This is a genomic window from Streptomyces sp. NPDC054841, from assembly GCF_053611045.1.
Genome location: NZ_JBSGZO010000020.1, coordinates 1 through 45,380 on the forward strand (window position 1 = coordinate 1; position 45,380 = coordinate 45,380).

Sequence of the window (45,380 nt, forward strand, 5' to 3'; positions counted from 1 at the left end):
GGGCCCGACGCCCTGCGGCCCCTGCTCACTGTCGTGCTCGACTCGCTCAGGGCAGGAGCGGTCGCCCGCGGCGGGCCGCTGCCCCCGGGCGGGCCGGACGAGGTGAGCAGGGCCGTGTGGGAAACCGTCACACCCGTCATCCCCGCCGACGGCCGCGGCGCCGAGGAAGCGCTCAGCACCCTCGTACAGGCCTTTGCCTACGGCGCCGCCGACCCCGCCGACCCGCGGTGCGCCGCCCATCTGCACACCCCGCCGCTCGCACTCGCCGTCGCCGCCGACCTCGCCGCATCCGCGCTCAACCCGTCCCTGGACTCATGGGACCAGGCGCCCGCCGCCTCCGCGCTGGAAGCCGAGGTCACCCGGACCCTGGCCCGCGAGGTGTATCCGCACGGCGAACGGCCCGACGCCCTCGTCACCACCGGCGGCACCGAAGCCAACCAGCTCGCCCTGCTCCTCGCCCGCGAGCGCCACGGCGCCGTCCAGGTCGTCTGCGGCACCCACGCCCACCACTCGGTCCGTCGCGCCGCCTGGCTGCTCGGCCTCCCCGAACCGGTCACCGTCCCCGCCCCCGGCGGCACCACCGACCTCACCGCCCTCGACGACGCCCTCACCGGACAGCGCCGCCCGCGCGGGCCGGTTCTCGTCACCGCCACGGCCGGCACCACCGACACCGGACGCATCGACCCGCTCCCCGACATCGCCGCCCTCTGCGACCGGCACGGCGCCGAACTCCACATCGACGCCGCCTACGGCGGACCCCTCCTGTTCAGCCCCCGCCACCGCGATCTGCTGCGCGGCCTCGACCGGGCCCGGTCCGTCACCCTCGACCTGCACAAACTGGGCTGGCAGCCGGTAGCCGCAGGCCTCCTCGCCGTCCCCGACAGCGACCTGCTCACCCCCCTCGGCCACACCGCCGACTACCTCAACGCGGACGACGACACCGAAGCCGGACTGCCCGACCTCCTCGGCCGCTCACTGCGTACCACCCGCCGCCCCGACATCCTCAAGATCGCCGTAACCCTCCGCGCCCTCGGCCGCAGCGGACTCGCCGCCCTCGTCGACCACGCCTGCGCCACCGCCCAGGACCTCGCCGACCTCATCGAGAAGCACCCCGTCCTGGAGCTCCACGAACGGCCCGTCCTCTCCACCGTCCTCTTCCGCCCGCGCGGCGCGAGCGACCACACCGTCGCCACGATCCGCCGCCGCCTCCTGCACGAAGGCCGCGCCGTCCTCGGCCGGGCCCGCGCCGACGGCCGGCTCTGGCTCAAAGCCACCCTGCTCAACCCCCACACCACCCCGGACGACCTCCGCACACTCACCGCACTCGTGGAAGGCAGCACCCCCCGATGACCGGCACGCCCGCCCCCGGCGCCCCAGACCTCGACCAGCCCCACGACCTCGTGGGTATCGGCATCGGGCCGTTCAACCTCTCGCTCGCCGCACTCGCCCACGGGCTGCCCTGCGGAGAAGGCGGCGGCGCCCTCGCCGCCACCTTCTACGAGCAACGCCCCGACTTCCACTGGCACCCCGGCCTGCTCATCGACGGCGCCACCCTCCAAGTGCCGTTCCTCGCCGACCTGGTGAGCCTCGCCGACCCGGCAAGCCCCTGGTCGTTCCTCAACTACCTCAAGACCCGGGACCGGCTCTTCCCCTTCTACTTCGCCGAGCGCTTCCACATCCAGCGCGCCGAATACGACGCGTACTGCCGCTGGGTCAGCGGCCGGCTCCCCGGACTCCACTTCGGCCACCAGGTCGACGCGGTGCGCTGGAACCCCGAACGGTCACTGTTCGAGGTCGACTTCACCCAGCTCGACACCAACGAAGGAGCCGAGTCGCTCGGCCGCGCCTACGCCCGCCACATCGCCCTCGGCATCGGCACCGAACCATACGTCCCCGATCCGCTGAAGCCCCTCGCCGAAGCCCCCACCGTCCCGGTCCTCCACTCCGCCGACTACCTCGAACACCGCGAGCAGATCCTCGCCGCCGAGCACATCACCGTCATCGGCTCCGGCCAGTCCGGCGCCGAGGTCTTCCTCGACCTGCTGCGCGCCCGCCCCGCCGGAGCGGAAAAGCTCCACTGGCTGGCCCGCACCGAAGCCTTCGCCCCCATGGAGTACTCGAAGCTCGGCCTCGAACACTTCACCCCCGACTACACCCGCTACTTCCACGCCCTGCCCGAATCCGTACGCGACGGACTCGTCCCCCAGCAGTGGCAGCTCCACAAAGGCATCGACGCCGACACCATCGCCGCCATCCACGACGAGCTCTACCGCCGCTCCCTGCACGGCGGCTGGCCCGACGCGGTCCTCACCCCCGGAGTCCTGGTCAGAACCGCCGGACGGGTCGCCACCACCAAGGTCGAGCTCCATCTCGAACACGTCCAGCAAGGCACCCGCTCCCGGCTCACCACCGACGCGGTCGTCCTCGCCACCGGCTACCGGGAGCGCCCCCTCGACCGGATCCTGGTCGGCCTCGACCCGTACATGCACCGGGACTCCTCCGAGCGGCCACGCATCGACGACCAGTTCCGCCTCGTCCTCAACCCCTGCGTCACCGGCTCCGTGTACGTGCAGAACGCGGAGCGGCACACACACGGCGTGGGCGCTCCCGACCTCGGCCTCGCCGCCTGGCGCAGCGCCACGATCCTGAACTCCCTCACCGGCAAGGAGCCCTACCCGCTGCCGCGGCGCACCGCCTTCACCAGCTTCGGTCTGGAACGGCGAGAGGCGCCCGGCATCCCAAGCCAGGCGCCCCCGCTCACTCCCCTGGAAGACCGGCGCTAGGCCCTGTCCCCCCAGGACCTGATCCGCCGGACAGGCCCTCGTGCCCCTCCCGGCAAGCTTTGCCCTGTCGCGCCGCCCGGCACGCACCCTCGCTGCGTTGGCCAAAAGCCCTGGTAGCTCCGCTACAAGGACTTCCGGCCGCCTTGCGATGGCACGCACCGGACGACGCTCCTTGACGGGCAAACATTGCCGGTCGCGGCACTAGAACACGGGAACACCGTCCCGGGTCAGCTTCCACCCGACCGTCGCGAACGCCGCCGGATCCACCGTCCCCTTCGCCTGCACCCACTGAATGATCGTGTTACGGATCTCGTCCGAATTGGCCCACAGCTGCTGCGCCTTCGCGACATGCGGGAACGCGCCACCACCACTGGCCCGGTAGTTGTTCACCGCCAGCACGAACTGCGCCGCCGGATCCAGCGGCTTGCCCTCGAAGGACAGATTCACGATCCGGGAGCCGGCCGGCTTCGCGATGTCGATCTCGTACGTCAGACCCGAGACGGCGTCGTAGTTGTAGTCCGGGATGCTGTCGGCATTCGTCAGCTTCGCCGTGTCCACCGGCGCCCCGGCCGGAGTCTGTACGTAGTACCGAGCCGAGTACTCCAGATAGTCCTTGAGCTGCGCGCCGGTCATGAGCCGCGCCTCCAGCGTGTTCTCGAACGGGTAGAGACCGGCCGCTTCCCTGATGGTCACCTGCCCGGCCGGGATCGCCGCCGTACGGGAGAAGCACGATGCCTGCGACAGCACCGGCAGCGCCGCGTACTGCCCGCCGGCCAGCGCCGCCTTCACCGTCTCCGCCTGGACATGGTTGATCAGATCGATGATCGGCTCGTCCTTCCACGGCGCCTCGGCCGTGGCCATGGCGGTGGTGGAGGTGCCGATGACCTGGTTGACGTACGCGACGACCTTCTTGTGCTCGTCACCGAGCAGCCCGGCGATCTTCGGATCCTCGGCGGCGGTGTTGGAGTTGAGGACCTTCGCGGCCACCTTCTCGACGGTCCAGCGCCCCTTCTCCCACGCGAGATCGAAGTCGAAAAGGGTCAGACGCTGACCCCACTTGAGCGGCTCGGACAGCACGACCTGCTTGCCGGTCTGCTTGTTGGTGACGAAATACTCCGCGATCTCCGTGTGCGCATGCCCGACGAGGATCGCGTCGATGCCCGGCACCTGCTCGGCGACGAGCCCCGCGGCGTTCTCGACGTACGGGAGCTGATCACCGTACGAGGACGTGCCGCTGGAGCCCGAGTGGGCCGACACGATCACCACATCGGCGCCCATGGAACGCAGCTTCGGCACCCACTTCGCGGCCTGCTCCTCAAGACCGGGGAACACCATCCGGCCGCTGACATTGGCCTTGTCCCAGATCGCGATACCCGGGTTCGTGAGACCGAGGACCGCGACGCGCACATCCCGCCCGAACGGGGTGCGTATCCGGTGCATGCTGTACGGCGGGAAAGCGGGACGCAGGGTCTTCGCGTCCAGGGCGTTGGCGCCGAGCAGCGGGAAATCGCACTGCTCCTCGAACTTGCGCAGCACGGGGATGCCGTAGTTGAACTCGTGGTTGCCGAGCGCTGCGGCGTCGTAGCCGATGGCGTTCATGGCCTGGGCCATGGGGTGGACCGGACCGCGGCGGGCGGTGATCGGGTCGACCTTGGCGTAGTAGTACGACAACTGGGTGCCCTGGATGGTGTCACCGGCGTCGATGAGGAGCGTGTTGCACCGCCCCTTCTCCGCACGGACCTGATTGACGAGAGTGGAGATCTTCGCCAGCCCGACGTCGTTGTGGTTCTTGTCGTCGAACTCCTTGTCCGTGAAGTAGTCCCAGTTGAAGACGTTGCCGTGCAGGTCGGTGGTGCCCATCACGGTGAACGAGTACCGCTTCCGCCCCGCACTGCGGCCATGTGCTTCGGCCGGGACGGCGACGCTCCCGGCCACGGCGACCCCGGCCCCGGCGGCGGCCGAACGGCCCAGGAACGTCCTGCGATTCAGCGGCATGTGATCTCCCTCGTTCAGTGGAACTACGCGCGTGGCACAACGCGCGTAGAGTCTGGCGCAGAGCGCCCCCGTGCGAAAGTGTTCGAGGACAACAGCGAGGGAGCTCACGATGACCAGCGACGCCGCAGCGCCGGCACCCTACGGAACCCCCGAGACGCCGCGGGTCGCGGTGCGCGGCGAGGCGCGGCTGGAAGTCGATCCGGAGATCGCCAGGATCGGCGTGACCGTCAGCGCGCGAGGCACCGACCGGCGCAGCGCCCTGGAGGACCTCACCCGCCGCAACAGCGAGGTACTGGAGCTCATCAAGTCCTACGGAGACTCGGTGGAGAAGCTCGAGACCGGCGCGTTCTCCATCAGCCCGGAACTCACCAAGCACGGCCGCGGCGAACGTGTCCGGTCCTACCACGGCCGCGTCCACATCACGGCCGTCCTCGCCGACTTCACCGCCCTCGGTGAACTCACCACCCGCCTCGCCGACCTGGACCTCACCCGCGTCGACGGCCCCTGGTGGTCCCTGCGCCCCGACTCCCCGGCCCACGGCGAAGCCCGCCGCCAGGCCGTCCGCGAAGCCGTACAGCGCGCCCGCGAGTACGCCGAAGCCCTCGGCGCCCGCCTCGCCGCCCTCGTCGAACTCGCCGACCTGGGCGCGGAGGCCCCGATGTCCTACGGCATGCCCCCGGCCCCCGGCGCGATGCGCACCGCCGCCTTCGCGGCCACCGCCGACGAATCCGCCCCGGCCCTCGACCTCGAACCCCAGCGCCAGACGGTCTACGCCCAGGTCAACGCCCGCTTCACGATGACGCCGCCACAGCTGTGACAGCGCCCCGCCATCGAATTGCTCAAAAGAGCACCCCCGTGCACAATTCAATACTTGTCAATAACCCTTCACGTAAAGGTTGTTGAGTAGTCATGCGCAACCAATTCTCTACCCGCGGGTAAGCCATAGGCTCGAACCATGCGCCGAGCAAAGATCGTCTGCACACTGGGGCCCGCCACCGACTCATACGACCAGATCAAGGCACTGGTCGAGGCCGGAATGGACGTCGCCCGATTCAACCTCAGCCACGGCACCTACGCCGAGCACGAGGAGCGCTACCGGCACGTACGCAAAGCCTCCGACGAAATCGGCCGCAGCGTCGGCGTCCTCGCCGACCTTCAAGGCCCGAAGATCCGCCTCGGACGCTTCCGCGAAGGACCTGTACTGCTTGAACGCGGCGACGAATTCACCATCACCGTCGAATCCGTCGAAGGCGACCGCCACACCTGCGGAACCACCTACCCCGGCCTCGCCGCCGACGTCACCACCGGAGAGCGCATCCTCGTCGACGACGGCCGTGTGACCCTCGAAGTCACCGCCGTCGACGGACCCCACGTCCGCACCGTCGTCGTCGAGGGCGGAGTCATCTCCGACCACAAGGGACTCAACCTCCCCGGCGTCGCCGTCTCCGTCCCCGCACTCTCCGAGAAGGACATCGAAGACCTCCGCTGGGCAATCCGGCTCGGCGCCGACGTCATCGCCCTCTCCTTCGTACGCAGCGGACGCGACATCAAGGACGTCCACCGCATCATGGACGAGGAAGGCCGCCGCCTCCCCGTCATCGCGAAGATCGAGAAGCCCCAGGCCGTCGACAGCATCGACGACATCGTCGCCGCCTTCGACGGCATCATGGTCGCCCGCGGCGACCTCGGCGTCGAAATGCCCCTGGAACAGGTCCCGATCGTCCAGAAGCGCGCCATCAAACTCGCCAAGCGCAACGCCAAACCGGTCATCGTCGCCACCCAGATGCTCGACTCGATGATCGACAACTCCCGGCCCACCCGCGCCGAAGCCTCCGACGTCGCCAACGCCGTCATCGACGGCACCGACGCCGTCATGCTCTCCGGCGAGACCAGCGTCGGTAAATACCCCATCGGAACCGTCAAGACGATGAGCCGCATCGTCGAGGCCGCCGAGGAAGACGTCCTCGCCAAGGGCCTCCCGCCGCTCACCGAACGCAACAAACCCCGCACCCAGGGCGGAGCCGTCGCCCGCGCGGCCGCCGAAATGGGCGACTTCCTCGGCGCCAAATTCCTCGTCGCCTTCACCCAGTCCGGCGACACCGTCCGTCGGCTCTCCCGCTACCGCTCACCGATCCCGCTGCTCGCCTTCACCCCGGAACCGGCCACCCGCTCCCAGCTCAACCTCACCTGGGGCGTGGAGACCTTCCTCGGCCCGCACGTCGGATCCACCGACGCGATGGTCGCCCAGGTCGACGAGCAGCTCCTGAAGATCGGCCGCTGCGAGAAGGGCGACATCGTGGTGATCACGGCGGGCTCCCCGCCGGGAGTGGCGGGCTCGACGAACCTGGTGCGGGTGCACCACATCGGCGAGGACGACAGCCCGAGGTAGGGGCCGGGTCAGTACCTCGGCCCGACGTGGGCCCGCTGCGCAGCGGCGAGAGGGCCTTCTGTCGCACATCAGTGCTGTGGAAGTTCATGCGGCCACTCTGGGTAACTGATCGTGGCGCCGAGTGGCAAAAAGCGGATGTTCACGAGAACGTGAACATCCGCTTCCTGGCGTGGTACCGGGTGCGGGACTCGAACCCGCAAGCCCTCTCGGGCAGATGTGTTTGAGACATCAGCGTTTGCCATTTCGCCAACCCGGCCAGGTTCGCCTGTCGCAGTGTACCCGGTGACCAGTGAGCGCTTCAGCTAGGTAGGCTTTTGAAGAGCACCTGCCCCGCAGCGAGGAGTACCGTGACCGCCCCCGAGCCCGAGTCGCCCCAGCCCGTCGCCGACGTCGGCACGAACACGTCGCACGTCCCGCCGCTGACGACCCGTGTCGTCATCGCCGAGGACGAGGCGCTCATCCGCCTCGACCTCAAAGAGATGCTCGAGGAAGAGGGCTACCAGGTCGTCGGCGAGGCCGGTGACGGGCAGAAGGCCGTCGAGCTCGCCCGGGAGCACCAGCCGGACCTGGTGATCCTCGATGTGAAGATGCCGATCCTGGACGGGATCTCCGCCGCGGAGAAGATCGCGGAGGAGTCGATCGCGCCGGTCCTCATGCTGACCGCGTTCTCGCAGCGCGATCTCGTGGAGCGGGCCCGGGACGCCGGTGCGATGGCGTATCTCGTGAAGCCGTTCAGCAAGAGTGACGTCGTGCCGGCCATCGAGATGGCGGTGTCGCGGTTCGCGGAGCTGCGGGCGCTGGAGAAGGAGGTCGCGGACCTCGCCCAGCGGTTGGAGACGCGCAAGCTCGTGGACCGGGCGAAGTCGATTCTGCAGACGCAGTACGGTCTGACGGAGCCGAACGCGTTCCGCTGGATCCAGAAGACGTCGATGGACCGGCGGCTGTCGATGCAGCAGGTGGCGGAGGCGGTCATCGAGGACGCCGAGGAGAAGAAGGCCGCGAAGGAGCAGTAGCCCCGGCCGTACGCGTACATGCGAGGACGTATATACGAGGAGGCCCGCACCCCCTGCCGGGGTGCGGGCCTCCTCGTGTCGTACGGACGTGCTCAGTCCTCGCCGAGGTAGGCCTTGCGGACGGACTCGTCGTGGAGCAGGTCCTGTCCGCTGCCGGAGAGGACGACCTTGCCGATCTCCATGACGTGACCGTGGTCGGCCAGGGAGAGCGCGGCCTGGGCGTTCTGCTCGACGAGCAGGATGGTGGTGCCCTGGGCCTTGAGCTCGGCGATGGTCGCCATGATCTTCTGCATCATGATCGGGGAGAGGCCCATGGAGGGCTCGTCGAGCATGAGCAGCTTGGGCTGGGACATGAGGGCCCGGCCCATGGCGAGCATCTGCTGTTCACCGCCGGAGAGGGTGCCTGCCGCCTGCTTGCGACGTTCCCCGAGGATGGGGAAGAGGTCGTAGGCGCGCTGGACGTCCTTGGCGATGCCTTCCTTGTCGTTGCGGAGGAAGGCGCCGAGGAGCAGGTTGTCCTCGATCGTCATGCGCGGGAAGATGTGCCGCCCCTCGGGGGAGTGGGCGAGTCCGAGCGAGACGATCTGGTGGGCGGGGACCTTCTTCAGCGACTTGCCGTTGAACTTGATCTGGCCGCTGACGGGCTTGAGGAGCCCGGAGAGGGTGCGCAGGGTGGTGGTCTTGCCGGCGCCGTTGGTGCCGATGAGGGTGACGACCTCGCCGGCTTCGACCTTGAACGAGATGCCCTTGACGGCCTCGATCTTGCCGTAGGCGACGCGCAGGTCCTCGACTTCGAGCAGTGCGGTCATCAGTCGTTCTCCTTGCCAGAGCCGGAGGCCTGGGCGGTGGTGCTGTCGGCGTCGTCGCTGTCGCCTTCGGTGTCGCTGTCGCCGTCGGCCGGGGCGTCGTCCGCGTCGGTGTCGTCCGCCTCCTCGGCCTCAGCCTCGGCCTCGGCCTCAGCCTGTGCCTCCGCCTTGGCGACCTCTGCGGCTTCTTCCGCACCTGGAGCGCCCTCGAAGGGCTCGCCCAGGTAGGCGGCGATGACGCGCTCGTCGCTCTGGACGGTGGCGCTGTCGCCCTCGATGAGTTTCTCGCCCTGGACGAGGACGGCCACGCGGTCGCAGAGGTTCATGATGAACCGCATGTCGTGCTCGATGACGAGGACGGCGATGCCCATGTCCCGGATGGCGAAGATGAGTTCCTCGGCCGCCCGGGTCTCCTGCGGGTTCATGCCCGCGGTGGGCTCGTCGAGCAGGAGCAGTCCCGGCTCGCTCGCGAGTGCCCGGGCGATCTCCAGCTTGCGCTGCTCACCGTAGGGGAGGTTGCGGGCGAGGTGCTCGGCCTTGGCGTCGAGCCCGACGAACTCCAGGAGTTCCATGGCCCGCTCGCGCGAGGCGGCTTCGGCCTTGTGGAAGCCGGGGCCCCGCAGCAGGGCGGACCAGAGGCCCTCCTTGGTGCGGGTGTGGCGGCCCACGAGGACGTTCTCCAGCACGGTCATGTTGCCGAAGAGCCGGATGTTCTGGAAGGTGCGGGCGATGCCGGCGGCAGTGACCTTGAAGGACTTCGGCGGCAGGACCGTGCCCTTGTACCGGACCTCACCCTCGGTGGGGATGTAGAGGCCGGTGAGGCAGTTGAAGAAGGTGGTCTTGCCGGCGCCGTTGGGGCCGATCAGGCCGACGATCTCGCCGCTCTTGACGGTGAGGTCGACGGAGCGTACGGCGGTGAGTCCACCGAAGCGCATGGTCACGCCCCGGGCATCGAGGACGGTCTCGCCGTTGGGGGCGGGCGCCTTCGTGGTGGTGTCGGTGGTCATGTTCAGGCACCTGCCTTGGTGAGGGTGGCGGGCGCTTCCTCGTTCTCGTGGAACTCGAGCTGGCGGCGACGGTTGGGGATCAGGCCCTCGGGGCGGAAGCGCATGAGGAGGATGAGCGCGACACCGAAGGCGAAGAGCTGGTACTCGCCCATGAACTGGAGCTTGTTCGGGATGAGGTAGAGCAGTGCGCCGCCGACGAGCGGACCGCTGATGGTGCCCATGCCGCCGAGGACGACCGCGGCGAGCAGGAAGGCCGAGTTGGGCGGCACGACGTGGGCGAACTGGTACTGCTCGGGCGTCACGGTGTAGGTGACGTGGGCCTGGACCGCGCCGGCGAGGCCGGCGAGCGAGGCGCCGAGGGCGAAGGCGATGAGCTTGACGCGGAAGCCGTTGATGCCCATGGCTTCGGCGGCGGTCTCGTCCTCGCGGATGGCGACCCAGGAGCGGCCGATGCGGGACTCGGCGCTGCGGCGGAAGACCACCACGACGACGAGCGTGATCAGCAGCATGAGCAGGAAGTAGTTGGCGAACCGGCCGATGGTGAATCCGGCGATGGTGTGCTCGGCGCCGAAGTCGATCCCGAACATGTTGAGGTTCGGGATCGAGGAGATTCCGTTGGAGCCGTTGGTGATGTCGGGACCGGAGGTTCCGTCCATGTTGTTGACGGCGATGCGGAAGATCTCACCGAAGCCGAGCGTCACGATGGCGAGGTAGTCACCGCGCAGCCGCAGGGTCGGGGCGCCGATGAGGACGCCGAAGATCATGGAGGCGGCGGCGCCGACGAGGATGGCGCCCCAGAAGGGCAGGTGGAGGCCGAACGGCGACGACGGGGAGCCGGAGACCATGGCGGCGGCGTAGGCGCCGACGCCGAGGAAGGCGACGTATCCGAGGTCGAGCAGGCCGACGAGGCCGACGACGATGTTGAGGCCCAGGGCGACGGTGGCGAAGATCAGGATGTTGACGCCGATGGTCGCGTACTGGTCGTCGGACTGGGTGAAGGGGAAGGCCGCGGCGGCGGCGAAGGCGCCGACCATGGCCACGTTGCGGTGGCGTGCGGCGATCGCGGAGACGCGTGCTGCGAGTCCGGCCTTGCTGAGGGCCGCGAATACGAAGCAGGCGGTGAGGAGGAAGCCGATGAACAGCTCGTCGTACTCGGTGCCGATGCCGTAGGTGAAGACGGCGAGTCCGAGTGCGAGCACTCCGCTGAGGATGAGGATCTCGGCCCAGCCGGGCAGCTTGCGCGCCGGGGCAGGGGTGCCGCTCGCGAAGGCGGCCTTGAAGGTCGTCCACGCGTTGCCGGCGTTGTGCTTGAACTGGTCGAAGCCGGTGTCGTCGGGGTCGGCGGGTTCGGTCACGGGCCGCTCGAACGGCAGGGCCAGCGCGCCGACGAGGGCGGCGAGGGAGGCGACGGCGGCGAGGATGCCGCCCGGCTCCAGGTTGACGAGGCCGCCGAGCTGGACGCTGATCGCAATGACCGTGTACCAGGCGGTGGCGAAGGTGCCGACCGCGGCGAGCTTGATGGCCGCGTCCGCCCCGGCGGGGGCGAGCCAGCGGGTGCCCTTGACGCCGTACGACGCGAGGCCGAGCAGGGCGGTCAGGGCGCCGCCGATGAGGACGAGCCACTGGAGCCCGCCCGGGTAGCCGTAGACCGTGAGGTTGCCGGGGAACGCGGCGGTCCAGGTCCAGGACATGAAGGCGGAGACGACGGCGAGGGCGCCGCCGGCCGTGGCAGTGGCGCGGCCGATGCTCGGGGGCAGGGCGATGAGGCCTGAGTTCGCGCCGACGTCGTTCTTGCGCGGGGTCTCCGCGGTGGTGGTCTCAGTAGTCATGTTGATCACGCCCTGTCCGCCACGCGCTCGCCCAGCAGACCCTGGGGCCTGAAGAGCAGCACGAGGATGAGGAGTACGAACGCCCAGACATCGGCCCAGGCCTGGCCGCCGAGCTGCTGCATGCCAGGGACGTCGGCGATGAAGGCGGTGGCCATGGTCTCGGCGATGCCGAGGACGAGGCCGCCGATCATGGCGCCGTAGATGTTGCCGATGCCACCGAGGACGGCGGCGGTGAAGGCCTTGAGGCCGAGCAGGAAGCCCATCTTGAAGTTGACCTCGCCGTACTTGAGGCCGTACGCGACGGCTCCGATGGCGGCGAAGGCGGCACCGAGGGCGAAGGCGACCACGATGATGCGGTCGGTGTTGATGCCCATGAGCTTGGCGGTGCCGGGGTCCTGGGCGGTGGCCTGCATACCGCGTCCGGTGCGGGTCTTCATGACGAAGTAGCCGAGGACCGCCATGGAGATGGGGGCTGCGATCAGCAGGAAGACATCACCGGTCTGGATGGTGACGCTGCCCAGGTGGAAGGGGCCACCGGGGATCTCCGGGAAGGAGAGGGAGGACTTGGCGCCGGGGTACCACGCCCATACGGCCTGCTGGAGGGCGAGGGACAGGCCGATGGCCGTGATGAGCGGTGCGAGCCGTGGCGCGTTGCGCAACGGCCGGTAGGCGAAGCGTTCGGCTCCGACCGCGATGGTGGTGGCGACGATGATCGCGCCGATGATCATGAGTGGCAGGGCCACCCACATGGTGGTGCCCGACGGGAGCATCAGCCAGACCGTGAGGGCACCGAAGCCCCCGGTCATGAAGATCTCGCCGTGGGCGAAGTTGATGAGCTGGACGATGCCATAGACCATCGTGTAGCCGATGGCGACCAGCCCGTACATCGATCCGAGTAGCAGGCCGTTGACCAGCTGTTGCGGCAGCTCGTTCACCGCAGGTCCTCCGAAGTCTTTCGCCGGATATGACACCGCGCGGGACGCCTGGTGCAGCGCCCCGCGCGGCCATGCATGTGATGCGGAGTGTTGTTCAGCCGGTTCAGCCCGCGAAGGTACCGGACTTGACGGGAGCCCAGGCGCCGCCCTTGTACTGGTAGACGGTGAGCTGCTTGTTGGTGGCGTCGCCGAACTCGTCGAAGGAGACCTTGCCGGTCACACCGTCGAAGGAGACGGCCTTCATCGCGTCGAGGACCTTGCTGCGGGCGTCCTTGGACTCGGGCAGCTTGCCGCCGTTGTCGTCGACAGCCTTCTTCACGGCCTCGATGATCGCCCAGGCGGAGTCGTAGGAGTAGCCGCCGTAGGCCTCGTAGGCCTCCTTGTAACCGGCCTCCTTGTAGTTCGCGACGAACTCCTTGGCGGACGGGAGGGTCTCGACCGGCGCGCCGACGGAGGTGGCGAGGTCGCCCTCACCCTCCTTGCCGGAGAGCTTGATGAACTCGGCGCTGTAGATGCCGTCGCCGCCGACCAGCGGGATCTTGGCACCGGCCTTCTTGATCTGCTTGCTGAGCGGGCCGGCCGCCGGGTACTCGCCGCCGTAGTAGACGACGTCCGCACCCGAGTTCTTGATCTTGGTGGCGACCGCGGAGAAGTCCTTGGTCTCCGGGTTCACGTGGTCCTCGCCGGCGACCTTGCCGCCCAGCTTGGTGAACTCGGCCTTGAAGGTGGCCGCGAGGCCGGCGCCGTAGGTCTTCTTGTCGTCGACGACGAAGACCTTCTTCTTCTTGGCGTCGTTGAACAGGTACTGCGCGGCGAACGGGCCCTGGATGGCGTCCGTGGTGGCCGTGCGGAAGTACGAGTTGTACGGGCGCTTCTTGGTGCCGGTGTTCCACGCCGGACCCTGCGTCAGGGCAGGGTTGGTGTTGGCGGGGGACACCTGGACGAGCTTCGCGTCGTCGAAGACCTTCTGCATCGACTCGGCGACCGAGGAGTTCAGCGGACCGACCACGCCGAGCACGTTCTTGTCGGCGACGAGCTTGGTGGCGTTCTGCTGGCCCGAGGAGGGCTGCGCCTGGTCGTCGAGCGCCTCTACCTTGAAGGTGACGCCCTTGACGTACTTCTTCTCGTTGGCCTGCTTGGCGGCGAGGTCAACGGAGTTCTTGATGCCGAGCCCAAGCGCCGAGAGGTCGCCGGTGAGCGGCGCGTCGACTCCGATGACCACGGTGGTGTCGCCACCGGCCGCCGAGTCTCCGCCGTTGTCGTCGCGCGAGCCACAGGCGGTGAGGGTGAGTGCCCCCGCGGCGAGAGCAGCGGTTATGGCTATGAGCGAACGTTGACGCACGATGCTGGGTCCTTTCACCTGGCACGGCTGCCCCTCATGGAGAGCCGAGTCGAGCGCTGGAGCCTTACTGGCAAGGAATCCGGTGGCGCGGTGACTGGCGGTGACTCTAAGCGGGTAAATGGGAATTCAGCACGGGTCTGGGCAAGGCTGTGACGCTCTTGTTATCCCGATCGGATTTGCGGCATGCAGTGCATGACTGTTTTCTGTTTTTGGTCATGACAGCCGTGGTGGTCGCTCGCAGTAGTCGGTCACGGCCCGGGCCAGGTCCCGGGCGTACCGGTCGCCCAGGATGAAACTCTGGTCCTGTTTTGCGCGCGCATTACGCAGCGTTACATCGAGGAAAGGCAGTCCGGCATTCCGTGGCGCCTTTGCACAGTCACTCACCTTGATCGCGATCGCAACGTTGCGGGAAGACCCGGATGTCACCGTGAAGGGGGGATTCGGTGTCGCGGTGAGACCCAGGCCTTCGGAGGGCTGCCCGATCTTCTCCACCGTGACGGGAGGGCCCGAGGTGGTGGCGATCCGTACGGAGAAACGCAGGGCGCCGCCCACCCGGGCGCCGCGCCCGGGGTCCGCGCCTTCGTACGACATGGAGACCGCCTGGGCGGGCCAGGGGCCGGGATCCGGGCGCGGCCGGGTGGCGTGGAGAGCCGCTGCCGCGGCGATGACGGCGGCGAGGAGGAGGGCCGGGAGCAGGATCCTGCGATGGCGCGCCGCGAACGCCGTCAGTGGCCGGGCCGGTCCCCGGCGCGGCGGCCGCGGTGAGGTGTCCGCGGCGTAGGTGTCCTCACCGGGCTCGACGGGGCCGACGCCGCTCACTGCCAGGGCCCGCCGGTCGGGACGCCGTCGCGGTAGAGCTCCGTGCACCGCTCATCCGACTGACGTCTCATCAACTCACCGGCGGCATCAGGTCCGTTGCGGCGCCTCTCGGCGCGGGCGGCATCCAGGACGTCGCGCAGGATCTCGTACTGGGCGTTGGACAGGCCCATCGACTGGTAGTCGCCGTAGCCGCTGTCGCCGGCGGCGAGGAGTTCCTGTCCCCACCGGGTGATCAGAGCCGTGCACAGTTCCTGGGGCGATGTGGTGCGCGGTGAAGGGGCCGGGCGCGGCCCGTCGGCCCCGCGGTCCGCGTCGCCGGAGCAGCCGGCCCCGGTCGCGAGGAGACCGGCGGTCAGGGCCGCGCAGACGGCGGTCCTGGCCGGGCGGTACGCCTTGTGCCTCATGAGGGAACGCTAGGCCGTCGCCGGTGGGGACACAACAGCACGGCAACAGGGGCGGGCGACACGGCTGTTGCACTCTGGTGCCGCTGAGCCGCAAGCGGTGGAATGTGCGTGCGCTTCCCGCGCGATCGTCACCCACTCCGGCCCGTGGAGGCACGCACGATGGCGAGACGCACCGGTACACGCACGACTCGTGGATCCCGCTTCCTGCGGGGATTACGGACAGGGGCCACGGCGGCTCTCGCCGTCTCCCTGCTGACGGCGCTGCCCGCCCCGGCGGCGCAGGCAGCGGGGACTCCCGCGCTGAGCATCGTCGGCGACGAGACCCAGCCGGTCTTCTCCCGGGCCGACGCGATTTATCAACAGGTCGACATCGAGACCGAGGTGGACAGCGACGGCGACGGCCGGCGCGACACCGTACGGATGCGGATCCTGCGGCCGAAGGAGACGGACGCGGGGCTGAAGGTGGCCACGATCGTCGAGGCGAGCCCCTACTGGGGCGGCGGCAACGACGTGCCGTTCCACAACGTCGATGTGGACGAGGACGGTCTGCCGGCGGGCAGGCGGCTCGTGTCGCAGGAGCGGGTCCCCGGGCTGGTGGGCCCGTACGCGCTCTCCGGCCCTTCCGTCCCCTGGTCCGGATACACCGACAACTACTTCCTGCCGCGCGGTTACGCCGTCGCGCAGCTCGACAGCCTCGGTACCGGCGGCTCCACCGGGTGCCCGACCTCCGGCGGCCGTAACGAGACCCTCGGGGCGAAGGCGGCCGTCGACTGGCTGGGCGGCCGTGCCAGGGGCTGGGACCTGGAGGGCAGGCCGATCGGCGCGGCCTGGTCGACCGGCAACACGGCGATGATGGGGATCTCGTACAACGGCACTCTCCCGACAGCCGTGGCGGCGACCGGAGTCGAGGGCCTCAAGGCGATCGTGCCGATCTCCGGGATCTCCTCCTGGTACGACTACTACCGCGCGGGCGGCGGGGTGGTCGCGCCCGGCGGCTTCCAGGGGGAGGACACCGACGTCCTTGCGAAGGCCGTCTACAGCCGTGCCGACCGGGAGGTCTGCAAGCCCGTACTGGACCGGCTGACCGCCGAACAGGACCGGGTGACCGGGGACTTCACCCGCTTCTGGAAGGAGCGGGACTATCTGCAGGACGTGCGGAAGATCCGGGCCGGTGTCTTCGTCGTGCACGGCGGCAACGACTGGAACGTGAAGACGCAGCACTTCGGCCAGTTGTGGGAGGCGCTGAAGCGGCACGACGTACCGCGCAAGCTGTGGCTGCACCAGGCGGGTCACAGCAATCCGATGCCGCTGCGCATGGAGGAGTGGCTGAAGCAGCTGCACCAGTGGTTCGACCACTGGCTGTACGGGCTGGACAACGGGGCCCTGGCCGCGCCGCGCGTCGATGTGGAGCAGGCCGACTTCACCTGGCGGCAGCAGTCGGAGTGGCCCGACCGCTCCACCCGTGACCTCACCCTGCGGCTGAACACCGCCGGCCTCTCGCCACTGCCCGGGCCGCCGGTGCGGCAGTCGATGACCGACGCGGGCCGTACGGTCCCCGCCGAGCAGCTGGTCGCGGCGCCCGGCACGGCCCGCCCGGACCGGCTCGCGTATACGACCGGACCCCTCCCGGCGGACCTGCGGGTCAACGGTGTCCCGGAGATGTCCGTGCGGGCCTCGCTCGCCGGTTCGTCACCGTATGTGACCGCGCTGCTGGTCGACTACGGCACCGACACCCGTGCGACGGCCGGGACCGTCGCGGACGCCTCGCAGCTCGTCTGCTACGGCGAGGGCATCCCCGGTGACACCGGCTGCACCTACCGGACCAGGCACCGCACCGAGACCGCCGACTTCAAGATCGTGTCCCGCGGCTGGCTCGACATCCGCAACCGGCACTCCATCGAGCGGCAGAGCAAGGTCGTCGAAGGACGGGAGTACGCCCTTGAGTGGGGGATGCAGCCGCAGGACTACGTCTTCAAGAAGGGACACCGGCTGGGTGTGGTGCTGATCTCCACCGACTACGACTACACGCTGCGGTACCCGGCCGGGACGGAGCTGTCCGTCCGGGCCGGAATCAGCAGCATCACCCTGCCGGTCAGCCGGTAGGACCGTCAGCCGGAAGTACCCCGGACGTGCTCGGCGTCCTTGGCGCCGACGTCACGCAGCAGGCAGGTCAGGCGGGCCGTGCAGACCCGCTTGTCCTGCTCGTCGGTGATCACGATCTCGTACGTGGCCGTCGAGCGGCCCCGGTGCACCGGGGTGGCCACTCCGGTGACCATGCCGGAGCGGACACCCCGGTGGTGCGTGCAGTTGAGATCCACGCCGACGGCGATCTTGGAGATCCCGCCGTGCAGCATCGAGCCGACCGAACCGAGCGTCTCGGCGAGGACGGCGGAGGCGCCGCCGTGCAGCAGCCCGTAGGGCTGGGTGTTGCCCTCGACGGGCATCGTGCCGACGACGCGGTCCGCCGAGGCCTCCACGATCTGCACGCCCATCCGGTTACCGAGATCCCCGGCGGAGAACAGCGCGGGCAGGTCGACGCCGAGCTTGGCGTACTCGTCGATGACCTCTTGCGGGAACTTCACCGTCGTCTGCTCGCCCATGGGGTCCGGCTCCGATCGTCGTACGTGTCTGGCTGTCCTGAGTGCGCCTGCACCTGAGCAGACGCTCCTGCACCTGAGCAAACGCTTAGGCGGACGGTGATTGTTCCAGACGCACGATGACGGACTTGCTGGCGGGGGTGTTGCTGGTGTCGGCGGTGGCGTCCAGCGGCACCAGCACATTGGTTTCCGGGTAGTACGCGGCGGCGCAGCCCCGCGCGGTCGGGTAGTGCACCACCCGGAATCCGGGCGCCCGGCGCTCCACACCGTCCTTCCACTCGCTGACCAGGTCCGTGTACGCACCGTCCGCGAGGCCCAGCTCCGCCGCGTCGTCCGGGTTCACCAGGACCACGCGGCGGCCGCCCCTGATGCCGCGGTAGCGGTCGTCCAGGCCGTAGATCGTGGTGTTGTACTGGTCGTGGGAGCGCAGGGTCTGCAGCAGCAGCCGGCCCTCGGGAACCTTCGGGTACTCCACTGGCGCCGCGGTGAAATTCGCCTTCCCGGTGGCGGTGGGGAAGCGGCGCTCGTCGCGCGGGGCGTGCGGCAGCGTGAAACCGCCCGGCCGCGCGATCCTCGTGTTGAAGTCCTGGAAGCCGGGGACCACACGGGAGATCCGGTCGCGGATCGTCGCGTAGTCCTTCTCGAACTCCTCCCAGGGGGTCCGCGAGTCCGCGCCGAGCACGGCCCGCGCCATGCGCGCCACGATCGCCGGCTCGGAGAGCAGATGCGGACTCGCGGGCGGCAGATTGCCGCGCGAGGCGTGCACCATGCCCATCGAGTCCTCGACGGTCACGAACTGCAGGGTGCCCTTCTTGCCGGGAGTGCTCTTCTGTACGTCCTTGTCGGTGCGGCCCAGCGTGGGCAGGATCAGCGCGCGCCTGCCCGTGACCGCATGCGAGCGGTTGAGCTTCGTCGACACATGCACGGTGAGGCGGGCACGGCGCATCGCCGCCTCGGTGACCTCGGTGTCCGGGGTGGCGCCGACGAAGTTGCCGCCCATCGCGAAGAACACCTTGGCCTCGCCGTCGCGCAGCGCCCGGATGGAACGGACGACGTCGAAGCCGTGGTGACGCGGCGGTGCGAAGCCGAACTCCTTCTCCAGCGCGTCGAGGAACGCGGGCGCGGGCCGCTCGAAGATGCCCATCGTGCGGTCGCCCTGCACATTCGAGTGCCCGCGCACCGGACAGACCCCGGAGCCGGGCCGGCCGATGTCGCCACGCAACAGCAGGAGGTTGACGACCTCCCTGATGGTCGCGACGGCGTGCTTGTGCTGGGTCAGGCCCATCGCCCAGCAGACGATCGTGCGCCGGGAGGCCAGGATCATCCGAAGCGCCTGCTCTATCTCCGCCCTGTCCAGTCCCGTCGCGGCGAGCGTCTCGTCCCAGTCGGCGGTCCGCGCGGCGGCGGCGAACTCCTCGAAGCCGTGCGTGTGTTCCCGTACGAACTCCTCGTCGACGGCTCCAGCGGTCTCGAGGACCATCCGGTTGAGGAGGCGGAAGAGCGCCTGGTCCCCGCCGATCCTGATCCGGAGGAAGAGATCGGTGAGGGAGACGCCCTTGAGCATGCCCTGCGGAGTCTGCGGGTTCTTGAACTTCTCCAGGCCCGCCTCGGGCAGCGGATTCACCGAAATGATCTTCGCGCCCGACTGCTTGGCCTTCTCCAGCGCGGACAGCATGCGCGGATGGTTCGTACCGGGATTCTGCCCCGCCACGATGATCAGATCCGCCTGGTGCAGATCCTCCAGGGAGACGCTGCCCTTGCCGATGCCGATGGTCTCGGTCAGCGCCGAGCCCGAGGACTCGTGGCACATGTTGGAACAGTCCGGCAGATTGTTCGTACCGAACTCGCGGGCGAAGAGCTGCAGCAGGAACGCCGCCTCGTTGCTGGTGCGGCCCGAGGTGTAGAAGAGCGCCTCGTCGGGGGAGGCGAGCGCCCGCAGCTCCTCGGCGATGATCGCGAAGGCCCGCTCCCAGGTCACCTCCTCGTACCGCTCGGCACCCTCCGCGAGATACATCGGCTGCGTGATGCGGCCCTGCTGACCCAGCCAGTACCCACTGCGCTGCGCGAGGTCGGAGACCGGGTGCGCGGCGAAGAAGGCGGGCGTGACCCGGCGCAGGGTCGCCTCCTCGGCGACCGCCTTGGCACCGTTCTCGCAGAACTCCGCCGCATGGCGTTTGTCGCCCTCGGGCCAGGCGCAGCCCGGGCAGTCGAATCCGTCCTTCTGATTCACCTTGAGGAGGGTCTGCGCGGTGCGGCGCATCCCCATCTGCTGCTGCGCGATCTTGAGGGTGTGCCCGATCGCGGGAAGGCCGGCTGCGGCGTGATGGGGCGCCTCGACCTGCGGGGCGTCCTGGACCGGGTCACCTGCGGGCGGCTTGCTGGCCATCCTGCTCCTCTTCGAGCGCGGGGCGGATTCGTACCCGCCAGATCCTGTCACGCGCCACCGGCAGAGGGGGAGCCCGCTCCGGGGCGGACGGGAATGTCAGTGGTCCGTGGCAGGATCGTGTCCGTGGCCGAGACAGCATCGAAGAAGACCCCAGACGAAACCCGACCGCGCCTGCTCCTCATGGACGGGCACTCCCTGGCGTACCGGGCGTTCTTCGCGCTGCCCGCGGAGAACTTCACGACCGCGAGCGGCCAGACGACCAACGCCATCTACGGCTTCGCGTCGATGCTGGCGAACACGCTGCGCGACGAAGCGCCCACGCATTTCGCCGTGGCCTTCGACGTGTCCCGCAAGACCTGGCGCTCGGCGGACTTCCCCGAGTACAAGGCGAACCGCTCCTCGACCCCCGACGAGTTCAAGGGCCAGGTCGAGCTGATCGGCGAACTGCTGGACACCATGAACGCGGTGCGGTTCGCGGTGGACGGCTTCGAGGCCGACGACATCATCGCCACCCTCGCCACCCAGGCCGAGGCCGCCGGCTTCGAGGTGCTGATCGTCACCGGGGACCGGGACTCCTTCCAGCTGGTCTCGGACCATGTGACCGTGCTCTACCCGACCAAGGGCGTTTCCGAGCTGACCCGCTTCACTCCGGAGAAGGTCGAGGAGAAGTACGGACTGACTCCGCAGCAGTACCCGGACTTCGCGGCCCTGCGCGGCGACCCGTCCGACAACCTGCCGGGCATCCCCGGCGTCGGTGAGAAGACCGCCACGAAGTGGATCAACCAGTTCGGTTCGTTCGCGGAGCTGGTGGAGCGCGCCGACGAGGTCAAGGGGAAGGTCGGACAGGCCCTCCGCGATCACCTGGAGGCCGTCAAGCTCAACCGCCACCTGACCGAGCTGGTGCGCGACGTCGAGCTGCCCAAGTCCGTCGCGGAGCTGGAGCGCGCGCCCTACGACAGGACCGCGCTGAAGGGGTTCCTGGAGGTCCTGGAGATCCGCAACCCGAGCCTGCGTGAGCGGCTGCTCGCGGTCGACCCGGGCGCGGAGGAGGACGAGGCCCCGGCTCCCGAGGCCGGTGTCGAGCTGGACGGCAGCGTGCTCGGCGCGGGCGAGCTGGCCCCCTGGCTGGAGCAGCACGGCGGGCAGCCGCTCGGTGTGGCGACCGTCGCCGCCTGGGCGCTCGGAGTCGGCAGCGTCAGTGAGATCGCGCTGGCGGCCGCCGACGGGAAGGCCGCCTGGTTCGACACCACCCAGCTCGACGAGGCCGACGAGCGGGCCTTCGCCGCCTGGATCGCCGACCCGGCCCGGCCGAAGGTCATGCACAGTGCCAAGGAAGCGCTGCGGGTCTTCCCCGAGCACGGCTGGGACATCGCGGGCGTCACGATGGACACCGCCCTCGCCGCGTATCTGGTCAAGCCCGGCCGCCGCTCCTTCGCACTGGACGCCCTGTCCGTCGAATACCTCCACCGCGAGCTGGCCCCGGCCGCCGCCGACGGGCAGCTCGCCTTCGGCACCGAGGAGGAGCAGGCCGAGGCCGACGCCCTGATGGCACAGGCCCGCGCGGTCCTCGACCTGGGCGAGGCGTTCGGCGAGAAGCTCGGGGAAGTCGGCGCGACCGGGCTGCTGCACGACGTCGAGCTGCCCACGTCCCTGCTGCTGGCCCGGATGGAGCGGCACGGCATCTCGGCCGACCGCGCCCATCTGGAGGCGATGGAGCAGCAGTTCGCCGGCGCCGTGCAGCAGGCGGTGAAGGAGGCGCACGCCTCCGTGGGCCACGAGTTCAACCTGGGCTCGCCCAAGCAGCTCCAGGAAGTCTTCTTCGGTGAGCTGAACCTCCCCAAGACGAAGAAGACCAAGACCGGTTACACGACGGACGCGGACGCGCTGGCCTGGCTGGCGTCCCAGACCGAGCACGAGCTGCCGGTGATCATGCTGCGCCACCGTGAGCAGGCCCGGCTGCGCTCCACCGTCGAGGGTCTGGTCAAGACGATCGCGGCGGACGGCCGGATCCACACGACCTTCAGCCAGACGGTCGCGGCGACGGGGCGTCTGTCGTCGACCGACCCGAACCTGCAGAACGTGCCGGTGCGTACGGACGAGGGCCGGGCGATCCGCCGCGGATTCGTGGTGGGCGAGGGCTTCGAGTCGCTGATGACCGCGGACTACAGCCAGATCGAGCTGCGTGTGATGGCCCATCTGTCGGAGGACGAGGGCCTGATCGAGGCGTTCACCTCCGGCGAGGACCTGCACACGACGGTGGCCTCCCAGGTGTTCGGTGTCGAGCGGTCGGCGGTCGACGCGGAGATGCGCCGCAAGATCAAGGCGATGTCGTACGGACTGGCGTACGGCCTCTCGGCGTTCGGCCTCTCCCAGCAGCTGAACATCGAGGCGGCCGAGGCACGGGCGCTGATGGACACGTACTTCGAGCGGTTCGGCGGGGTCCGTGACTATCTGCGGCGCGTCGTGGACGAGGCGCGGGCAACGGGCTACACGGCGACGATGCTCGGCCGCCGCCGCTACCTCCCGGACCTCAACAGCGACAACCGCCAGCGTCGTGAGGCGGCCGAGCGCATGGCGCTCAACGCGCCGATCCAGGGCACCGCCGCGGACATCGTCAAGGTCGCCATGCTCCGCGTCGACAACGCGCTGAGGGCAGCCGGGCTCACGTCGCGGATGCTGCTCCAGGTCCACGACGAAATCGTCCTGGAGCTCGCCCCGGGCGAGCGCGGCCGGGTCGAGGAGATCGTCCGCCATGAGATGTCGACGGCGGTGGAGCTGCGCGCGCCGCTGGATGTCTCGGTGGGCGTGGGCCCGGACTGGGAGTCCGCAGCGCACTGATCAGTGACGGGGGGCCGACGCCCCCGTCAGCCCCCTCCGGGACGGGGGCTCGGGCCTGTTGGTGCCGGGTGCCGGGTGCCGGGTGCCGGGTGCGGGGCGCGGGTTCCGGGGTGCCGGTCGGGGTTTCGGGATGCGGGAACGCCCCGTACTCCCGTCTCCCGTCGGTGCACGCCCCGGCTCTGCAGCTCTGCTCCGACCGGCTCTGCCCGGCTCCGGTCAGGCGACGCCCGCGCGGTCGGCTTCCGGCACCGTCGTCGTCGCGGCGCGGCGCGCCCGGAGCCGTACCGTCGCGCCGTACAGCACGACGCCCACCGCGAGCCCCGCGCCCGCGCCGAAGCATGCCGTGGGGATGATGTCGAGGGGTGTGTCGATCCGGCCCCAGTACAGATACCAGCGCACACAGCGGTGGACGGTCCCGGCCAGTACGCACACGGCGAGCAGCGCGCCGGCCGCTCGCCGGCCGCGTCGGTCGAGCGGCGGCACGGACGCGGGCGGGGCAGTCGTCGCCGGCAGCCGGCGCAGCGCCGAGACCGTGAACCAGACGAGGGCGATCAGGGCCACCGCCGAACTTCCGTACTGTGTGTACGTATAGAGGGGGAAACCGGCGACGGCCTCGCCGAGCACCGGCAGCGCCCGCGTACCCCAGCGGTCGAAGTGGGTGAACGCGTCCCACACGATGTGCGTCGTCGCGCCGAGCGCCGCCGACACGTAGAACCAGAGCGCCGCGGCCAGCGGTGGCCGCTCCCGCCACGGACGACCCCGCAGGAAGGTGTACACCCGTCCCTGCCATCCGCGCGGCAGCAGCGCCAGCAGCGGGTCACGCACCATCAGCCACAGGCCGACGAGCGCCGCCGTGATGGCGACATCGGCCGTCAGCACACCCAGTGGCCCATGCGTCACATCCCCGAACTCCATCGCTCCCGGAAGAACACTCGCCGCAAAGTATGTCATATCGGGTGCGAAGGAACCGGCTACGAGCGCCGAGGCGAACAGTGGGCCGCGCGCCGTCCCGTTCCTCCGTATGCCCGGCAGGACCGCCGCGGCATGGCTGAGTGTGAACGGCATGGAGTCCCCCTGTGCGACCGTCTTCGACCAATGGCGCCCAGTATGCGTGATGCTGACCGCCCGCCATGCGAACGCGACGCTCCGCAGGCCGTGAATGGCCGGGACGTGAACATCAGGCAAGAGCGGCCGGGGGAGCGGTGTTCCGGCGTGGGGAGTTGCCGTAGTGTCACCCGAGGCAATGCGCGGGGAGCGCGAACGGCCGTCGATGGGGAGGGAACAGACGTATGGCAGCGCAATTCGGCCGCCGACTGCGCAAGGGGGCCACCACCACTGCGGTGGCAGCGGTCGCGGTGGCAGCGCTCTCCGCATCCCAGGCGCCGGGCGTGACGCCCGCCTCCACCGGCGGTGACGGCCAGGAGTCCGGTTCGACCGGGTCGTCCGGGACCTCGGCGACCGGCAACTCCCCGTACTACACGGACCTGCCTCCGCTCAACACCCCGAACAAGCCGGGTGCTTCGGCCGACCTGCCGGCGACAGGTCCTGCGGAAGCGGGCATTCCGGCCACCGTGCTCGCCGCCTACAAGCAGGCCGAGCAGACCCTCGCGAGCTCCGACCCCGCCTGCCGTCTCCCCTGGCAGCTGCTCGCCGCGATCGGCAAGGTCGAATCCGGCCAGGCCCGCGGGGGCCGCGTCGACGCCAACGGCACCACATTCAGCCCGATCCTGGGCCCGGTCCTCAACGGCGCCGGTTTCGCCAACATCTCGGACACCGACGGCGGCGCCTACGACGGCGACCGCACCCACGACCGGGCCGTCGGCCCCATGCAGTTCATCCCGTCCACCTGGGCCACCTGGGGCCAGGACGCCAACAGCGACGGCCGCAAGGACCCGAACAACATCTACGACGCAGCCCTCGCCGCCGGAAAGTATCTGTGCGCCGGTGGCCGCGACCTGTCCGTCCAGGCCGATCTGGACAAGGCGATCCTGAGCTACAACCACTCGCGGGAGTACCTGCGGACGGTCATGTCGTGGTTCGACTACTACAAGCGCGGCACCCACCAAGTGCCGGACGGTACGGGCGTACTGCCGGCCGACCACAGCGACGACAGCACCGGAGCGAGCCCCACGCCCACCGCTCCCGTCACGCCCGGTGTCACCCCCGGCCCCAGCCCGAGCCCTTCGAAGCCCGGCGGCACCACCGGCCCGAGCCCGAGCCCTTCGAAGCCCGGCGGCACCCCCAAGCCGACCCCGCCCCCGACCACGAAGCCCACCCCCTCGCCCACGGAGATGGTGTACCGGATCGAGGACGCGGACACCGGACAGCTCGCCGCCACCGCCGGCGGCGCCTTCGCGGAGCGGATCAAGGTCCGTGCCAAGAACCGCGCGGGCCAGTCCGTCGTCAGCGCGGATCTCGTCTTCGAGGTAGTCGGCGACACCGATGCCAGGTTCTCCGGCGCCAGGGCCGCCGTGGTCGTCCGTACCGGCCCGGACGGAGTCGCCGTCGCCCCCGCGCTGGGAGCGGGCGAGAAGACCGGGAGCTTCACCGTCCGCGCCACCGTCGCCGGACGTGCGCTGCCCGGCCTCGACTACACCGCGACCGTCGGCCCCCGCCAGGCGGACGAGCTGGTGCGCACCGGCGACAAGGAGCTGACGGCCGCGCCCGGCGCCGAGTTCGCCGACCCGGTCGAGGTCAAGGCCACCCTCAAGGGTGCCGCCGCCGCGGGCGTGGCGGTCACCGCCACGATGATCACCGCCGCCGACGACCCGGCGGGCAGCGGCGTCGAGAACACCAAGGGCCCCTACTTCAAGGACGCGGAGGGCAAGCCGGTCCGCACCCTGACCGACCTGAAGACCGACGCCAACGGCGCGCTCGTCCTCCCGAAGATCTTCGCCGACGACCAGACCGGCACGTTCCTGCTGCGCCTCACCGCACCGGGCGGCGCGACGCTCACGGTCGAACTGAAGGTGGCTGCCCCGGCCTAGGCCCGGACAAGGCCCGGCCTGGGCCCGGACAAGGCCCGGCCTGGGCCCGGACAAGGCCCGGCCTGGGCCCGGACAAGGCCCGGCCTGGGCCCGGACAAGGCCCGGGCTCTGGTTCCTTGCCCAGGCCGGGACAAGGGCCAGAACCAGAACCTGGTCCCTTCTCGTACGCACACCGCCCCTTCGCCGCAGCACGGCGAAGGGGCGGTGTCGTTTGCGGTGCAACGTGTTCTCATCTCACGGCCGCGTTGCTACGGTGCCCCAGCCCTGCCGTCCTGACGCTGTATCAGATCCGTGCACCCGGGAGGCCGACCATGCGCGCCCTCGTCGCCGCCGCCATCGGGCTGGCCTCTGCGCTCCTCATCGTCCTGCTCATCGCGGTCCTCGAGGTACCGCCCGGGGAGACCTCACCCAAGCCCCTGTACACCACCGTCCCCGGCCCCAAGCAGTAGCGGGAGGACCAGCCGCCATGCGCCGCAAAGCCAGCCTCGTGCTCCTGGCCTTCGCCGTCTTCTTCGCCGCCCTCGCGCCCGTTCTGCGCTGGTACGCCTTTCCACGGCTCGCGAAGATACCGCCCAGCCAGTACCAGGAGGCGGTGCTCGAGGCGAAGCCCGCGACCCTGCTGCAGTACGACACGATGCAGGCGAAGCAGGTCGAGAAGGTCACCATCGTCCAGACCCTCAAGGGCAACGTCGAGGAGTCCGAGAGGATCGAACGGGACGCCGGCCGTGACGTCGTCGTCTGGGACGCGCTGTCGTACCTCCAGGGCCCCGACGGCAAGATGATCTCCCAGATCCCCGAGCGCTACATCTTCGACGCCCACACCCAGGCGCCCGTGCACGCCACCGGCGAATCGGTCGACGGGGACGCGGTGCGGCGCGAGGGCATCGAGTTCAAGTGGCCCTTCCTGACGGAGAAGCGGGACTACGAGTACTTCGACGCCCAGCCCCGGACCTCGGCGCCCATCCACTACAAGGGGACGAGAACCTTCCGGGGCCTGGAGGTCTACTACTTCGAGCAGACGATTCCGTGGACCAAGGTGCCGTACCCGAAGACGATGCCGATGCCGGGCATCGACCCGAGCACCCTGGAGAAGAAGACCGGCACCACCCGCTGGTACACGACCAAGCGGATGTTCTGGGTCGAGCCGGTCACCGGCGCGCCCGTCAATGGCGAGGAGATCCACACCGAGGAGCTGCGCGGCGGCTCGCTGCTCGGCGGCCGGGAGAAGGTCACCGTGTTCTCCGGGCACGTGAAGATGCGCGAGGACTACGTCGACTACACCGTCGACCTGGTGTCCTCGAACCGCACGACGGTGCTTCTGCTGGTCTCGTACCTGCCGTGGGGATTCCTGACCCTCGGCGTGGTCCTGCTGGCGCTCTCCTTGTACCTGGAAGCACGGTCGCGCCGGCCGGAGGGGCCTGCTGTGGAGCGGCGACAGCCGGAGCCGGTCAACGCCTGACCCCGCGGCCGACGCCACGCGTCGGCTCGGCTTTCGACGGGTCCTCGGGCCAGGCATGCTTCGGGTAGCGCCCGCGCAACTCGGCCCGCACGGCACGGTATCCGTCGCGCCAGAACGAGGCCAGATCGGCGGTGACGGCCGCCGGGCGCCCGGCGGGGGAGAGGAGATGGACGAGTACGGGTACTCCGGCGAGACGTGGAGTCTCCTGAAGGCCGAACAGCTCCTGGAGCTTCACGGCCAGCACGGGCTGCTCACCGCCGTAGTCGACCCGGATGCGAGATCCGCTCGGCACCTCGATCCGTTCCGGGGCGAGCTCGTCCAGGCGCACCGCTTCGCCGGTCGCCCAGGGGAGCAGCCGCTGCAGGGCCTGTCCGGCGTCGATGCGGGCCAGGCCTGCCCGGCGGCTCGCCCGGGACAGCTCCGGCTCCAGCCATTCGTCCGTGCGGTCCAGCAGGGCGGCGTCCGACACATCGGGCCAGGGCGCGCCCAGTACCCGGTGAAGAAACGCGAGCCGCTGCCGCAGGGCCCCGGCGTCCCGGGACCACATGAGCAGCCCGAGCCCCTCGCGCCCAAGACCCTCCAGCAGCGCCGCCCGTACGAGCCCGGGGTCCGGCTCCTTCAACGGCCGTACGGACAGCTCCACCGCACCCAGCCGCTCCACGCGCCGGGCGACGACGTCGCCGTCCTCCCAGTGCACCTCCTCGCCCTCGGCGAGCAGATGGGACGCGGCGGTACGCGCGGTGCCCTCGTCCACGACGGCGGCGAGCCGCACTCGTGCGGACGCGGCCTGCGCGGCCCGGTCCGCCACGGCCACCGCCAGCCACGGCGCACTCCGCAGCCGCGACCCCTCGCCGAGTTCCGCACCGGTCCCGGACGCCATCAGGTACGCCGCTTCGCCGCGCGCCCGCGCGACCCGCTCGGGAAAGGCGAGCGCGGTGACGAACCCTGCGACGGTGTCGTCGGCGAGGTGGCTCTCCCCCGGCAAGGCCGGATGTGCGGCCCTCCCGGCGATCGGGGGTGCCCCCGCGCCGGACGCGCCGGTGGCCGGGCGCGAAACGCGGGGTCCTGCCGGCGGGGCGAGGGGGAGGGCGGGGGAAGGCTCCCCGGCCGTACCCGCGAGCCGCCGCACCTCCGCGCGCCAGCGCGCGGCGTACGCGTCGCCGCCGCGGCGGGCCGTGCGCCAGGCCGCGGCGAGGTCGTCGCCGTACTCCCGTGGCGGCTCCTCGCTCAGCAGCGCCACCACTTCGGCGGCGCGGCGGGCACCCACCTCGGGCGTGCCGTCCAGCAGGGCCCTGGCGAGGCGGGGGTGGAGACCGAGGCGGGACATGCGCACGCCGCGGTCCGTGGCCATGCCCGACGGCCCGACGGCACCGATCGCGGAGAGGACCGAGCGGGCCGCGGCCATCGCGCCGGCCGGCGGCGGGTCCAGCAGGGCGAGACCGGAGGCGTCCGGGTCGCCCCAGCAGGCCGCCTGCAGGGCGAACGCGGTCAGGTCCGCGACCTGGATCTCCGGCGCGGGGAAGCGGGGCAGCCGCACGTCCTCCGCCTCGGACCAGCAGCGGTACACCGCGCCCGGCGCCTCGCGGCCCGCCCGGCCCGCGCGCTGGCGGGCCGCGGCCTGCGAGGCCCGTACCGTCGTCAGCGAGCCGATGCCCCGCGCATGGTCGGTACGCGGCTCCCGGGCAAGGCCCGAGTCCACCACGACCCGCACCCCCGGCACGGTCAGCGACGACTCGGCCACCGACGTCGCCAGCACGACCCGGCGGCCGGCGGCGGAGCCGGCCAGCACCGCGTCCTGCACCGCCGCGGGCGCCCGCCCGTGCACCTGCAGCACCTCGGCGTCCACGTCCGACAGCAGTGCGGCGACCCGTGCGATCTCCCCGACACCCGGCAGAAAACACAGCACATCGCCCGAGCGCTCGGTCAGCGCCCGCCGGACCACCGACGCCACGTGCGCCAGCAGTGCCGGATCCACCCTCATCCCGTGCGGCGGCCGCACCGGCCTGGCCGGGGGAGCCCACACCACTTCCACGGGATGCGCGACCCCCTCGGCCGCCACGACCGGTGCGTCGCCGAGCAGCCGTGCCCACCCCTGGGCGTCCGTGGTCGCCGAGGCCGCCACGAGCCGAAGCTCCGGCCGCAGCGCCGCCCGTACGTCCAGCAGGAACGCCGCCACCGTGTCCGCGTCCAGATGCCGCTCGTGGCACTCGTCGATGATCACCGCATCGACGCCGGCCAGCTCCTGGTCCCGCTGCAGCCGCTGAAGCAGCACACCCGTGGTGACGACCTCCACCCGCGTGTCCCGCCCGACGACCCGCTCGCCGCGAACGGTGAACCCGACCCGCCCGCCGGCCTTCTCACCCAGCAGCCACGCCATCCGCTTCGCCGCCGCCCGTGCCGCGATCCGCCGCGGCTCCGCGACCACGACCCGGCCGCCGGCCCCGCTCGATGCGCCGCGCGCCGCCCCTCCTGACAGCCCGGCCAGCGCGAGCGGTACGAGGGTCGTCTTGCCCGTCCCGGGCGGCGCGCACAGCACGGCGGTCCCGTGCGTGTCGAGTGCCCGCTCCAGAGCGGGCAGGGCCGTACGTACAGGCAGCTGAGCCAGGGCGTCTTCGCGAATCACGCACTCAGTCTCGTACGCAGACGAAGATCGCCGTCCCCGGGATCAGATTCCCCCGCAGCGGCGACCAGCCGCCCCACTCCTGGCTGTTCCAGGCCGGCCACTCCGGCTCGACCAGGTCCAGCAGCCGGAAGCCCCCGGCCACCACGTCCCGCACCCGGTCGCCGATCGTCCTGTGGTGCTCCACATATACGGCACGGCCCTGCTCGTCCTGCTCGACGTAGGGCGTGCGGTCGAAGTAGGAGGCGGCCACACTCAGCCCCTCGGGGCCCGGCTCGTCGGGGAACGCCCAGCGGATCGGATGCGTGACCGAGAAGACCCACCGTCCGCCCGGCCGCAGGACACGCCGCACCTCACGGAACACCTTCACCGGGTCGGAGACGAAGGGCACCGCCCCGTACGCCGAGCAGGCCAGGTCGAAGGAGGCGTCGGCGAAGGGCAGCGCCCCCGCGTCCGCCTCCACGAGCGACACGCCGTCGGCGCCGATCCTCAGTGCGTGCTGGAGCTGGCGGTGCGAGAGGTCCAGGGCCACCGGCCGCGCGCCCTGTGCCGCCAGCCAGCGCGAGCACTGCGCCGCGCCCGCGCCGATCTCCAGGACGGCCAGTCCCCTCAGGGACTCCGCGGGGCCCAGCAGCGCCGCGTCCGCCTCGTCCAGCCCCTCCGGACCCCAGACGAACCGGTCGTCGCCCAGGAACGTCCCGTGCTCACTCTGGTACTCGTCCGCGTTCCGGTCCCACCAGCCACGACTCGCCCGGCTGCTCTCCGCGTCACCGGCGTCACGCCGGGTCGCTTCCGGTTCGTACTCTTGGATCATCTCGCCCGTCGTTGTACGTTGCTGAGACCTCGCCGGGAAGCGCCGCGGACGTGTCGCGGATGAGCGAGGCGTGGCCATCGTGGCCTCGGCAAACCTTAGTTGTGCCGGGTATGCGGCGATCCGCCCCGGGTGGGGGCCTTCGCGCATTGACCGTGCCCTGCCGCGCCCTTATGCTAAAGGTTGCGCTGCGGGCTTGCGCGCCTCAGACGTAGCAGGCCGCGCTCGCATCTGTTGTATGTCCCCTCGGTTTTCGAGGCGCCTTTCCTCTCGGGTTGGCGCTTCCTTGGCTGTCCGGCTTCTTCAGCTGCGATACGGGCTCTCGGCGTAGCAGTACCTACGACTTCAATGTCCGTACCGGAGCCCTTTCCCACATGACGAGCAGCACCGAGACCACCGCCACCACCCCGCAGGTTGCGGTCAACGACATCGGTAACGAGGAAGCCTTCCTCGCCGCGATCGACGAGACGATCAAGTACTTCAACGACGGCGACATCGTCGACGGCGTCATCGTGAAGGTCGACCGGGACGAGGTCCTGCTCGACATCGGTTACAAGACCGAAGGTGTCATCCCGAGCCGCGAGCTCTCGATCAAGCACGACGTCGACCCGAACGAGGTCGTGGCCGTCGGCGACGAGATCGAGGCCCTGGTCCTCCAGAAGGAGGACAAGGAAGGCCGCCTGATCCTCTCGAAGAAGCGCGCGCAGTACGAGCGTGCCTGGGGCACCATCGAGAAGATCAAGGAAGAGGACGGCATCGTCACCGGTACCGTCATCGAGGTCGTCAAGGGTGGTCTCATCCTCGACATCGGCCTCCGCGGCTTCCTCCCCGCCTCCCTCGTGGAGATGCGTCGCGTCCGCGACCTCCAGCCGTACGTCGGCAAGGAGCTCGAGGCGAAGATCATCGAGCTGGACAAGAACCGCAACAACGTGGTCCTGTCCCGCCGTGCCTGGCTGGAGCAGACCCAGTCCGAGGTCCGCCAGACGTTCCTCACCACCCTGCAGAAGGGTCAGGTCCGTTCCGGCGTCGTCTCCTCGATCGTCAACTTCGGTGCCTTCGTGGACCTGGGTGGCGTCGACGGTCTCGTCCACGTCTCCGAGCTGTCCTGGAAGCACATCGACCACCCGTCCGAGGTTGTCGAGGTCGGCCAGGAAGTCACCGTCGAGGTTCTCGACGTCGACATGGACCGCGAGCGTGTCTCCCTGTCGCTGAAGGCGACGCAGGAAGACCCGTGGCAGCAGTTCGCCCGCACCCACCAGATCGGCCAGGTCGTCCCGGGCAAGGTCACGAAGCTGGTTCCGTTCGGTGCGTTCGTCCGCGTGGACGAGGGCATCGAGGGTCTGGTCCACATCTCCGAGCTGGCCGAGCGCCACGTGGAGATCCCGGAGCAGGTCGTCCAGGTCAACGACGAGATCTTCGTCAAGGTCATCGACATCGACCTCGAGCGTCGCCGGATCTCGCTGTCCCTGAAGCAGGCCAACGAGTCCTTCGGTGCCGACCCGGCGTCGGTCGAGTTCGACCCGACCCTGTACGGCATGGCCGCGTCCTACGACGACCAGGGCAACTACATCTACCCCGAGGGCTTCGACCCGGAGACCAACGACTGGCTCGAGGGCTTCGAGAAGCAGCGCGAGGAGTGGGAGCGCCAGTACGCCGAGGCGCAGCAGCGCTTCGAGCAGCACCAGGCGCAGGTCATCAAGAGCCGCGAGGCCGACGAGGCCGCCGCTGCCGAGGGTGGCCAGGCCGCTCCGGCCGCTGCCGGTGCCACCGGTGGTTCGTACTCCTCGGAGTCGGACGACACCTCCGGCGCCCTGGCCTCCGACGAGGCCCTGGCTGCCCTGCGCGAGAAGCTGGCGGGCGGCCAGAGCTGACGCTCTGACGCCGAGAGTTTCCAGCGCTTGCCGCACGGCTGACAGCAGCTGAATGAGGCCCGTTCCCCTTCGGGGAGCGGGCCTCACTCGTGCTCATGACCCGTGCTCAAGGAGTCCTGTTCCTCAAGGAGTCCTGTTCCTCAAGGACTCCCTGTTCGAGGACTCCTGTTCAAGGACCCGTACCCAAGGACTCGCGCCCAGCCGGTTCGTCCGGGCCGACGACGACGGATCTGATGCGCGCCCCGGGAATGACCGCACCCGCCGTGATGTTGGCAGATGTGACATGGAGGAGGGGCGGTAATCGTGCTTGATCCGCAGGGTTTGTACGAGTGGGATCAGAAGGGCCTGGCAGTCGTCGACGTGGCCCTCGCGCAGGAGTCGGCCGGGCTGGTCATGCTGTACCACTTCGACGGATACATCGACGCGGGTGAGACCGGCGAACAGATCGTCGAATCGCTGCTGGAATCGCTTCCGCACCAAGTCGTCGCCCGCTTCGACCACGACAGGCTCGTGGACTACCGGGCGCGCCGCCCGCTGCTGACCTTCCGGCGCGACCGCTGGACGGACTACGAGACCCCGGCCCTGGAGGTCCGGCTGGTCCAGGACGCCACCGGCGCACCTTTCCTGCTGCTCTCCGGACCCGAACCCGATGTCGAGTGGGAGCGGTTCGCCGTCGCCGTCCGGCAGATCGTCGAGCGTCTGGGCGTACGCCTCTCGGTGAACTTCCACGGGATCCCCATGGGGGTGCCGCACACCCGCCCGGTCGGCATCACGCCGCACGGCAACCGCACGGAGCTCATGCCGGGCCACCGCAGCCCCTTCGACGAAGCCCAGGTGCCGGGCAGCGCCGAGTCGCTCGTCGAGTACCGGCTGATGCAGTCCGGGCACGACGTCCTCGGTGTCGCCGCGCACGTACCTCACTACGTCGCCCGCTCCTCCTACCCCGATGCCGCGCTCACCGCCCTCGAGGCGATCACCGCCGCCACCGGACTGGTCCTGCCCGGTGTCGCACACGCCCTGCGCACGCAGGCACAGCGCACCCAGACCGAGATCGACCGGCAGATCGGCGAGGGTGACGAAGAGCTGGTGGCCCTGGTGCAGGGGCTTGAGCACCAGTACGACGCCATCGCCGGCGTCGAGACGCGCGGCAGCCTGGTCGCGGAGCCGGTGGACCTCCCTTCCGCGGACGAGATCGGCCGCGAGTTCGAGCGGTTCCTGGCCGAGCGGGAGGGCGACTCCTAGGCCCGGCAGCGCCACCCCTAAGCTTCCGCTCATGCTGAAGGTGGGCCTGACCGGCGGGATCGGCGCCGGCAAGAGTGAAGTGTCCCGGCTCCTCGTCTCGTACGGAGCCGTGCTGATCGACGCCGACAAGATCGCTCGCGAGGTGGTCGAGCCCGGGACGCCCGGGCTCGCGGCCGTCGTGGAGGCGTTCGGGCCGGAGATCCTCACCGCCGACGGGACCCTGGACCGTCCGAAGCTCGGCTCGATCGTGTTCGCGGACACCGAGCGGCTGGCGCAGCTCAACGCGATCGTGCACCCGCTCGTCGGGGCGCGGTCGGCGGAGCTGGAGGCCGCGGCGGGGCCGGATTCGGTGGTGATCCACGACGTACCGCTGCTCACCGAGAACGCTCTGGCACCGCTCTACGACCTGGTCGTCGTCGTGGACGCGGCGCCGGAGACCCAGCTGGACCGGCTCGTACGACTCCGTGGAATGACCGAGTCCGAGGCGCGGGCGCGGATGGCCTCGCAGGCCACGCGTGAGCAGCGGCGCGCCATCGCCGACCTCGTCATCGACAACGACGGGCCGCTCGAAGCGCTGGAACCTCAGGTGCGGAAGGTCTGGGGGGACCTGACCGAGCGCGCGCGTCGCGGCTGAAGCTGCGCCCCGGATCCATCCGCGGCTCCACGGTCGGGATCTCGTACGACGGCGGCGACCCGCGCGAGGTCGTCCTGCCCGGCCATGGGCGCACCCGCATCGACCGGGGTTTCGTGATCACCGGACCACTGCCGTGATCATCGGAATACCGATGTCGCGCGGCATGTTGATTCCGCGAAGCGTTGGGAAGGATGCGAGCGTGCCCGAGACGAACCCGGAGACTCACGTCATCGACTTCCGCGCGGCCGAGCAGCTGCTTGCGGCGCGGGACCCGCGCGGTGCGGTGAAGCTGCTCGACTCGGTGATCGCGGCCCATCCCGAGAGCTTCGCGGCCCGCCTCCTGAGAGCCCGTGCCTACTTCGCGGCGGCCATGCTCCGCTCCGCCGAGCGTGAGTTCCGCCTGATCGTGGAGCGCGAACCGGACAACGCCTACGCCCACTTCGCGCTCGCCCGCACCCTCGAACGCACCAGCCGGCCGGACGAGGCCCTGCGACACTTCCGGCTGGCGGCGGCGCTCGACCCCAAGCCCGAGTACGTGGCAGCGGCGCGCTTCGAGGCCTGACCCGCCGCGGCGCGGCGCCTTTCGGCGGCGCGTTCCAGGTGGGTGCTAGTGCCCCTCCCGGCAAGCTTTGCCCTGTCGCGCAGTCCGGCACGCACCCTCGCTGCGTTGGCCAAAAGCCCTGGTAGCTCCGCTACAAGGACTTCCGGCCGCCTTGCGATGGCACGCACCGGACGACGCTCCTCGACGGGCAAACATTGCCGGTCGCGGCACTAGCGGCGTGCTCGTGGACCGCCGTGGTCCGGTTCGTACGGAGGGATGTCCGGGCCGGGCTGGTAGTGCGGCCCCTGGTGGAGACGGTGCACCACCCACAGCAAATCGGCCATGATGATCACGCAGAGCACCGCGGAGGTGATCGCCCAGCCGGGATGCTCCGTGACCGCGAAGGTGCCCAGGCCCACAACGGCCCAGATCAGGCCCCATACACTCAGCCAGAACCGCATCCGCAGGGGACTGCGTGCGGTCGTGGGTTCACTCCCAGTGCGCATGGCAATCGCCTCTTCCACTCCAGGATGTACCCGGAGGGCCCGTTCGCGCGCGAAAGTCCTGACGATGATGCGAACAGCGATGAGTTCGGAGGGCGTTCCCGGTCTGACTCTGTGAAAGCGAAGCCGAGCGCTTGCACGGGACGCGTGCACGGAACGCGTGCGCGTAGTGCCTGCGCGCGGTGCGTGCACGGATCGTCTGCACGCGACGCCCACACAGAACGCTCATCCGAGGGAGATCTCCATGTCCGCCGCCACCTCCGCGCCCGCCTCCGCCGGGACCGCCGGGATCAGCCGCCGCGCGCACCTCACCGTCCGCACGCTGCAGATCGTTCTCGCCCTGTTCCTCGCGATCCCCAGCGCCGTGCCGAAGCTGATCGCCCACTCCTCCGCCACGGAGGCCTTCGACAAGATCGGCTTCGGCGACTGGTTCATGTACACCACCGGGGCCCTGGAGCTGGCCGGTGCGGTGGCGCTGGTGATCCCGATCCTCTCCGGGATCTCCGCGCTGGCCCTGATCGGGCTGATGATCGGCGCGTTCGTGACCCAGCTGACCGTTTTCGACGGGCAGTACGCGATCACTCCGGTGCTGGTGGCGGTGCCGCTCGTCGTCATCGCCTGGGTCAGGCGGCAGCACAACGCCGAGCTCGTCGCGCTCGTCCGGCGACGGGCGTAGCCCGGCCGTCCCCCTCCCCGTCCCTGCTTCCCGTCCCCTCCCGCTGTCCCTGGCTCAGTGGACGAAGCCGTAGCTGCGCCAGGGCGGCGTACCGGGAACGATGTTGTCGAACAGCGTCGTCGGGATGTACGCCGAGTCGCCGCCCTTGCAGTCCGGCGCCGGGTAAGCGACGAGGTCGACCTGGGTGGCGTTCTCGATCCGGAAGGCACCGCCCGCCGAGAGTTCGTGGCACGCCTCGAGCTCGGGGTTCGACACCGTGACGACGTCGCCCCCCTCGGTCTGGTAGTTGACGGTGCCCAACGCGGTCCGGCCAAGGCCGGAACAGCCCGCGACGGCGAGGGTCAGGAGCACTGCCCCGGCGGCGATGCCGGGACGCCGGTGATCGGACATGGCTGGTCCTCGTCTGTGGTGCCGGACTCGTGCTCGCCACCCTGCCGGACAACCGGCACGGCGGCACCCCAGGTGCAGCCGCACAGGGGATCCGGACGCTCGACCGGGGGTCACGACAGGAATACCGTTGAAGCGGGGGCCGAGCGGACGGCAGGGGGTGCCGTGATGGTCGAAGAGCTGGTGACGGCGGGTGTGGCGGCAGGAACCGCCCTTCTGGTGTACGGACTGGCCGCGGCCAGGGTCGTCAAGCAGTACGAACGGGGCGTGGTGCTCCGCCTCGGGCGGCTCAGCAGCCGTGTGCGCGGACCGGGATTCACCATGATCGTTCCGTTTGTGGACCGGCTGCACAAGGTGAACATGCAGATCGTGACCATGCCCGTGCCCGCCCAGGAGGGCATTACACGCGACAACGTCACGGTCCGGGTGGATGCCGTCGTGTACTTCAAGGTGGTGGACGCGGCCGACGCGATCATCAGCGTCGAGGACTACCGCTTCGCCGTCTCCCAGATGGCGCAGACCTCGCTGCGTTCCATCATCGGCAAGAGCGAGCTGGACGATCTGCTGTCCAACCGGGAGAAGCTCAACCAGGGTCTGGAACTGATGCTCGACAGCCCGGCCCTCGGGTGGGGAGTGAGCGTCGACCGGGTGGAGATCAAGGACGTGTCGCTGCCGGAGACGATGAAGCGCTCGATGGCACGGCAGGCGGAGGCGGACCGGGAGCGCCGAGCGCGGGTCATCAACGCCGACGCGGAACTCCAGGCATCGAAGAAGCTGGCCGAGGCGGCGCACCAGATGGCCGACGCGCCCGCGGCGCTGCAGCTGCGGCTGCTCCAGACGGTGATGGCCGTGGCCGCCGAGAAGAACTCCACGCTGGTGCTGCCCATTCCGGTGGAGCTGTTGCGGTTCCTGGATCGCGGCTCGCAGGTCGCCCCGGAGGCCGCTGCGCAGACCGCGCCACAGGCCGCTCCGCAGGCCGAATCGTCGAACGAGCCGGACACGTCGAACGAGCCCGCCACGGCGAAGGAACTGGACGAGCAGCAGCCTGCGGCTCTGGAAGGGCTGGCGGCGCTGGCGAGCCTGGATCTGCCGGTGTCGGACCTGCCGGAGACGTCGGAGGAGGCATCGGACACGTCGCTGGAGCGTGAGGTGGACTCTCAGGACGCCGTCCAGGACGCCGTCGACAGGCCCAGGTGATCGTCGCGGCGCAGGTCGGAGGCCGGTGAGGGGCATTGTCAGACCCCGCCCGTATGGTCGTGGTTCCAAGGACTCGACCAGTGAGTGGGAGGGGAGGTGCCCCGCACGTGTTGCACACCTGTGCCGCGGTGTTCGTGCCGGCCGTGCTGCCGCGGGAAGGGCGGGTCGCCTTCTGGAGCCCGGACGGAGGCGCGCTTCCGGCCGATTCCGCTGCGCTCGGCGAGGCCGGTGGGTACGGGGGTGCCGGCAGGTACGGGGGTGCCGGCGACTCCGCCGGGCACGGGGGTGTCGGCGAGTCCGGCGAGTTCGGCGAGCTGACGGTCGTACGGCCGCACGGAAAGGGCGTCCGCAGCCGCACCGTCCCCGCCGTGCTGCTCCGCGTCGCCGACGCCGTACCGGTGCTTGTCCGCGCCCGGCACGACGCGGCGGCCCACCCCGCCGCGGCATGCTGGGGCGCCGCCGCCCTGCACGCCCTGCAGCTGGCCGCGCGTGGCCGGCTGCTGCCCGGTCTGACCCCCGACGACCACGACGCCTGGCGGGCGGGCCCGCTGGACGCGGAGGACATCGCCCAGCTCAGGGCGATCGCCGCCGCCATGCCTGCCGAGGCACATGCCACCCCGCTGCCGGGCCTGCGCCCCCTTCAGCTGCCCGACCCCGAAGCCCTGATCAGGTCGTTCCTGGACGCGGTCGCGGACACCCTGCCCCGTACCCCGGCCGCCGAGCACGCGGCCGGCCGGCCGTTCGCCGCCATGGCGCCGCAGCATCTGCCGGACGCCCGTGACTGGGCGGCGGAGGTCGCGGCCGGGATGGACGCGGGCGTACGGATCTCGCTCCGCCTCGACCTGTCGGCCTACGAGCTGTTCGACCTGGCCGAGGAAGGCGGTGACGAGAGGCAGGCGGGCGCCGCTCTCCTCCAGGTGCACAGCCTCGCCGATCCGACGCTCGTCCTCGACGCCGCCCGTCTCTGGGCGGGCGACGGCGACGAGCACTTCGGGCCGCGCGCCCGTATCGACGCCGTGCTCGCCGTACGCCGGGCGGCCCGTGTGTGGCCCCCGCTCGGCCGGCTCATGGAGCGCGAGGTCCCCGACGTGCTGCCGCTCACCGAGGACGAGCTGTACGAACTGCTGGGCGAGGCCACAGCCCGCCTCGTCGCCGCCGGAATCGCCGTCCACTGGCCCAAGGAGCTGGCCCGGACGCTCAGCGCGGCCGCCGTCGTCCGGCCGCCGGCTCCCGGCTCGGCCACCGACGGCACCCCGTTCTTCGACAGCGAGCAGCTCCTCAGGTTCAACTGGCAGCTCGCGCTCGACGGGGACCCGCTGACCGAGCGTGAGATGGACGCGCTCGCCGAGGCGCATCGCCCCATCGTCCGGCTGCGCGACCAGTGGGTCGTCGTCGACCCCGACCTCGTGCGCAAGGCGCGCAAACGGGAGTTGGGGCTGCTGGAGCCCGTGGACGCGCTGGCCGTGGCGCTCACCGGTACCGCCGAGGTGGACGGCGAGACGGTCGAAGCCGTTCCGGAAGGTGCGCTGGCCGCTCTGCGCGACCGCCTCACCGAGGGTCCCGCCGCCCTCGCCCAGCCGACGGGCCTCGACGCCACCCTGCGCGACTACCAGCTCCGCGGCCTCGCCTGGCTGGATCTGATGACCTCGCTCGGACTCGGCGGCTGCCTCGCCGACGACATGGGCCTCGGCAAGACGGTCACGGTGATCGCACTCCATCTCCACCGCGCCGAGCAGCGTGCCCGACACCATGCCGAGCTGCGTGCCCGACACGGTGCCGAGCAATGTGTTGAAAACGGTGCCGAGCAGTCTGTCGAGCACGGTGCCCGGCAGTCTGTCCGACACGGCGCCGAGCAGCGTGCCGGGCACCGCGACCGCAGCGCGCCCACGCTCGTCGTCTGCCCGGCTTCGCTGCTCGGCAACTGGCAGCGGGAGATCGCCCGTTTCGCGCCGGGCGTGCCCGTGCGCCGCTTCCACGGCCAGGAGCGCAGCCTCGACGCCGGCCCTGACGGCTTCGTCCTCACCACCTACGGCACGATGCGCACGAGCGCGGCCGAGCTGGCCGGCCGGGAGTGGGGCATGGTCGTCGCGGACGAGGCGCAGCACGTCAAGAACCCCTTCTCCGCGACCGCCAAGGCGCTGCGCACCATCCCCGCCCCGGCGAGAGTCGCCCTGACCGGTACCCCGGTGGAGAACAATCTCTCCGAGCTCTGGGCCCTCCTCGACTGGACCACGCCCGGGCTGCTCGGCCCGCTGAAGTCCTTCCGGGCCCGCCACGCCCGCGCCGTCGAGAACCAGGAGCACATCGAGAACGAGGAGGCCGTGGAGCGTCTCGCCCGCCTCGTCCGTCCCTTCCTGCTGCGCCGGAAGAAGAGCGATCCCGGCATCGTGCCGGAGCTGCCGCCCAAGACGGAGTCCGACCATCCCGTGCCACTCACCCGGGAGCAGGCATCGCTGTACGAGGCGGTCGTGCGCGAGACCATGGCGCAGATCGAGAGCGTGGAGGGCATGGCGCGCCGCGGCCTCGTCATGAAGCTGCTGACCTCGCTCAAACAGATCTGCAATCACCCGGCGCAGTATCTGAAGGAGGACGCCGCCCGCCTCACCGCCCGCTCGGGGAAGCTCGCGCTCCTCGACGAGCTGCTCGACACGATCCTCGCGGAGGACGGTTCCGTGCTGGTCTTCACCCAGTACGTGTCGATGGCGCGGCTCATCTCCGCACACCTCGCGGCCCGGGCGATCCCGTCCCAGCTGCTGCACGGCGCCACCCCGGTGGCGGACCGGGACCGGATGGTCGACCGCTTCCAGTCCGGCGAGATCCCCGTCTTCGTCCTCTCCCTCAAGGCCGCCGGCACCGGACTGAATCTGACCCGTGCCGGCCATGTCGTCCACTACGACCGCTGGTGGAACCCGGCGGTGGAGGACCAGGCCACCGACCGGGCCTACCGAATCGGCCAGACCCAGCCCGTCCAGGTCCACCGCCTCATCGCGGAGGGCACGGTCGAGGACCGCATCGCCGAAATGCTGCTCTCCAAACGGGCGTTGGCGGACGCGGTGCTCGGCTCCGGGGAGGCGGCGCTGACCGAACTCGGCGACCGGGAGCTGGCCGATCTCGTCTCCCTGAGGAGGCCGTCATGAGCCCCGCAATGCCCGGTCGCCCCCGTGGTGCGCAGGACCCGCGACGTAGGGCGGGACTCCGCCGGGACGTCCCGCACCGGCCGGACGACCGTCGGCGCACGTTCCCGGCGCTCGCCCCGCGCTCCGGCGAGCAGACCTTCGCCGCGTCCTGGTGGGGCAACGCCTGGGTGGACGCGCTGGAGGACACCGCCCTCGACCCGGCCCGTCTCGCCCGTGGCCGCGCCTATGCCGGACGCGGCCAGGTCGACGCGATCACCGTCACGCCCGGTCGGGTCACGGCGTACGTCCACGGCACCCGGCCGCGCCCGTACCGTACGGAGATCCGGCTGCGCACCCTCGACGACGCCGACTGGGACCGGCTGCTCGGCCTGGCAGCCGCCAGGCCCGACCACATCGCCGCCCTGCTCGACAAGGACGTCCCGCACGCCCTCGCCGACGCCGCCGACCTGCTGCCGGCTCCCGGAGATCTGACCCCCGACTGTTCCTGCCCCGACGACGGCTTCCCCTGCAAGCATGCGGCCGCCCTCTGCTACCAGACGGCACGGATCCTCGACGAGGACCCGTTCGTGCTGTTCCTGATGCGCGGGCGCGGCGAGCAGGAGATCCTCGCCGAGCTCACCCGGCGCAACGCGACCTTCTCCGCGGCGGCCGAGCGGACCACGGCGCAGGGGCACGGCTCCGCGCCGGTCCTCGCGACGGTCACCGCGCGCGAGGCTCTCGCCCCGCGGACGCTGCCACCCCTTCCGGCCCCGCTGCCCGTGCCCCCGCACCCCGGACGCCCGCCGGTCTACCCGCAGGCCGCCGGATCCCCGGATGCTGCCTCAGCCTTCGGCCAGGGTCACCACCGTCTCGATGCGCTCGCCCTCGACCTCCTCGCCACCGAGGCCGCGGCCCGCGCACTCACCACCCTCCAGACCGGCCGGGACCCCATCGCCGGCCTCACCCTCTGGCAGGACGCCGTCCGCCTCGCCGCCGCACACCCCGGCTCCGGCCTCACCGCCTCCACCCGCGCCCTGTACACCGCGCTCGCCCGGGCCACCGACCGCACCGTCACCGACCTGGCTCGTGCCGTGGCCGCCTGGCGGCAGGGAGGCCTCGCGGGGCTGGCCGTCCTGGAGGAGGAGTGGGACCCGCCGGCCGGACCCTTCGACCGGGCCCGCCCCGCCCTGAACGCCGCGGACTTCCCGCACTTCCGCCCCCGCCGCAACCGCCTCTCCACCACCTCCCTGCAGCTGCGCCTGGGACGCGACGGCCTCTGGTACGGGTACGAATCGGACCCCGGCCGCGAGGACTGGTGGCCCCGCGGCATACCCGACCAGGACCCGGTCGGGGCTCTCACCACGCTGCTCGGCCGCTGACGGGTACGCTCGGAAAAGCTCGTCCGACGGGCGGGGAGCCGCTGAAGGGAGCCTGATGGAAGCGGAGTTGATGGCGCTGGCGACAGCGGGAGCGACCACGCTCGTCCAGCAGATGACGACCGACGGGTGGACGCGGGCCAAGGAGCGGATGGTCGCGTTCTTCGCCCGGCACGGCACCGCGGACGAGGAGAGCGTCGCCGCGGACCTCGATCTCGCCCACGCCGAACTGGTCGAGGAGGGGGCCGAGGAGCAGACGGCGGCCGACATCACCGCCGAGTGGCGCAACCGCATGCGCCGCACATTGCGGGCGGACCCCGAGAGCGCGGCCGAACTCCGTGCGCTTCTCGACGAGCTGACGCCCGAGCCCCCGGCCGAGCCTCGCGCAACAGTGCACAACGTCATGAGCGGAGGGGCGCACGGCTTTGTGATGCAAACGGGTCCGGTCGGACGCCTGAAGGTCGATGGCGGGGACGGCGTTGACCGGAGCCGGTGACCTCTCGAACATGGCGGGTGCGGAGCAGGTCGACGGCCCCGCGGATCTCGTCGTCGAGGGGTGCACCGCACTCCTGCACGATGCGGACGGCGCGATCCGGTTCGAGGAGGACCGGGCCGTCGTCGTACGTGCCGGAGTCATCGCGGACGTCACCTCCTCCCGCGCCGTCGCCGGACTGCCCGCCCGTGAACGGATCGACGCCCGTGGCCAGTTGGCCATGCCGGGGTTGATCAACTGCCACACCCACGCCTCGATGGTGGCCCTGCGCGGCATCGCGGAGGACGTTCCCGTCGAGGAGTGGTTCAACGACTGGGTCTGGCCCATCGAGAGCAACCTCACCGATGAGGTCGTGGAGCTCGGAGCGCTGCTCGCCTGCGCGGAGATGATCCGGGGCGGGGTCACGGCCTTCGCCGACCACTATTTCTCGATGGACCGCGTCGCCGACGCCGTCGTACGGAGCGGGCTGCGCGCCAACCTCGGCTGGGCGTACTTCTCCAGCCAGGGCGCGGAAGGGCGTGAGCGTTCCCTCGGCTTCGCGCTGCGCCGGAACGGTGACGCAGGCGGCCGGATCACCACCTCGCTGGCGCCGCACGCCCCGTACACCGTCGATGACGCGGATCTGGCGACCGCGGCAGAGCTGGCGCGTGAGCACGGGCTGCCCGTCCACATCCATGCCGCCGAGAACCGGGCGCAGACGGACAGCAGCATTGAGCGGTACGGCCGTACGCCCGTCGAGACTCTGCACCGTGCCGGACTGCTCGACGTGGACATCCTCGTGGCACACGGCACCGGCATCGTCGAGAGCGACCTTCCGCTCCTCGCGCGGGCCACCGGCCGGGTCGGGGTTGCGACGGCGCCCAAGGGCTACCTCAAGTTCGGCTGGGACACGACGCCCATCAGATCGCTGCGTGAGATCGGCATCCCGGTCGGCCTGGCCACGGACGGAGCGGCGTCCAACAACACGCTCGACGTGTGGGAGAGCATGATGCTCACCGCGCTCGTCCAGAAGTCGGCGGAGAGGGACCCGCGCTGGCTGACGGCACGCCAGGCGCTGGACCACGCGACCACCCAGAGCGCGCAGGTCGTCGGACTGGGCGGGCGACGCGAGACGGGGGTCCCCCCGGCCGAAGGGCGGGCGACGGTTGGCGCGCTTGCCCCGGGGCGGCGCGCCGATCTGATCCTGGTGGACCTGACCGGACCCCATGTGCGCCCGATGCACGACATGGCCGCTTCTCTCGTCTTCAGCGCACGGTCGGCGGATGTGCTGACCACGATCGTCGACGGCCGGGTTCTGATGCGTGACCGGAGACTTCTGACGCTCGACGTGGACGAGATCGCGGTCGAACTCGAGGCGCGGCTGACTGATCTGACGGACCGAGAACATGGGCGGCGTATTCAGGACTACGACGCCGAGTCATGAACACCCGGACGGCGTAGGAAAGTTCGACCTCACTCCACTCGATGGGGTGAAACGATTGTCGGCCATAACCCGAATGGCTCCATCGCGTTATTTCCGGTGCGGGTGAGCACCCGTGTTCATCCTCCGGAAGGCAGGAACCCATGAGGCAGATTCGCCGAACAGGTCTGATCGCAGCGATGGTCACGGGCGGCGCCCTCGCCGCGGCCGGGGCGGGGGCCGCCCATGCCGACTCGGACGCGCACGGGCGCGCGGCCGGGTCGCCGGGACTGATCTCCGGGAACACGGTGCAACTCCCGGTGCACGTCCCGGTCAATGTGTGCGGCAACACCGTGAATGTGATCGGTCTGCTGAACCCGGCGGTCGGCAACAGCTGCGAGAACGAAGGAAACGGCGGTGGCGGCGCCGTCGCCAAGGGGAGCGGAAAGGATTCTCCCGGGGTGCTCTCCGGCAACGGGATCCAGGTTCCCGTCGATGTGCCGGTGAATGTCACCGGTAACTCCGTCAACGTCGTCGGCGCCGGCAACGCGGCCGTCGGCAACTCGTCCTCGAACTCGTCCGGGAAGCCCCCGGCCGCGCCGAGGCCGGTGACCCCGCCGAAGACGAGACCGGCAGCACCGGTTCATCATGTGCCCGGGAGCCCGGTCGGACTGGCAGAGACCGGTGCCCCGTCCGTCGTCGGCCTCACGGTCCCGGCCGGCGCGGCCCTGATCCTGGGCGGCGCGATCCTCTACCGCCGCTTCCGCGGCACGGCCGACGACGCCTAGGACCTGTCCGGTGGATCAGGCCGCCTCCGACAGCCGGACAGGGCCTAAGGGCTGTCCCGTAATCCCCGGCGGGCGCACGACGACAGCTACGGCACCTCGCTGCGTTGTCGGATCGCCCGAATACGCCCAGTATGAGG

At 70.4% G+C, this 45,380-nt stretch carries 36 protein-coding genes and 1 tRNA gene; 21 read left to right on the forward strand and 16 right to left on the reverse strand.

Annotation, left to right across the window (positions count from 1 at the left end):
• Both ACWGI8_RS05000 and ACWGI8_RS05005 read left to right on the forward strand, forming a co-directional pair.
• Window positions 1–1,350, forward strand: a 1,350-nt coding sequence (locus tag ACWGI8_RS05000; protein ID WP_453658705.1) for a pyridoxal phosphate-dependent decarboxylase family protein, incomplete at its 5' end; no start/stop codon positions are given.
• Window positions 1,347–2,783, forward strand: a complete 1,437-nt coding sequence (locus ACWGI8_RS05005; RefSeq protein WP_453658706.1) for a lysine N(6)-hydroxylase/L-ornithine N(5)-oxygenase family protein — start codon at window positions 1,347–1,349, stop codon at window positions 2,781–2,783. The genes ACWGI8_RS05000 and ACWGI8_RS05005, both read left to right, overlap by 4 nt.
• Before the next feature lie 201 nt (window positions 2,784–2,984).
• Here the strand turns inward: ACWGI8_RS05005 and ACWGI8_RS05010 are convergent, their stop codons facing one another.
• Window positions 2,985–4,778 (reverse strand): bifunctional metallophosphatase/5'-nucleotidase, encoded by a 1,794-nt coding sequence (locus tag ACWGI8_RS05010; RefSeq protein WP_453658707.1) that lies wholly within the window; start codon window positions 4,776–4,778, stop codon window positions 2,985–2,987.
• Window positions 4,779–4,887: 109 nt separating this feature from the next.
• Between ACWGI8_RS05010 and ACWGI8_RS05015 the strand changes: the two genes are divergently transcribed.
• The gene (locus tag ACWGI8_RS05015) at window positions 4,888–5,595 is read left to right on the forward strand and encodes an SIMPL domain-containing protein (RefSeq protein ID WP_453658708.1); all 708 of its coding nucleotides are present in this window, start codon (window positions 4,888–4,890) and stop codon (window positions 5,593–5,595) included.
• A gap of 138 nt (window positions 5,596–5,733) precedes the next feature.
• Window positions 5,734–7,167 (forward strand): pyruvate kinase, encoded by a 1,434-nt coding sequence (gene pyk, locus ACWGI8_RS05020; RefSeq protein WP_453658709.1) that lies wholly within the window; start codon window positions 5,734–5,736, stop codon window positions 7,165–7,167.
• Window positions 7,168–7,337: 170 nt separating this feature from the next.
• Here the strand turns inward: pyk and ACWGI8_RS05025 are convergent.
• Window positions 7,338–7,423 (reverse strand) — tRNA-Leu (locus tag ACWGI8_RS05025).
• Between the two features lie 91 nt (window positions 7,424–7,514).
• On the opposite strand from ACWGI8_RS05025, the gene ACWGI8_RS05030 reads away from it, so the two are divergent.
• Window positions 7,515–8,180, forward strand: a complete 666-nt coding sequence (locus ACWGI8_RS05030) for an ANTAR domain-containing response regulator (RefSeq protein WP_453658710.1) — start codon at window positions 7,515–7,517, stop codon at window positions 8,178–8,180.
• A 92-nt stretch (window positions 8,181–8,272) separates the two neighbouring features.
• Here ACWGI8_RS05030 and ACWGI8_RS05035 read toward each other — a convergent pair whose 3' ends face one another.
• The 7 genes from ACWGI8_RS05035 to ACWGI8_RS05065 all read right to left on the reverse strand — a co-directional run bounded on the left by ACWGI8_RS05035 (window position 8,273) and on the right by ACWGI8_RS05065 (window position 15,322).
• Window positions 8,273–8,989, reverse strand: coding sequence for an ABC transporter ATP-binding protein (locus ACWGI8_RS05035; protein WP_453658711.1), 717 nt, complete (start codon window positions 8,987–8,989; stop codon window positions 8,273–8,275).
• Complete coding sequence (locus ACWGI8_RS05040) at window positions 8,989–9,993, reverse strand: ABC transporter ATP-binding protein (protein ID WP_453658712.1); 1,005 nt, start codon at window positions 9,991–9,993, stop codon at window positions 8,989–8,991. The genes ACWGI8_RS05035 and ACWGI8_RS05040 overlap by 1 nt, the downstream gene beginning before the upstream one ends.
• Window positions 9,994–9,995: 2 nt before the next feature.
• Entirely contained in the window at window positions 9,996–11,822 is a 1,827-nt protein-coding gene (locus ACWGI8_RS05045) for a branched-chain amino acid ABC transporter permease (protein ID WP_453658713.1), read from the reverse strand.
• A gap of 5 nt (window positions 11,823–11,827) precedes the next feature.
• Window positions 11,828–12,757: a branched-chain amino acid ABC transporter permease gene (locus ACWGI8_RS05050; RefSeq protein WP_453658714.1), complete on the reverse strand. Its 930-nt coding sequence runs from the start codon at window positions 12,755–12,757 to the stop codon at window positions 11,828–11,830.
• Between the two features lie 103 nt (window positions 12,758–12,860).
• Window positions 12,861–14,099, reverse strand: a complete 1,239-nt coding sequence (locus tag ACWGI8_RS05055; protein ID WP_453658715.1) for a branched-chain amino acid ABC transporter substrate-binding protein — start codon at window positions 14,097–14,099, stop codon at window positions 12,861–12,863.
• 213 nt (window positions 14,100–14,312) lie between these two features.
• Window positions 14,313–14,918, reverse strand: coding sequence for a Tat pathway signal sequence domain protein (locus ACWGI8_RS05060; protein ID WP_453658716.1), 606 nt, complete (start codon window positions 14,916–14,918; stop codon window positions 14,313–14,315).
• A complete protein-coding gene (locus tag ACWGI8_RS05065; RefSeq protein WP_453658717.1) occupies window positions 14,915–15,322 on the reverse strand; it encodes a hypothetical protein in 408 nt (135 codons plus the stop codon). Before ACWGI8_RS05065 ends, ACWGI8_RS05060 begins: the two co-directional genes overlap by 4 nt.
• Window positions 15,323–15,481: 159 nt before the next feature.
• Here ACWGI8_RS05065 and ACWGI8_RS05070 point away from each other — a divergent pair, with 159 nt between their 5' ends.
• Complete coding sequence (locus tag ACWGI8_RS05070) at window positions 15,482–17,425, forward strand: Xaa-Pro dipeptidyl-peptidase (protein ID WP_453658718.1); 1,944 nt, start codon at window positions 15,482–15,484, stop codon at window positions 17,423–17,425.
• A gap of 5 nt (window positions 17,426–17,430) precedes the next feature.
• Here ACWGI8_RS05070 and ACWGI8_RS05075 read toward each other — a convergent pair whose 3' ends face one another.
• Together ACWGI8_RS05075 and ACWGI8_RS05080 are read right to left on the reverse strand one after the other, a co-directional pair.
• A complete protein-coding gene (locus ACWGI8_RS05075; RefSeq protein WP_453658719.1) occupies window positions 17,431–17,922 on the reverse strand; it encodes a PaaI family thioesterase in 492 nt (163 codons plus the stop codon).
• Between the two features lie 85 nt (window positions 17,923–18,007).
• The gene (locus tag ACWGI8_RS05080; protein ID WP_453658720.1) at window positions 18,008–20,305 is read right to left on the reverse strand and encodes an FdhF/YdeP family oxidoreductase; all 2,298 of its coding nucleotides are present in this window, start codon (window positions 20,303–20,305) and stop codon (window positions 18,008–18,010) included.
• 180 nt (window positions 20,306–20,485) lie between these two features.
• Between ACWGI8_RS05080 and polA the strand changes: the two genes are divergently transcribed.
• Window positions 20,486–23,143, forward strand: a complete 2,658-nt coding sequence (polA, locus tag ACWGI8_RS05085; protein WP_453658738.1) for a DNA polymerase I — start codon at window positions 20,486–20,488, stop codon at window positions 23,141–23,143.
• 216 nt (window positions 23,144–23,359) lie between these two features.
• On the opposite strand, the gene ACWGI8_RS05090 is transcribed toward polA, so the two are convergent.
• A complete protein-coding gene (locus ACWGI8_RS05090; RefSeq protein ID WP_453658721.1) occupies window positions 23,360–24,208 on the reverse strand; it encodes a DUF4184 family protein in 849 nt (282 codons plus the stop codon).
• Window positions 24,209–24,432: 224 nt separating this feature from the next.
• On the opposite strand from ACWGI8_RS05090, the gene ACWGI8_RS05095 reads away from it, so the two are divergent.
• The 3 genes from ACWGI8_RS05095 to ACWGI8_RS05105 all read left to right on the forward strand — a co-directional run bounded on the left by ACWGI8_RS05095 (window position 24,433) and on the right by ACWGI8_RS05105 (window position 27,589).
• Window positions 24,433–26,130 (forward strand): lytic transglycosylase domain-containing protein, encoded by a 1,698-nt coding sequence (locus ACWGI8_RS05095; protein WP_453658722.1) that lies wholly within the window; start codon window positions 24,433–24,435, stop codon window positions 26,128–26,130.
• A gap of 311 nt (window positions 26,131–26,441) precedes the next feature.
• Entirely contained in the window at window positions 26,442–26,579 is a 138-nt protein-coding gene (locus tag ACWGI8_RS05100; RefSeq protein WP_453658723.1) for an SPW_0924 family protein, read from the forward strand.
• Window positions 26,580–26,596: 17 nt separating this feature from the next.
• Window positions 26,597–27,589 (forward strand): DUF3068 domain-containing protein, encoded by a 993-nt coding sequence (locus ACWGI8_RS05105; protein WP_453658724.1) that lies wholly within the window; start codon window positions 26,597–26,599, stop codon window positions 27,587–27,589.
• Here ACWGI8_RS05105 and ACWGI8_RS05110 read toward each other — a convergent pair.
• Window positions 27,579–30,212: an ATP-dependent RNA helicase gene (locus tag ACWGI8_RS05110; protein WP_453658725.1), complete on the reverse strand. Its 2,634-nt coding sequence runs from the start codon at window positions 30,210–30,212 to the stop codon at window positions 27,579–27,581. The genes ACWGI8_RS05105 and ACWGI8_RS05110 overlap by 11 nt on opposite strands.
• Before the next feature lie 4 nt (window positions 30,213–30,216).
• The gene (locus ACWGI8_RS05115; RefSeq protein WP_453658726.1) at window positions 30,217–31,023 is read right to left on the reverse strand and encodes a class I SAM-dependent methyltransferase; all 807 of its coding nucleotides are present in this window, start codon (window positions 31,021–31,023) and stop codon (window positions 30,217–30,219) included.
• Window positions 31,024–31,394: 371 nt separating this feature from the next.
• Here ACWGI8_RS05115 and rpsA point away from each other — a divergent pair, with 371 nt between their 5' ends.
• From rpsA to ACWGI8_RS05135, 4 genes are all read left to right on the forward strand, one after another.
• Complete coding sequence (rpsA, locus tag ACWGI8_RS05120) at window positions 31,395–32,891, forward strand: 30S ribosomal protein S1 (protein ID WP_453658727.1); 1,497 nt, start codon at window positions 31,395–31,397, stop codon at window positions 32,889–32,891.
• 303 nt (window positions 32,892–33,194) lie between these two features.
• Window positions 33,195–34,133 (forward strand): PAC2 family protein, encoded by a 939-nt coding sequence (locus ACWGI8_RS05125; RefSeq protein WP_453658728.1) that lies wholly within the window; start codon window positions 33,195–33,197, stop codon window positions 34,131–34,133.
• A 31-nt stretch (window positions 34,134–34,164) separates the two neighbouring features.
• Window positions 34,165–34,767 (forward strand): dephospho-CoA kinase, encoded by a 603-nt coding sequence (gene coaE / locus ACWGI8_RS05130; protein ID WP_453658729.1) that lies wholly within the window; start codon window positions 34,165–34,167, stop codon window positions 34,765–34,767.
• Window positions 34,768–34,966: 199 nt separating this feature from the next.
• Window positions 34,967–35,329, forward strand: a complete 363-nt coding sequence (locus ACWGI8_RS05135; RefSeq protein WP_453658730.1) for a tetratricopeptide repeat protein — start codon at window positions 34,967–34,969, stop codon at window positions 35,327–35,329.
• 209 nt (window positions 35,330–35,538) lie between these two features.
• Here ACWGI8_RS05135 and ACWGI8_RS05140 read toward each other — a convergent pair whose 3' ends face one another.
• Window positions 35,539–35,814, reverse strand: coding sequence for a DUF6343 family protein (locus ACWGI8_RS05140; protein ID WP_453658731.1), 276 nt, complete (start codon window positions 35,812–35,814; stop codon window positions 35,539–35,541).
• A 241-nt stretch (window positions 35,815–36,055) separates the two neighbouring features.
• Here ACWGI8_RS05140 and ACWGI8_RS05145 point away from each other — a divergent pair, with 241 nt between their 5' ends.
• The gene (locus ACWGI8_RS05145) at window positions 36,056–36,487 is read left to right on the forward strand and encodes a DoxX family protein (protein ID WP_453658732.1); all 432 of its coding nucleotides are present in this window, start codon (window positions 36,056–36,058) and stop codon (window positions 36,485–36,487) included.
• Between the two features lie 54 nt (window positions 36,488–36,541).
• On the opposite strand, the gene ACWGI8_RS05150 is transcribed toward ACWGI8_RS05145, so the two are convergent.
• A complete protein-coding gene (locus ACWGI8_RS05150) occupies window positions 36,542–36,877 on the reverse strand; it encodes a hypothetical protein (RefSeq protein WP_453658733.1) in 336 nt (111 codons plus the stop codon).
• 165 nt (window positions 36,878–37,042) lie between these two features.
• Between ACWGI8_RS05150 and ACWGI8_RS05155 the strand changes: the two genes are divergently transcribed.
• From ACWGI8_RS05155 to ACWGI8_RS05180, 6 genes are all read left to right on the forward strand, one after another.
• Entirely contained in the window at window positions 37,043–38,071 is a 1,029-nt protein-coding gene (locus ACWGI8_RS05155) for a slipin family protein (protein ID WP_453658739.1), read from the forward strand.
• 53 nt (window positions 38,072–38,124) lie between these two features.
• Entirely contained in the window at window positions 38,125–41,208 is a 3,084-nt protein-coding gene (locus ACWGI8_RS05160) for a DEAD/DEAH box helicase (protein ID WP_453658734.1), read from the forward strand.
• Window positions 41,205–42,566 carry an SWIM zinc finger family protein gene (locus tag ACWGI8_RS05165; RefSeq protein ID WP_453658735.1) on the forward strand — a complete coding sequence of 454 codons (1,362 nt, stop codon included), beginning with the start codon at window positions 41,205–41,207 and terminating at the stop codon, window positions 42,564–42,566. Before ACWGI8_RS05160 ends, ACWGI8_RS05165 begins: the two co-directional genes overlap by 4 nt.
• Before the next feature lie 55 nt (window positions 42,567–42,621).
• Complete coding sequence (locus ACWGI8_RS05170; protein ID WP_453658736.1) at window positions 42,622–43,059, forward strand: hypothetical protein; 438 nt, start codon at window positions 42,622–42,624, stop codon at window positions 43,057–43,059.
• A 10-nt stretch (window positions 43,060–43,069) separates the two neighbouring features.
• On the forward strand, window positions 43,070–44,479 hold the full coding sequence (locus ACWGI8_RS05175) for an amidohydrolase (RefSeq protein WP_453658740.1): 1,410 nt from the start codon (window positions 43,070–43,072) through the stop codon (window positions 44,477–44,479).
• Between the two features lie 140 nt (window positions 44,480–44,619).
• Window positions 44,620–45,243, forward strand: coding sequence for a chaplin (locus ACWGI8_RS05180; protein ID WP_453658737.1), 624 nt, complete (start codon window positions 44,620–44,622; stop codon window positions 45,241–45,243).
• Window positions 45,244–45,380 lie beyond the last annotated feature (137 nt).

Excerpts from the sequence above, each read along its gene's own strand:
- ACWGI8_RS05175 (WP_453658740.1), top strand. The coding sequence starts at position 43,070 with ATGGCGGGTGCGGAGCAGGTCGACGGCCCCGCGGATCTCGTCGTCGAG.
- ACWGI8_RS05160 (WP_453658734.1), top strand. The coding sequence starts at position 38,125 with ATGGTCGTGGTTCCAAGGACTCGACCAGTGAGTGGGAGGGGAGGTGCC.
- ACWGI8_RS05005 (WP_453658706.1), top strand. The coding sequence starts at position 1,347 with ATGACCGGCACGCCCGCCCCCGGCGCCCCAGACCTCGACCAGCCCCAC.
- ACWGI8_RS05070 (WP_453658718.1), top strand. The coding sequence starts at position 15,482 with ATGGCGAGACGCACCGGTACACGCACGACTCGTGGATCCCGCTTCCTG.
- ACWGI8_RS05115 (WP_453658726.1), bottom strand. The coding sequence starts at position 31,023 with ATGATCCAAGAGTACGAACCGGAAGCGACCCGGCGTGACGCCGGTGAC.
- ACWGI8_RS05065 (WP_453658717.1), bottom strand. The coding sequence starts at position 15,322 with ATGAGGCACAAGGCGTACCGCCCGGCCAGGACCGCCGTCTGCGCGGCC.
- coaE (WP_453658729.1), top strand. The coding sequence starts at position 34,165 with ATGCTGAAGGTGGGCCTGACCGGCGGGATCGGCGCCGGCAAGAGTGAA.
- ACWGI8_RS05090 (WP_453658721.1), bottom strand. The coding sequence starts at position 24,208 with ATGCCGTTCACACTCAGCCATGCCGCGGCGGTCCTGCCGGGCATACGG.
- ACWGI8_RS05105 (WP_453658724.1), top strand. The coding sequence starts at position 26,597 with ATGCGCCGCAAAGCCAGCCTCGTGCTCCTGGCCTTCGCCGTCTTCTTC.
- ACWGI8_RS05035 (WP_453658711.1), bottom strand. The coding sequence starts at position 8,989 with ATGACCGCACTGCTCGAAGTCGAGGACCTGCGCGTCGCCTACGGCAAG.
- rpsA (WP_453658727.1), top strand. The coding sequence starts at position 31,395 with ATGACGAGCAGCACCGAGACCACCGCCACCACCCCGCAGGTTGCGGTC.
- ACWGI8_RS05095 (WP_453658722.1), top strand. The coding sequence starts at position 24,433 with ATGGCAGCGCAATTCGGCCGCCGACTGCGCAAGGGGGCCACCACCACT.
- ACWGI8_RS05155 (WP_453658739.1), top strand. The coding sequence starts at position 37,043 with ATGGTCGAAGAGCTGGTGACGGCGGGTGTGGCGGCAGGAACCGCCCTT.
- ACWGI8_RS05140 (WP_453658731.1), bottom strand. The coding sequence starts at position 35,814 with ATGCGCACTGGGAGTGAACCCACGACCGCACGCAGTCCCCTGCGGATG.
- polA (WP_453658738.1), top strand. The coding sequence starts at position 20,486 with ATGGACGGGCACTCCCTGGCGTACCGGGCGTTCTTCGCGCTGCCCGCG.
- ACWGI8_RS05150 (WP_453658733.1), bottom strand. The coding sequence starts at position 36,877 with ATGTCCGATCACCGGCGTCCCGGCATCGCCGCCGGGGCAGTGCTCCTG.
- ACWGI8_RS05180 (WP_453658737.1), top strand. The coding sequence starts at position 44,620 with ATGAGGCAGATTCGCCGAACAGGTCTGATCGCAGCGATGGTCACGGGC.
- ACWGI8_RS05100 (WP_453658723.1), top strand. The coding sequence starts at position 26,442 with ATGCGCGCCCTCGTCGCCGCCGCCATCGGGCTGGCCTCTGCGCTCCTC.
- ACWGI8_RS05010 (WP_453658707.1), bottom strand. The coding sequence starts at position 4,778 with ATGCCGCTGAATCGCAGGACGTTCCTGGGCCGTTCGGCCGCCGCCGGG.
- ACWGI8_RS05145 (WP_453658732.1), top strand. The coding sequence starts at position 36,056 with ATGTCCGCCGCCACCTCCGCGCCCGCCTCCGCCGGGACCGCCGGGATC.
- ACWGI8_RS05080 (WP_453658720.1), bottom strand. The coding sequence starts at position 20,305 with ATGGCCAGCAAGCCGCCCGCAGGTGACCCGGTCCAGGACGCCCCGCAG.
- ACWGI8_RS05075 (WP_453658719.1), bottom strand. The coding sequence starts at position 17,922 with ATGGGCGAGCAGACGACGGTGAAGTTCCCGCAAGAGGTCATCGACGAG.
- ACWGI8_RS05040 (WP_453658712.1), bottom strand. The coding sequence starts at position 9,993 with ATGACCACCGACACCACCACGAAGGCGCCCGCCCCCAACGGCGAGACC.
- ACWGI8_RS05015 (WP_453658708.1), top strand. The coding sequence starts at position 4,888 with ATGACCAGCGACGCCGCAGCGCCGGCACCCTACGGAACCCCCGAGACG.
- pyk (WP_453658709.1), top strand. The coding sequence starts at position 5,734 with ATGCGCCGAGCAAAGATCGTCTGCACACTGGGGCCCGCCACCGACTCA.
- ACWGI8_RS05170 (WP_453658736.1), top strand. The coding sequence starts at position 42,622 with ATGGAAGCGGAGTTGATGGCGCTGGCGACAGCGGGAGCGACCACGCTC.
- ACWGI8_RS05165 (WP_453658735.1), top strand. The coding sequence starts at position 41,205 with ATGAGCCCCGCAATGCCCGGTCGCCCCCGTGGTGCGCAGGACCCGCGA.
- ACWGI8_RS05045 (WP_453658713.1), bottom strand. The coding sequence starts at position 11,822 with ATGACTACTGAGACCACCACCGCGGAGACCCCGCGCAAGAACGACGTC.